Below are 56,207 nucleotides of genomic sequence, written 5' to 3'. Positions count from 1 at the left end.
GGCCCGTGACCGTCTCCACGCCGGTGCTGCTCACCGAGGCCGCGGTACCGGCGGTCGGGCTGACCGCGATGCTCGTCGCCAACGCCCTGCTGCTGCGGGTCGGGCTCGCCCCGCTCCAGCGACTGACGCGGGCCATGACGACGGCCGACCCGCTGCGTCCGGGGCGGCGTCCGACGGTCGGCGGCCAGGCTGAGGTCGCCGAGCTGATCACGACGTTCAACACGATGCTCGACCGGCTGGAGGACGAGCGGGCCACGAGCAGCGCCCGGGTCCTGTCCGCCCAGGAGGCCGAGCGGCGCCGTATCGCCCGGGAGCTGCACGACGAGGTGGGTCAGACCCTCACGGCCGTTCTGCTCGAACTCGAGCGGGTGGCCGGTCATGCCCCGCTCGATCTCCTGGAGGAGCTGCGCCAGGTGCAGGAGACCACCCGGGCCGGTCTGGACGAGATCCGTCGTATCGCCCGCCGGCTACGCCCCGGGGTACTGGACGAACTCGGTCTGGCGAGTGCGCTGAGGTCCCTCGCAACCGACTTCGGCGGGCCCTGTCTGTCCGTACGGCACCGCCTGGACGCGGATCTGCCCCCGCTCGGCCCGGAGGCCGAGCTCGTCCTCTACCGGGTGGCGCAGGAGGGGCTCACCAATGTCGCCCGGCACGCGGATGCCCGGCACGCCGAGCTCGCTCTGCGGCGGACCGGGACGGGCGTGAAATTGCGCGTCCGCGACGACGGACGGGCACCGGCGACGCGCCCGAGGCGCGGGTATCCGCGGCGTGCGGGAACGTGCCCTGCTCGTCGGCGCCGACCTCAGCCTGGGCCCCGGCCCGGACCAGGGCACCGAAGTACGCCTGACCGTCCCCGTGCCCGTACGCGACCCCGACCGGAACGGCCGACCATGACAGACCCGTCCCCCGCCCGCATCCTGCTCGCCGACGACCATGCCCTGGTGCGGCGGGGTGTCCGGCTGATCCTTGACGCCGAACCCGATCTCACCGTGGTCGCCGAGGCGGACGACGGCGCCGAGGCCGTCGCCCTGGCCCGCGAGCACCGGCCCGACCTGGCCGTCCTCGACATCGCCATGCCCCGGCTGACGGGGCTCCAGGCCGCCCGGGAACTGTCCCGGACCTGCCCTGAGACGCGGATCCTCGTCCTGACCATGTACGACAACGAGCAGTTCTTCTTCGAGGCGCTCGCTGCCGGCGCCTCGGGCTATGTGCTCAAGTCCGTCGCGGACCGCGACCTGGTCGAGGCGTGCCGGGCCACCATGCGGGGCGAGCCCTTCCTGTATCCCGGTGCCGTCGACGCGCTCGTCCGCGACTACCTCGACCGGGTCCGGGAGGGCGGCGCACCGCCCTCCCGGACCATCACCGACCGTGAGGAGGAGATCCTCAAGCTCGTCGCCGAGGGGCACACCTCGCAGCAGATCGCCGAGCTTCTGGTCATCAGCCCCAGGACGGTGGAACGGCACCGTGCGAATCTGCTCCAGAAGCTCGGCCTGAAGGACCGTCTGGAGCTGACGCGCTACGCCATCCGCGTCGGGCTGATCGAGCCCTGAGACCCGGGCCCCGAGGCGGGCCGGGGAGCGGGTGGTGCGGTGTCGGCTGTGCCGGCCTGGGGTTCGATGCCGTGCGTCGGTGCCGTGCGGCCCGGCAGGAGGTCCTGGGCGGACCGGAGCGCGCGGGCGAGCAGGGAGGAGCGTCCGGCGGCGATGGGGCCGAGGACCGCGAGGACGAGGACGTACCCGGCGATGAACGGGGCGAGGCGCTCGTCGAGTCCGGCGCTGGCGGCCATGGCGGCCAGGATCAGCGCGAACTCCCCGCGGGCGACGAGGGTGGTGGCGATCTCGGCGGCGGGCTCGGTGCCGTAGCCGTAGACGCGGGCGACGAGCAGTCCGGCGATGATGTTCATGACGACGGTCAGCGCGGCGGCCGCGGCGACCGGGCCGACGACGGACAGGATGTCGCCGGGGTCGATGGAGAGTCCGAAGGCGAAGAAGAAGATCGCCGCGAAGGCGTCGCGCAGCGGATGCACCAGTTCCCGGATGCGCGGGCCGGAGGAGGTGCCGGCCAGGATCAGGCCGACCATGAACGCGCCGATGGCGTCGGCGACTCCGAGGACCTCGGCGACCCCCGCCACGAGGACGGCCGCGCCGAGGAAGGTGATGACGAGCAGTTCGCTGTCGCGGGTCGCGATCAGACGTCCGGCGAGCTTCGTGCCGTAGCGGGCCGCCGCGGCCAGGACCAGCAGGAAGCCGAAGGCCTTGCCGCCTTGCAGGACCATGTCCCCGACGCCCTGGGCGCCGCTGATGACCGGCTGGAGCGCGGCGAGGTACAGCGCGAGGAAGATGTCCTCGACGACGATGACGCCCAGGATGAGACGGGTCTCAGGGCGGCCGATGCGGCCCAGGTCGATGAGGATCTTGGTGACGATGGCGGACGAGGAGATCCCGAGGACACCGGCGAGCACCAGCGCCTCCCTCACGCCCCAGCCCAGGGCGAATCCGAAGGCCAGACCCGCGCCGACGTTGAGCAGCAGATAGATCCCGCCCGCCGTCAGCAGGCGCCGACCGCCGCTCTTGAGGTCGTCGAGGTGGAACTCAAGGCCCAGGTAGAACAGCAGCAGCACCAGTCCGAGCGCGGAGAGCATCTCGAAGTCGTGCGCGTCCTCGACGATGACCAGCCCCGGGGTGTGCGGGCCGAGCAGGATGCCCGCGAGCATGAACAGCGGAATCGTCGGGAGTCCGATCCTGCCGCCGAGGCGGGCGAGGAAGGCGGCGGCCAGGAAGGCGCCGCCCATGGCGAGGAGGCTGTCAGCGTGTCCCACGGGTCACCGCCTTCGTGGGAGCGCGGTGGGCGGATCGTTTCACCTTGCGGGGATGGATAGGGGCTCCTCCTTCGAGGGGGCTCTGATCGGGCGGCGTGGTCCGCCTCTCGGCGCATACCGAGGCCGCGGCCATGACAACCGGCACGAAAGCCTCGATGACGCCGCCAGCCTCACACGCACACCGATGGCGTCACCATCGGTGCCCGCACCCATCTCCGGGCGGGGACGACACCCATCTCCCCGTCAGACGCCCCGGTGCTCGATGCCCAGCAGGCTCGCCGCCGCCCGGAAGTCGGCCGCGTGATGGCCGACGGCGAGGGACCAGTGGTGGCCGACGCCGGTGGCGCTCCACGCGTCCACCCATTCGCCCGGATCGCGGCCGAAGTCGACGCGGCTGGTGGTGTTGCCGATCTCCAGCAGCGGTCCGGGGACGACGGTGCCCTCGGAGGTGATGAAGGACAGGCTGCCGTCGGCGTCCTGGCCGAGGCCGAGCAGGGTGACGGGCCCGTGCCGGACGTCGAACTCGACGCTCACGCCCCAGCCGCGTTTGCCGTGGTAGACGCCGAGTCCGCGCAGCAGCGGCTCGCGGGCGCTGACGGCGAGGTGGGCGGGTCCGTCGTGGCCCATCTCCACGACGCCGTCCTCGAAGTCGAGGGCCTGGATCTCGGTGAAGGAGCCGCCGGCGCCGACGCTCTGGGAGGCGAGCTGGGCGACGCTGGTGCGCAGTTCGTACTCGCCGGCCGCGGGGACGCCCCGGGCGGTGAGCAGGGAGGCGCCCAGGATCATGCCGGCGCCGAGGCGCTCGTGCAGTTCGCCGTCGAGGCCGCGGTGGTAGTAGGCGAGGGTGTCGAGCCCGAAGTCCTCGACGAGGCGGTCCAGAGCGACCGACACGGTCGCACCCCAGGCGAAGTCCTCGTCCGCCACGCTGTCGTCGAGGGTGAAGACCCGCCGGGCGAGCGCCATGCGCTCCTTCGTCTCCGCCTCGGTCACGCGCTCCACCCGGTGCCGCAGGTCGTCGAACTCCAGCACCTCCACATGAGAGCCGAACGTCGTGGCCAGCAGCGTCGGATCGGTCTGCACGTCGAGCATGCCGGGATAGAGGTGCCCCATCAGGCCGTGCCGGGCGTGCCGCAGCGCGGCGCGGATGTGCGCGGCCCTGATCCACTGCTCGATGCGCCGCCAGGCGGACTCCTGGCGCAGCCATCCCGAGACCGACCGGAAGGGGATGCCGGCGCGCCGGAAGACGTTGCCGACCTCGGGGACGGAGCACTGGGCGCAGTAGGCCAGCCAGTCACCGGTGTCGAAGGTCGCGTGGTTCATCCGCTCGCTCGGCTGGAGGTCGATGACGAGGACGGGAGTGTGCGAGCGCCGCGCGATCGGCAGCACCATCGACGACGTCAGATACGTCGTCAGGAACAGCACGATCAGATCGCAGTCGGCCCGGCGCAGCAGTTCGGCGGCCTCGGCGCCCTCCTGCGCGTCGGAGACGAATCCGGCGTCGGTCACCTCCGCGTCCATCCCCCGGAACCGCTCGGCGACATAGGCGGCCGACTCCTTGAGCTGCGGGAGGAGCCCCGGGAACTGCGGCCAGTAGGTGCCCAGTCCGCCCGCGACCAGTCCGATCCGGGTGCGGCGCCGGGCGACCGGCGGGAGCAGGTCGTGCAGGACGGCGTTCCCTGCGGCCTCGCGGTCCGCGGTCGTTGCCATGGTCGGTGCTCCTTGTCTGGGTCTGCTGCGGCTCAGGTGCTGGGAACGCGCAGGTCCGTGTCCTCGCGCACCGCACCGGAGGAGCGCGGCACCAGGACGCGGATGATGAACACGCCCGCGAACGCCGCCACCGTCATACAGGCGGTGATCGTCCAGAGCAGGACGGCCGGGCTGTGGTCGGCCAGGGCGGGGGTGAAGAACGCGGCGACCGCGAAGACGCCCCGCGACAGGGCGTAGGTCAGGCCCTGGGTGGTGCCCCGGGTGTCGGCGGGCAGCGTGAGCTGCGACCACACCTTGTAGTTCGCCTCCCCGGCGAAGGGGTTGGAAAGCTGGTAAAGGACGAAGAAGACGAGCATGCCGACGAGCGCGCCCGCGGTCAGCGACGCGATGACGAAGGCGAGGATCTGCACGACCGCGGCCACGTGAAACAGCCGGTCGCGCCAGGGGGTGTCCGCGAATCGCACGAAGGCGAAGGTCAGCAGCACCCCGATCGGGATGGCGGCCAGGTTGATTCCGGTGGCCAGGCTCTGTGACGCGTCGCTCACGGTGACGAGCAGATAGGTGCCGAACTGGCCGAAGGTGTTGGCCCCGAGGCCCCAGGTGACGTAGAAGACGAACGTCGCGGTCATCGGCAGCAGGGCGGCGCGCGTCCAGATGTTCTTCAGGGAGACACCCTGCGGTGCGGCGTCCGTCTCGGTCTCCGACGGCTCGTCGGGTAGCTTCAGCCGGGAGCGGTAGGCCCAGGTGACGAGCGCGGCGACGGCCAGTTGCCCGGTGATGAGCCGGGCCCCGGTCATGCCCGAGGTGGACAGGGCGAAGCCGAGGGCGATGGCGACGGCGATGCCCAGCATCCACATGACCTGGGTGAAGGCGACGAGCCTGCCCCGGGCCCAGGAGGGCGCGGCGTCCGAGACCACGGCCAGGGACGTCGGCAGGTCGGCGCCGGCCGCGAGCCCCGCGACGAGGACACCGATCAGCAGCGTGATGTCGTCCGGGGCCAGCGTGATGACGATCGCGCCGAGGGCGAAGCAGAAGATGTCCCAGTTGTAGACGCGGCGCCGGCCGAAGAGGTCGGCGAGCCGTCCGCCGACCAGGGACCCGACGGCGATGCAGCCGGTGACGATCGCGCTGATCGCACCGGCCATCCACACGCCCATGTCGTAACTGTCGCGGTAGATGGCCAGGTTGACGGAGATGCTGACGATCAGCCCGGCATCGAGATAGGAGGCCATGCCCGACAGGGCGGCGGCCTTCCAGAGCTGTTTCGGGATGGGGCGGGTACCGGCCATGCTGCGACTCCGTCGTCTGGTGACATCGCGGTTCCGGGGGCCTGGTCGCAGCGAATATAGGGCGAGAAAAACGTTGCAACAAGATGTCGCGCGCGAATGCGTGACATGACGTCAGCCTCGCCGCCACCTGGCGCGGTATGGCGTCACCGCGCCAGGTCCCCTACGGTGAAAGTGGCCTAAAAACGTTTCAGGGGAAGGACCGTGTCCGTGCTCTCCCCCGCACTCCGACGCCTGTTCGACGACCCGCCCCGCGACTTCGGCCCCACTCCCCTGTGGTGGTGGTCGGGTGCGAAGGTCACCCGCGAGCGCCTGGCCTGGCAGCTGCGGGCGTTCGCGCAGGGCGGTGTCCACAACCTCGTCGTGATCAACTTGGCCCCGGCCGGCCCGACGTTCGGTGCCCGGGCCGACGATCCGGCGTGGTTCGGCGAGGAGTGGTGGGCGCGCTTCACCGACGCCTGCGAGTTCGCCGCGGAACTGGGCACGCGCCTGTGGTTCTACGACCAGATCGGGTTCTCGGGCGCCAATGTGCAGGGCGGTGTGACACGGCGTCATCCCGAGGCGGCCGGCCGTGCGCTGCGCTTTCATGACGTCACCGTCGCCTGGGGCACGGTCGCCGTCAGCGATGCCGAGACCCCGCTGGCGGCGTACACCCGGCAGGGCCGGCGCCTGGATCTGGCCACGGACGGTGCCGGCCGGGTGGGTGTTGCCGCCGACGACGGCACCGAGGTGCGGCTCGTCACCACCGTCCTCACGGCGTTCGACTACCTCGACCCGCGCGCCGTGGGCCTGCTGATGGACACCGTCCACCACGAGTACGACCGCCGAGTGCCCGAGTACCTGGGCACCGTCATCGCGGGCAGCTTCCAGGACGAACTGCCGGGCACGAACGCGTGGAGCCACAGCTTCGCCGACGAGTTCCGCGCCCGGCGCGGCTACGACCTGCTCGACCACCTGCCGGCCCTGTTCGGAACGAACGCCACCCTGTCCGATGGAAAGATCCGCGCCGACTACTACGCGGTCCGCGCTGACCTCACCGAGGAGGCCCTGTTCCGGCCACTCTCCGACTGGCACCGCGAGCGCGGCCTGCTGCTCGGCAGCGACCAGAGCCACCCGGCCCGCGCGGGCTACCCGGCGCAGTCGACGCAGATCTACACCGACTACTTCCGGACCCACCGCTGGTACAGCGCCGCCGGCAGCGACCACCACGGTGACGCCAAGGTGCACTCCTCCCTGGCCCACCTCTACGGCCACGAGCGGGTGTGGATCGAGGCGTTCCACTCCTCCGGCTGGGGCGGCACGCTGGAGGACACCTACCACTGGCTGCTGCCGTTCCTGCGCAGCGGCGCCAATCTGTACAACCCGCACGCCAGTTACTTCGGCACGGCGGGCGGCTGGTTCGAGTGGGCGCCGCCGTCGACCGACTGGCGCCAGCCCTACTGGAAGCAGTACGCGGCGTTCTCCCGGGCCGTGGCCCGGATCTGCTCGATCATGTCCTGGGGGAGCTACGCGGCCGACGTGGCGGTCCTTCACCCGACGGCGACCATGCGGGCGCTCATCCCGCTGGACGCGCCGGTCCGGCACTTCGGCGACGGCCGGCTGGGCGACGGCCATGCCGACGCCGACGAGACGCAGCGCCACTACCTGGACCTGTGCGGCACGAACAACTGGCTCGCCCCGCACGTCGGCAGCCTGGACCGGCACGGGATCTCCTTCGACGTCGTCGACGACGACTCGGTCCAGCGCGCCAAGGCCACCGACGGCGCCCTGCGCATCAGGGACCTGGCGTACCGGGCGGTGCTGCTGCCCTCGGCGAGCGTGCTGGAGGAGGAGACGGCGCGACGGCTGGCCGAACTGCTCGACGCGGGTGGGCGGGTCGTGGTCGTGGGGCGCCCGCCCGGGACGGCCGCGGGCAGGTCCGGTGACGACGCGGTGGTGGCGGCCCTGCTGGCCCATCCGCGGCTGGAGCGGGTGCCTGACCCGGAGGCCGGTGCGGCGGCGGTGGCAGGCGCGGCCGGGTACGCCACCGGTGAGGTGCCGCTGCTCGTCAGGCGGCAGGGGAACGAGGCGGTGGCACTGGTCACGGCGGCCTTTCCGGAGATCGGCGCGCATCCGCTGCGGCCCGGCGCCTCCCCGGAGGGCCTCGCCGTCGGCACGTCGTCCGTCATCGTGCGGGCCGAGGTCGCCGAGGCCGAGGTCTGGAATCCGGCGACCGGCTCCCGTCATCCCGCGCGCGTCACCGTGTCCGACTCCGCCGACGGCGCCGTCTCGACGATCGAGGTGCCGCTGGACGGCGCACCCGCGGCCCTGGTCGTCTGGCGTGAGGGCCGCGCGGCACCGACGGCGCCGGTACGGGAGTCGCCCGGCCGGGTGCTCGACCTCTCGACGGGCTGGCACGGCCGGCTGGTGCCCACCCTGGACAACACCTGGGGCGATCTGGCGCTGCCCCCGGGCACGTCCGTCGACGAGCCGCAGATCTGGACCATGGAGTGGACCGAGGGCGCCGTGTGGGAGTTGGCCCGGGCTACGTACGGCAACCGGGTGCGTGTCCTGGCCCCGCTGCCCCTCGGCCAGGTGCCCGAGCCGCTGGACGCCGAGCGCGCGGAACAGGTCCTGGCCGGCGAGCTGGCTCTCGTACCGCCGGACGCGGGCTGGGACGTGGCCGTGTACTCGTCGAGCCGGGGCATCCCGGATCCGGGCGGGCTGCTGGGCCTCAAGGGTCTGGTGAACGAGGAGTTCGTCCGCGTGCCCGTGCCGGTCGGCACGACGGCGGCCCGGGTCCGGACGATCGTGGAGACCGATCACCGGGGGCCCGCCGAACTGCATGTCGGCGCGGAGGCCCGCAAGCGCGTGTGGTGGAACGGCGAGCTGCTGGACCCGGACGGCGCGGGGTACGTGGCGTCAGCCCCGATCACGGTGGCCCGGGCCCGGAACGTGCTCGAGTACGAACTGTCCGAGGCCCAGGGCTGTCCCTCGACGATCTCGGCCGAGGACGGCACACCGCTGGGCAGCTTCTTCTGCCTGACCGGGACGGGCGGGCTCGGGCCGCGTCCGCGGTTCATGCGCCCGCCGGAGGGCGTGCGGCCGGAGGGCCGGGTGACGTACCGCGCGCGGCTGCGGGTCCCGGGTGAGGACGCGCGGGCGGTGCTCGTGGTGGGTGCCGCCTCGTCGGTCACCGTCCTGCTCGACGGCGACGTCGTGGCGCGGCAGGAGAAGGTGGAGTACTACGAGGCGGACTGGGGCGCCGTGCCGCAGTTCTTCCGCCACGAACCGGTGCTCGGGACGGGCGAGCACACCCTGGAGGTCGTGTCCGACAGCACCGATGCCCGGGACGCGGTGTTCGTCGACCTGGTGGTGCGGTCCGGGGCCGGGGTGACTGCCCTGGTCAGCGGCGCCGGCTGGGAGGCCGGGACGGGCGGGTGGCGGGGGCGGACCGTCGAGGACGAGCGCAGGCGTGGCGAGCTGCGGCACTGTCACGCCGGTGTCCGGCCGCACCCGCTGCCGGACACCGGCTGGCTCACCGGTCGGCCGGTGCTCGCGGGCACCGTCTGGCCGTCACGATGCACGGACGACGTCCACGCGGCCCCGCAGCGCTTCCGGTTCACCGTGCCGGCGGGCACGGTGTCGCTCGACCTGCCGCTGGCGCTTCCCGCGAGCGTGCGGGTCGGGGACGGGCCTGAATCGCCCCTGGACGGCCATCGGCTGACACTGCGCCAACCACTTCCGTCGCCCACGCCGGTCGAGGTGGTCACCGGGCCGACGGCGGTCCAGCGGGGCGGCTCCGCCTGGCGCGGGCCGGTGCGCGTGCGGACCGTACCGGCGCCGCTGCCGCTCGGTGACTGGCGTGAGCTGGGGCTGGGGAGTTGGAGCGGCGGCGTGACGTACGCGCGTGCGGTTCAGGTGCCGCCGGGGCCCGATCCCGTCCTGGATCTCGGGCGGGTGCTGGGCAGTGTGGAGGTGTCGGTCGACGGAGAGTTCGTGGGCGAGGCGTTCTGCGCGCCGTACCGGTTCCCGTTGCGGGGTGCCGCCGGGCGTACCGTCCGGGTGGAGGTGACCGTCCGGGGCACGCTGGCGCCCTATCTCGCGGAGGCCACACCGACGGCCTGGGCGTTCGAATCCCAGCTGTCGTCAGGGCTGCTGGGGCCGGTGACGCTGCGGATACCGGCTTAGGGGTACTTTCACTATGCGCGCCCGGGTCGCGCGGCCTGGCACCGCACCTCGCCGCGTTGCCGAAAAGCCCAGGTAGCTCCTCCCCCACTCTCGGCTGCGCTCGAGCGGGGGCACCCCCGTCCAGGGCTCTCCGGCGCCTCGCGATGCACGGCACCAGACCACGCGCCCTGATCGGACGCTCATAGGGAAGACCCCTTAGAGGGCCTCCGTGAGCGCTCGGGTGGAGTCCCGCAGGACGAGGCCGGGGGCGAAGACGCGGGTCTCGTGGAGGTGGTCGGCGCGGGCCTCGACCTCGTCGAGCAGCATCTCCACGGCCGCCCGGCCGAGGTCTTCCACCGGCTGCCGGACCGTCGTCAGGGTCGTCGCCCCGAAGCTCGCGACGTCGAGGTCGCCGTAGCCGACCACCTGCACGTCCTCGGGGACGCGCACGCCCCGCTCGGTCAGGCCCCGGCACAGGCCGGCCGCGAGGAAGTCGTTGGTGCAGAAGACCCCGTCGGGCAGGTGCTCCAGTTCGCGCGCGATCTGTGTGCCGTACGCGACGGTCATCCGCTCGGCGACGACCTGGTCCAGCCGTGCCTCGCGCCGGCTGCGGACGGCCTGCCGGGCGCCCTGGTAGCGGTCGGCGCACTGGCGTATGCCGCGTTCGCCGTTGACGACGAGGATGTCGCGCGCCCCGCTGTCGAGGAGGTGCTGTACGGCGATACGGCCGCCCGCGATGTCGTCGACGGAGACCGAGCAGCCCTCCCGGTCGGGCATCGCCCGGTCGGCCAGGACCAGCGGGATGCCCCGCTCACGCAGCCGGGCAAGACGCCCCGGGGCGGCGCTGAGCGGCACGACGACCACGCCGACGGCCCGCTGCTCGACGAGCATGCTGAAGTAGCCCTGCTCCCGCTCCGGGGCGTCGCCGCTGTGGCAGAGGACGAGGGAGTAGCCGTGGTCGTAGGCCGCGTCGGCCGCGCCACGTGCGATGCGCGCGTAGAAGGAGTTGGTCACGTCCGGCAGCACGAGCCCGATGGCGGAGGAGTGGCCGGTGCGCAGGCCCGCCGCTCCCGGGTGGGGGACGTAGTCGAGTTCGGCGACCGCGACGCGGACGCGCTCGGCGGTCCGTGCGGTGACGCGCTCCGGACGGTTGAGCACGTTCGACACCGTGGACACCGAGACGCCGGCGGCGGCCGCGACGTCCTGGATGCGGGCGGGGCGTGCCGGAACGGCGTCCACCCCCTCGCTGTTGCGGCCGTGCGACCAGGCACGACGGCGGCCTCCATGAGCGCCGCAAGTATAACGTGACCGGGCGTGGAACGTTTTTCCCCGCCCGGTCTCCGTTGTCTCCCGACCAGGTCCCGGAGCAGGCTCCGGATCAGGCGGAGGGGGCGCCGGTGAGGACCTCCACCCGGCCGGTGTCGAGCGAGTAGTAGGCGCTGACGACGGCCAGGTCGCCCTTCTTCACCATCGGGGCGAGGTCCTTGTTGGAGCGCAGGCCGGCGGCGGTCTGATCGATGTGGACACGGGTCATGGCGTCGACCGGGTCGGCGTGCTCGCCCTTGGCCGTCTCCTCGTAGGCGGGCTCCAGGGCGTCGGCGATCGACTGCAGGTTGCCGGGCAGTTCCTTGCCGTCGCGCAGCGCCTCGTAGGCCGCCTTCACGGCGCCGCAGCGCTGGTGGCCGAGGACCACGATGAGCGGGGTGCCGGATGTCATCGGCCCGTACTCCACGGAACCGACGACGACCGGTCCCACGACCTGTCCGCCCGTGCGCATCACGAAGAGGTCGCCGAGCCCGGTGTCGAAGAGCAGCTCCGGCGGCACGCGGGAGTCGATGCACGACAGGATCACGCCGTAGGGCTTCTGCTCCTGGGCGACGAACTCGCGGCGCTTCGGGTCGCGGTCGGGGTGCTCGAGGCTGCCGTCCACCCAGCGCTTGTTGCCGTCCATCAGCCGGGAGAACGCCGCCCACGGCGAGTCCGGCCGGGCGGCGGCCGCGGGCGAAGGGGAAGTGCTCGCGGCCGCCGCCGTCCCCTTGGCCGTGGAGTCCGTCTTCGACGAACAGGCGGTGAGCAGAGCTGCGGTGGTGGCGGCCAGCCCACCGGTGAGTATGGCCCTGCGCTGTGGTGTTCCGGCGGTACCCATGTAGCTGTCCCCTATGGTCGCCGCTCCCCTGGTGGGAGCCGGTGATGCCACTGTCCCGGGAGGCCGGTCAGCGCCCGTACAGCGCCGATGCAGCGCAGGGGAAGGGCTGATCCAAAACGCGGAGCGCACCGAGAGCCGGACCCTCGGTGATCAGGCCGGGAACTCCCGCTTCAGCCAGTCGCCGTCCAAGCGGATGTGTTGGATGGTGCGCCGGTGGTGGGTGTAGGCGATGTGGAGGGCGCCGTCCGGTGTCTGGGCGAGCGAGGGGTAGGACAGCTCGCGGTTGAGTCCGTCGCGGGAGTTGTTGGTCAGGCAGTGGCCGTCGCCGGTCTCGAGGTCGTGGCGCGACGGCCACGTGCGTCCGCCGTCCGGGGAGAGGGCCAGGGAGAGCGGGGCGCGGGGGGCGCCCCAGAACGCGTCGCCCGTGGGGGCGGTTGCCGAGGGTACCGAGGGTGTCCCCGCCACTCCCCCGTCGTCGATCTCGTCGTACAGCGAGACCCTGCGCGCGACGGCGTCGGCCGCGCTGCTGTGGTTGTAGACCAGGGCGGGCCTGCCGTCGGCCAGCACGGTGTACTGGATCGAGGAGTTGTTGTTCGGCAGGTCCAAGGCGCGCGGTTCGCTCCATGTCTCGCCGCCGTCCGACGACACGCTGCTGTGCACGGCGTCCGCGCGGCGGCTGCGGAAGAGGGCCAGGAGTGAACCGTCGGGCAGCGGGCGGATGTTCATGTGGACGAGGCCGGTGCTGCCCGGGACGGGGCGTTCGCGCCAGGTGCGTCCGCCGTCGTCGCTGATCATGACGGAGCTGGTGTCCCGGTCGCCCGACCAGGCGGCGCCGGGCGTGGCCACACAGCGGAATACGGGGAGCAACAGCCTCTCTCCGGACGGCACTTGGACGACCGGCTGGCGTACGAACACGCCGCCCTGCTCGGTGGCCGGGAACAGGACACGTGCCGGGCCCCAGGTGGCGCCCTCGTCGTGGCTGACGCGCAGCCGGACCTCGGCCGTGTCCTGGTGGCCGGCTCGTTGTGCGGTGTGCAGGAGCCAGAGCTCGCCCGAGGGGGCGGGGAACAGGAGCGGGTTCTGCTCGGAGCGGGTGTCGTCGGCGGAGAGCCGCACGGGTAGGGACCAGGTGTCGGCGCCTTGGGCGAGGCGGGAGAACCACACCGAGATGTCGGCGACGCCTTCCTGGGTGCCGCCGAACCAGACACATCCCAGGTCGCCGCTGGGCAGGACGGTGAGGTTGGCGGCGTGGTTCTGCACGGCGGGGGCGGCCAGGTGGGTCTCGGCGCGGCCCGGCTGGTCGGGGTGGGGGCGCACGATGCCGTCGGGGGTGGTCATCGGGCCTCGCCCGTCTGACGTGCGGCGGTCAGATGGCCGGCGGCCGCCTGTTCCAGGTGGATGAGGTCGCAGGCCACGGTGGCGAAGGTGTAGCCCTGGGCGAGGCGGCGGGCCGCGCTCGCGCCGTCGGGGTTGTGGATGCCCGCGGCGATGCCGGCTGCCTCGGCCGCCTTGCTGATGCGGGTCAGGGCCTGCTCGAACTCCTCCTGTACGGAGGGGTCGGTGGAGGTGGCTCCGCCGAGGGCGAGGCGCAGGTCGGAGGGGCCGACGTAGATGCCGTCGAGGCCGTCGGTGGCGCAGATGGCTTCGACATCGGCGAGTCCGTCGGCGGTTTCGATCATGGCGAGGACCGCGGTCTGGGCGTGGGTGTCGGCGGGGTCGGGACCGATGCGGAGCTGGGCGCGCATGGGTCCGTAGGAACGGCGGCCCAGCGGGGGGTAGCGGACGGCGGCGACGGCGTCGGCCGCGTCCTGGGCGTTGTCGATCAGCGGGACGATGACGGCGCTCGCGCCCGCGTCCAGCGCCTTGCCGATGTACGTGAGGTCGTTGGCCTCGACGCGCACCATGCCGACGGCGGTGCTGCCCTTGGTGTCGGTGGCCAGGAGGTTGTTGAGCATGCCCTGGTAGCCGAAGAGGCCGTGCTGGGCGTCGAAGGCGAGGTAGTCGTAACCGAGGCGGGCCAGGCGTTCGGCGGCGACGGGTGAGTCGAGCAGGGACCAGTAGCCGATGAGCTGTTCGCGGGTGCGCAGGGCGGTGGTGAACTCGGCTGGAGTGCGGCCGGTTGCCATGAAGGATCTCCGTAGCGTCTCGGGGCGTGGTCAGCGGTTGTAGGCGGGCATCGGGCCGCGCAGGCGGGCGCCGACCTCGTCGCAGGCCGCGGTGACATCGGCCGGAAGCGGGCCCTCGGCTGCTGCCGTGATGTTGGCGAGCAGGTGCTCGGTCTTGGAGCCGCCCAGCAGCAGTGCGTCGGTGGAGGGGCGGTCCAGCAGCCAGCGCAGGGCGAGGGCGGTGAGCGGCAGGCCCGCGTCGGAGGCGATGCGGGTGAGGTCGGTGACGGCCCGGAACAGGTCCTCGTTCCAGTAGCGCTGCCGGTACATCGCGGCCAGCTTGGAGTCGCCGAAACGGCCGCTGGCCGGGGCCTGTTCGAAGGTGTGACGGCCGGTCAGCAGACCGCCGCCGAGCGGGTTGTAGACCATGGTGCGCAGGCCCGTCACGGCCGCGTACTCGGCGTACTCCTCCTCGATACGGCGGGCCAGGAGGTTGTGCAGCTGCTGGGCGACGACCGGGTGCGGGGCGCCCACCTCGTCGGCCGTGCGGGTGAGTTCGGAGATCTGCCAGGCCGCGTAGTTGGACACGCCAAGGGCGCCGATCTTCCCCTCGGCGACGAACTCGGCGACGGTCGCCAGGGTTTCGGCCAGCGGCGTCGCACGGTCCGGCTGATGCAGATAGAACAGGTCGACACGGTCGGTCCCGAGCCGCTTCAGACTGCCGTCCAGCGCGGCGCGCAGACCGGCGGGTGACAGCGGCGCGTGATCACCCTGGTCGGGATGCGGGATACCCGCCTTGGTGGCCAGCACGATCCGCTCCCGGCGGCCCGGCAGCAACTCCCCCAGCAGTCGCTCGCTCTCACCGCCCGCGTAACCGTTGGCCGTGTCCACGCCCGTGACGCCCGCGTCCAGCGCGGCGTCCAGCATCGACGCGGCCGACGAGCGGTCGACGGTGTCACCGAAGGTCATGGTGCCGAGCACCAGCCGCGAGAGCGGGACGGTGGTGTTCGGCAAGGTGAGGCCGGTGGTCACGAGGAACTTCCTTCCAGTACGCGGCGGGGTTTCACGCCGTGGATGGCGGTCGGGTCGAGTGCGGCGCGGCGCAGGGCGCGGGTGTAGGGGTCGGACGGAGCGGCGAGGACGGTCTCGGTCCGCCCCGCCTCGACCACACGGCCGGCCCGCATCACCACGACGTCCGTGCTCATCTCGCGCACCACGCCCAGGTTGTGCGCGATGACGAGGTAGGCGATGCCGGTCTCCTCCTGCAACTCCCTGAGGAGCGCGAGCACCTGGGCCTGCACGGAGACGTCGAGCGCGGAGGTCGCCTCGTCGCAGACCAGCAGGTCGGGCCGGGAGGCGAGGGCGCGGGCGATGCCGATGCGCTGCCGCTGGCCGCCGGAGAAGTCGGCCGGGCGGCGTTCCAGGGCGGACGGGGGCAGGCCGACCTGGTCGAGCAGCTCGGCGGCACGGCGGGACCGTTCGCCGCGGTCGGACACACCGCCGAGGCGCAGCGGCTCGGCCACGATCTGCTGGGCGGTCAGATGGGGGTCGAGGGAGCCGTAGGGGTCCTGGAAGACCATCTGGACGCGGCGCCTGAGCGGTCGCAGTCTCCGCTCCGGGAGGGTGGCGATGTCCGTACCGTCGAGGACGATACGGCCGGACCGTGGGGTGAGCAGCCGGACCAGGGCACGGGCGAGGGTCGACTTGCCGCAGCCGGACTCGCCGACGACCGCGAGCGAGCCGCCCTTGTCGAGCTGGAAGCCGACCTGGTCGACGGCACGGAACGGGCCGTTCGGGGTCGGGTATTCGACGACCAGGTCCTCTACGGACAACAGAGTCATGTGGCGGCTCCCGGTACGACGGACTCGTCCCAGGTGCCCAGCCGGGGCACTGCGGCGAGGAGGGCTCGGGTGTAGGGCTCGGCCGGCTTGTCGACGATCTGCTCGGCCGGCCCCGACTCGACGAACCGGCCGTCCTTCATGACGTGGATGCGGTCGGAGACCAGCCGGGCCACGCCCAGGTCGTGCGTGATCATCAGCACGCCGATGCCGGTGCGTTCCTGGAGTTCCATCAGCAGGTCCAGGACGCTGGCCTGCACGGTCGCGTCGAGGGCGGAGGTGGGTTCGTCGGCGACCAGCAGTTCCGGATCGCCGGCCAGGGCGATGGCGATGAGGATGCGTTGCAGCATGCCGCCGGAGAACTGGTGCGGGTAGGACTTCCAGCGGGTCTCTGGGCGCGTGATGCGCACCTGGGCGAGCAGCTCGACGCCCTTCTCGCGGGCCTGGGCCCTGGACAGTTCGGGGTGGCGCAGGCGGATCGCCTCGCCGAGCTGCCGGCCGATGGTGTGGACGGGGCTGAGGGCGGTCATCGGGTCCTGCGGGATCAGGGACGCCGTCCGGCCGCGTACCGCGCATGCCGCGCCGGGGTCGGCGACGACGTCCCGGCCGCCGACGCGGACGCTTCCGGACAGCACGGCCAGTCCCTCCGGCAGCAGCCGCAGTACGCCCATCGCGGTGGTCGACTTGCCGGATCCGGACTCGCCGATGAGGGTCACGGTCTCGCCGCGGCCGACGGTGAAGCTGACGCCGTCGACGGCCCGGACGACGCCGTGCGCGGTGATGAGTTCGATCTGGAGGTCGTTCACTTCCAGCAGCGGTGTCATGCTCCCGCTCCCTTCCGGCGGCGGGTGCGGTCCCGCAGTCCGTCGCCCAGCAGGTTGACCCCGACGACGAGGAGGGCGATGACCAGGCCGGGCAGGGTGACCAGCCACCACGAGGTGGTGATGTAGGCCTGGCCGTCGGAGATGATCCGGCCCCAGGTGGCGAAGGGCCGCTGCGGTCCGGCGCCGAGGAAGCTCAGCGCGCTCTCCAGCAGCACGGCCTGGGCCAGCAGCAACAGTACGACGAGGCTCACCGGCCGTACGACGTTGGGCACCACGTGCCGGGTGAGGATCTGCCAGCCGCGCAGGCCCAGCACGCGGGCGGCGGCGACGTACGGTTTCTCGCGCTCGACCAGGACGAGGGAGCGGGTCAGCCGCGCCACCTCGGGCCACTGCGCGACGGCGATCACACAGGTGATGACGGTGACGGAGGGCCCGAAGAGGGCTACGACGAGCAGCAGCATCATCAGCAGGGGCAGGGCGAGCTGGGCCTCCAGGAAGCGGGAGACGAGCGCGTCGACCCAGCCGCCGAAGAAGCCCGCGGCCGATCCGGCGAGGATGCCGATCAGCCCGGACACCAGGACCGCGAGGACGCCGACCGACAGGGAAACCTGGCCGCCGTGCAGGATGCGCGACAGCAGGTCGCGGCCGAGCTGGTCGGTGCCGAGCAGATGTCCCGCGCTGAGCGGTGGCAGCCTTCGCTCCGAGAGGTCCTGGGCGTTGGCCTCCGGCAGGGGCAGCAGGCTCGCCAGGGCGACGGGCAGAACGACCAGGGCCGTGCACACGGACCCGGCCCAGATCTTGAAGCGTGAGCCGCGCCGCTGCCGGGTCGCGGTGGCCCGGGCGAGGTCGCGGGCGGTGACGGCGCTGGGCCGCTCGGCGCCGGCGGCCGGGGTGGAGATGACACCGGCCATGGTCAGGCCGCCTTTCCGAGTCGTACGCGCGGATCGAACAGCGGGTAGGCGAGGTCGACGAGAAGCTGGACGAGGATCGCGAGGGTGGCCGTGACGAGGACGGTGGCCTGGATGAGCGGGTAGTCGCGCGTTTCCAGGGCGCGGACGACGAGTGAGCCGACGCCCGGCCAGCCGAAGACGACCTCGACGACCACGACACCGTTGAGCAGGGCCGCGAAGCGGGTGCCCAGGGCGGTGACGAGCGGCACGGCGGAGTTGCGCAGGCCGTACTGCCAGGTCAGGGTGCGTTCGGAGACCCCGCGGGAGCGGGCGACCGTGGTGTAGGGGGCGGCGAGCGCGGTGCTCATCTCGCGGCGCACCAGGCGTGAGATCAGGGCGAGCTGGAGGACGGCCACGGTCACCGTGGGCAGGATCAGGCCGCTCCAGGTGGTGAAGCCGGAGGCGGGCAGTACCGGGAGCAGTACCGCGAAGACGGTCAGCAGCATCACGCCGGTCCAGAAGTCCGGCATCGACTGCCCGGTGATCGTCAGGACGTTGGCACCCAGCTCCCGCTTGGTGTCGGCGCGCCGGGCCATCCACACGCCGAGCGGTACGGCGACGACGGTGGTGACCGCGATGGCGGAGACCGCGAGGGTGATGGTGTACGGCAGCCGGTCCATGACCACCTGGAACGCGGAGGCGTGGAAGGAGTAGCTGGTGCCGAGGTTCCCGGTGCACAGGTCCCGCAGGAAGATCCCGTACTGGACGACGAGCGGTTCGTCGAGGCCGAACTGGGCGCGGATGCGGGCGAGGTCGGCGGCCGTGGCGCTCGGCGCGGCGTAGGCGGCGGCCGGGTCGCCTGGGGCCAGGCGCAGCAGCAGGAAGACCGTGGTGAGGGTGAGGAAGACGGCCAGCAGGCTCTGGCCGATACGGCGGGCGAGGTAGGTGGCCACGGCTCAGCCCTCCAGCCGTACGGCGGACAGGTCGTAGGAGTTGAGCTGGAGCAGGCCCAGGTCGCGCACGCGCTCGCGGCGGGCGAGCAGCGTCTTGGGCGCGAAGGCCCACAGGCTGGGCCAGGTGTTCCAGACGGCGTGCTGCGCGGCGGCCAGCTTGCGGTCGCGGGCGGCGGCGTCGGTCTCGGTGGCGGCGTCCTCCAGGCGGCGCTGGATGTCCGGGATGACATAGCCCATGTAGGTGTCGCGGGTGCGTTCCCGCTCGGGGGTGCCGCCGTACATGCCCTGGAGGGAGGTGAGGGCCTGGCCGGTGGTGCCGGGGAAGCCGTTGCCGATGACGTCCCAGTCGCCGCCGCGGCCCTGGCGCCACTTCAGGATGTCGCCGCCCGGTTCGAACTGGAGCAGGGAGGCGCGTACGCCCACGTCGCGGAACATGTCGGCGACGGCCTCCATGACGGAGCTGTCGGCGGCGAACTCGCCCGACTCCCAGATGATCCGGATCCGCAGCCCCTCGGCGCCCAGTGCCTTGAGCTGGGCCTTCGCCCTGCTCGGGTCGTAGGTGTACCCGCCGGTGCGTATCGCGCCCTCCAGGACCAGCGGGACGACGCCCTGGGCCTCCTGGGCGGAGTCGGTGAGGACGTCCTTGATCAGGGCGTCGCCGTCGACGGCGTAGGTGAGGGCGCGGCGGACCCGGGGATCGGCGAGGGGCTCGCCCCGCTTCTTGCGGAAGTTGTAGAAGAGCTGGTTGATGCGCGCGCCGGCCCGCTCCTCGACGATGACGCCGGGCAGGCCGGTGAGCTGCTCCGCCGAGTCCGGAGTGAGGGTGTCGACGACGTCCAGCTCGCCGCTGCGCAGGGCGATGACCCGGCTGGACTCCTCGGGCACGAAGCGCACCCGGACGGTTTCGACGTGGGCCGGGCGGCCCCAGTAACGGGGGTTGCGGCCGAGGGTGTACTCACCGGCGCCGCTGTTGGCCTCGGTCACCTTGTACGGCCCTGAGCCGACGCCGCTCTGGAGTTCCTCGGGGCGGTTGGCGGCGGCCGGGGTGATGTGGATGTTGGCCATCAGCCGGTCGAGGACGGGTACGGGGCGCTTGGTGTGCAGCTCGAAGGTGCGCTCGCCGGTCTTCTCGACGGTGGGCAGCTCCGGGAAGAGGCCGAGGAGGAAGGAGCCGTTGACCTTGCCGTACATCTCCAGGGCGGTGGCGACGTCCTCGACGGTGACGGGGCTGCCGTCGGAGTAGCGCACGCCCTCGCGCAACAGCACGCTCCACGTGGTCGGCCCGGTCATAGCGAACCGGTCGGCGAGGACCTGCTGGACGCGCATGCCGGGGCCGATGCCCGTGAGAGCCTGGCGGACCGCGCGCTGCACGGTGACGGCGGCGTCGAACTGGTTCAGCTTGTTGTCGAGGCTCACCAGTGAGCGGTTCAGGCCGAGGGTGAGGGTGCCGGGGCCGGGGGCCCCGGTGGGTCCGGCACAGGCGGACAGGGGACCGAGGGCGAGGCCCGTGCCGCCGAGCGCGCCGAGACGCAGCAGGGTGCGGCGGCGGACGGGGCGGCCGAGGGGCTCCGACTGGGGGTGCTGGTCCTTGGCGGGGGCCTGGAGGCTGTGGTCCGGGGGTGCGTCATAGGGGCTTGGGGTCATCGTCGACCTTCTCGCGTTCCGGGGGGCGACCGGCTCGTGGTGTTCGTGCGGCTTCGCCGCGGTCCGGTAGGGGGCCGGGCCGGCGGGATACGAACAGGTGTCGCGCCGGAAAAGGTGGCACGACTGCGCGAAGTGCGCAAGGGGTCTCGCGCATTTCGCGCAACTCATGTCATCATCGGTTCCCGAGGCAGCCCGACCGGGCCGCCCGAGGAGGTACCCGTGTCCCTCTCCGCAGCCGGCTCCGACGGCCATGGCCAGGCCGCCCACCGGCCCGTACTCGCTCTCGCCGACGATCTGTCCGGCGCCGCCGAGACCGCGGTGGCGCTGCGCTCGCCCGCCCGGATCCTGCTGGGGCCGGTCCCCGGACCGGTCGCCGCCGCGCCCGGGGAGTCGCTCGTCCTCGATCTCGACTCGCGGCAGCTGCCGGGCACCGAGGCGGCACGGGCGGTACGCGACGTCACACACGGGGTGCCCGCCGGAACGGTGCTCTTCAAGAAGGTCGACTCGCTGCTCAGGGGCAACCTCGCCGCCGAGGCGGCCGCCTACGCGCGGGACGGCCGGGGCGTGGTGATCGCGACCGCGCTGCCTGCGGCCCGGCGCACGGTCCGGGGCGGGGTCGTCCACCTCGACGGGGTGCCGCTGCACGAGACGGACGCCTGGCGTTCCGAGGCGCGGCCCGCCCCCACCTCGGTCGCCGCCGCGCTCGGTGACCTGCCGTCAGCTCCGGTGCCGCTCACGGACGTACGCGGAGCTCCCGGCGCGCTACGAGAAGCCCTGCGTGCGCGTTTCGCGCAGGGATGGCATCCGGTCTGCGACGCGGAGACCGAGACCGACCTGGACGCGATCGCTGCCGCGGCTCTCGAACTGGGCCCCGCTATACGGCTGTTGGGCACCGGCGGACTCGCGGGTGCCCTGGGGCGGCTCTTGGGCCCGCACGGGGTGAACACACTCGACGCCGGGGACGCCGTCCGGCCGCTGCTGATCGTCGTAGGCACGGCCGAACCGTCAGCACGCGAACAGGTCGCGCACCTCCTCGCGGACGGAGCGCACGAAATCTCCCTCAGCACCCGCGATCTCCTGCACTCCCCTCGGCGGCTCGCACCCCCCGTCACCGCCGTCACGGTCGTCCGCGTCACCGGAGCGGCCGACCTCGCCCAGGCGCGCCGTCTCGTCGCCGCGCTCGCCGACACCGTCGCCGACGCCGCACGCGACTGCGACCTGGTCCTCACCGGCGGCGAGACCGCCCGCCGTGTCCTGGACGCCCTGCGCGTCACCGACCTGCGCCCGGTGGGCCAGATCCACCACGGCGCGGTCCTCTCCCGCACACCCGACGGCCGCTCGGTCGTCACCCGGCCCGGCAGCTACGGCGGGGCCGACTCCCTGCGGCGCATCGTCCGGGCCCTGCGCCCCGCACCCGTACGTCACGTTCCGACCGACCCCACAGGAGTAGCCCCGTGAACGCAGCCCCCTCCTCCGCCGCCACCGCCGGCCAGACCTCCGCGGCCTCCCGGCCGCTCCCGGTCATCGCGGTGACCATGGGCGACGGCGCGGGCATCGGGCCCGAGGTCATCGTGCCGGCGCTGCTGCACCCCGACACCCTGCGCGACTGCCGCCCCGTCGTCGTGGGCGACGCCGAGCGCCTGCGGCAGGCGGCCGGCGTTCTCGGCGTCAGCTGCGAGATCGTGCCCGTCGACGGTCCGGCCCAGGCGGAGTTCACACCCGGCCGGATCAACGTGATCGACCTCGGCCTGCTCCCCGCCGACCTGCCCTGGGGCGAGCTGTCCCCCGTCGCGGGCGGCGCCGCCTACCACTACGTCCGGGTCGCCGCCGAACTCGCCCTGCGCGGCGAGGTGGACGGCATCTGCACCGCCCCGCTCAACAAGGAGGCCCTGCACGCCGCGGGCCACCTCTACCCCGGCCACACCGAACTCCTCGCCCACCTCACGGGCGTCGAGGAGGTGTCGATGATGCTGTCGACCCCCCGGGTGAAGGTCATCCACGTCACCACCCACATCGGGCTGATCGACGCCGTGAACCGCATCGAGCCCGGCCTGGTGGAGCGCACGGTGCGCCGGGGCCACGAGGCGATGGTGCGCGCCGGGACCCCCGACCCGGTGATCGGTGTCTGCGGCATCAACCCGCACGCGGGCGAGAACGGCCTGTTCGGCTACGGCGAGGAGGAGACGAAGATCGTCCCGGCGCTGGAGAGGGTCCGCGCCGACGGCATCGACGCACGCGGCCCGCTGCCCGCCGACACGGCGTTCTACCTGGCCTCGCGCGGCGACTACGACCTCATCGTCGCGATGTACCACGACCAGGGGCACGGCCCCGTCAAGGTCCTCGGCATCGAGGCCGGGGTCAACCTCACCGTCGGACTGCCGGTGATCCGCACCTCCGTCGACCACGGCACGGCCTTCGACATCGCCGGAACCGGCCGGGCCGAGGCCGGTAGCATGGTCGAGGCTCTGCGCCAGGCCGCCGAGATGTCGACCGCTCCGGCCGCCCGCTGACCTCGGTTCGCGGCAGGCACGCGTGCGGCCCAGGACGGCCCAGGACTATTGAGGACCTGAAGAACCTATGTCTGTGACCGGATCCAAGGCGCGGCGCGACCGCATCGTCCACCTCGCCACCACCACCGGCCTGGCGAGCGTGGAGGAGCTCTCGCAGTTGTTCGGCGTGACGGCCTCGACCATCCGCCGCGACCTGGCCAAGCTCACCACCGACGGCCGTCTGGCCCGCACCTACGGCGGGGCCATGGCGCTGGCCGCGCACCCCGAGGCGTCCCTGCGGCAGCGCGTGGGCGAGGCCTTCGAGGCCAAGCAGGCCATCGCCCGCTGGGCGGCGGCCCAGGTGCGGCCCGGTGAGACGTTGCTGCTCGACGCCGGGTCCACGGTGGGCGCGCTCGCCCACGAGCTGCGCACGGCCGAGGACCTCACCGTGGCGACGACCGGACTCACCGCCCTCCAGGCGCTGTCCGACGTCGAGACGGTGCACGTCGAGTGCCTCGGCGGCACCCTGCGCCCGCTCAGCCAGGGCTTCGTCGGGCCGCTCACGGAAGCCGCTCTGGAGCGCCTGACGTTCGACCGGGTCTTCCTCGGCACGGACGGCATCTCCCCCGAACTGGGCATCTGCGAGGCGGACCTGCGCCAGACCCGCCTCAAGGAGCTGATGGCCCGCCGCGCCGACCACGTCTACGTCCTCGCCCACGCGGCCAAGCTCGGCCGCCGCCCCTTCCACGCCTGGACGGCCCTGCGCGAGGGCTGGACCCTGGTCACGGACGACACCGCCGACCCGGCCGTCCTCGGGGAGCTGCGGGCGCGCGGGGTGGCGACCGTGACGACGACGCCGGAGCGGGAGACGGCCGGCCCGCACGGCGACACCGCGTAGCGCGGGGCCATGCGGCTAGCCGCCGGGCATCCGCCTCCTCGGCGTGGGGACACCGCCCGACGCCGCCGCGTCGAGCAGGCCGCGAAAGGTGGGGCACTCCATGTGGCTCGGCGCGGGGCAGGCGGCGGCGTGGCGCAGGGAGTCGCGGAGCACGCCCAGTTCGCTGATCCGGCGATCCAGTGCCTCCGCCTTGTCCGCCAGCATGCGCCGGTCGATCCGGGGCGGCCCGTCCGGCGCGAACATCTGCGCGATCTCGTCGAGCGAGAACCCGGCGCTCCGCCCCAGCGCGATCAGCGCCAGCCGTTCCAGTACGCCGGGGTCGAACTGCCGGCGCAGTCCTCGCCGCCCGGTCGGGGCGATCAGCCCCTTCTCCTCGTAGAACCGCAGCGTCGAGGCGGGCACCCCGGCGCGCTGCGCCACTTCGGCGATGTCCAGGTCCGTCATTCCCTTGACCTCAAGTCGACTTGAAGTAGAAAGCTGTCATCTCGCCCCGACCGAAGCAAGACACTGGGCAAGCAGACGGCTAGCAGAGGGAGAACCGACGACCATGAACGCCGAGCGCAGGAACGACGACGAACAGACCGCCCGCTGGAACGGCCGGGCCGGTCACGCCTGGGTGGATCTCCAGCCGGTGCTGGACGGGATGTTCAGGCCCATGGAGGACCTGCTCGTCGAGGCCGTGTCCGCCGCGGGCGCGGAACACGTGCTCGACGTCGGCTGCGGGACGGGCGGCACCACGCTGGCTCTCGCGCGGCGGCTCGGCCCGGGGCGTCAGTGTGTCGGCGTCGACATCTCCGAGCCGTTGATCGACACAGCCCGGGAGCGTGCCGGGCGGGAGGGCGTACAGGCCTCCTTCGTCCGCGCCGACGCGCAGGAGCACGCCTTCGAGCCCGGCACCTTCGACGCCGTCGTCTCGCGTTTCGGCGTCATGTTCTTCGACGACCCGGTCCGGGCCTTCGCCAATCTCCGGTGCGCCGCCCGGGAGGACGCCGCGCTCCGGTTGATCGTCTGGCGGGACCCCGCCGAGAACCCGTTCATGACGACGGCCCAGCGCGCCGCCGCACCGCTGCTGCCGGACCTGCCCGTCCGACGGCCCGACGAGCCGGGACAGTTCGCCTTCGCGGACCCGGACAGGGTCCGCCGCGTCCTGACGGAGAGCGGGTGGGCCGATATCGACATCCGGCCGGTCGACATCGACTGCACCCTGCCCGAGAAGGAACTGGTCCACTACTTCACCCGGCTCGGCCCCCTCGGCATGGCGCTGCCGGAGGTGGACGAGGAGACGCGCGTACGGATCGTCGAGACGGTCCGCTCCGCCTTCGAACCGTTCGTGCACGGCACGGAAGTCCGCTTCACCGCGGCCTGCTGGACGGTCGGGGCCCGGGCCGCCGCCGCGAAACTTTCGTGAGGCCCTGCCCTCTTTTCGAAGCCCGGACGCCCCGCGCATAGTGAGATCACGATGACGCAGAAGAGAGCCCTGGTTGTCCGAGGCGGATGGGAAGGCCACGAGCCGGTCAAGGCGACGGAGCTGTTCCTGCCCTTCCTCCGGGACAACGGATACGCCGTCCGGGTCGAGGAGTCGACCGACGTCTACGCCGACACCGCCGAGATGGCGGCCACCGACCTCGTCGTGCAGTGCGTGACGATGTCGGAGATCACGCGCGAGCAGGTGGCCGGACTGAGTGAGGCGGTCGTGGCCGGCACCGGCTTCACCGGCTGGCACGGCGGCATCGCCGACTCGTTCCGCGCCTCCGCCGACTATCTCCACCTGGTCGGGGGCCAGTTCGCGACCCACCCGGGAAAGGAACCGTGCGAGCGTCGGGGCGTGGCGGAGGACAACTTCCTGCCGCACACCGTCGCCCTCACCGAGGCCGGTCGCGCGCACCCCGTCACGGCGGGCATCGAGGACTTCGAGCTGGACACCGAGCAGTACTGGGTGCTCCACGACGACCTCATCGACGTCCTGGCCACCACCACGCATCCCGCCCGGCCGTGGCAGCCCTGGCACCGGCCGGTCACCTCGCCGGCGGTCTGGACCCGCCGGTGGGGTGCCGGGCGCGTCCTGGTGACGACACCGGGGCACAGCCTCGACGTGCTGGAGCACCCCGACGTCCGCACCATCATCGAGAGGGGCATGCTGTGGGCGACGCGCACCGCATCGGCGTCGTAGGACTGGGCGTCATCTCCCGCGCGTACCTCGACACGCTCGCCGGACATCCCGCCGTGCGCGTCACCGCCGTCGCCGACCTCGACGCCTCCCGTTCGGCCGCCGTCGCCGCCGAACTGGCCGGTGTCGAGGCGATGACGGTCGAGGAGTTGCTGGGCAGCCCGGACGTGGACACGGTGCTGAACCTCACCACCCCGGCCGCCCACGCCGCCATCGCCCTCGGAGCCATCGGTCACGGCAAGCACGTCTACGGGGAGAAGCCGCTGGCGGCGACACTCGCCGACGCCCGCGCCGTCGTGGAGGCCGCCGCGAATGCGGGCGTCGGTGTGGGGTGCGCGCCGGACACCGTCCTGGGCACGGGGGTCCAGACGGCGCGGGCGGCCGTCGAGGCGGGGAGCGTCGGACGCCCCCAGTTCGCCTCGGCCGTGATGATCACCCCGGGCCACGAACGCTGGCATCCCCACCCCGACTTCTACTACACCGAGGGCGGCGGCCCCCTCCTGGACATGGGGCCGTACTACCTCACGTCCCTGATCCACCTGCTGGGCCCGGTGCGTGCCGTGATCGGGGCGGGCGGGCGGCTACGGGCCGAGCGGGTCATCGGTTCCGGGCCGCGCACGGGTGAGCGGATCCCGGTCGAGGTGGACAGTCATGTCTCCGGGGTGCTGGAACACGTAGGCGGGGCGCTGACGACGCTCACGACGAGCTTCGACGGTGTGGCGACCACGGCCGCGCCGATCGAGGTCCACGGCGAGACGGGGACCCTCTCGGTGCCCGATCCGAACCGCTTCGACGGCGAGGTCCGGCTGCACGCGCTCGGCGACTCCCGGTGGCGCGCCCTGCCGGTGTCGGCGGGCTACGAGGACGGCGCACGCGGCGTCGGCCTGCTCGACTTCATCACCGCCGAGGGGCAGCGGGCGCCGCGTGCGAACGGCGAACTCGCCCTGCACGTCCTGGAGACGATGACGGCCCTGCTCCGTTCGTCGGCCGAGGGACGACGGATCGAGCTGACGACCTCGGCACAGGCGCCCGAGCCGGTGCCGTGGACGGCCGCCGGGGACTGGAAGGGCCCGGTCGCTCCCGGCCGGGTGTGACCGGGCGATGCCGCGGGGGTCAGTCCACGGGCCAGGTGTGCGCGGGCGCGTTCATGTGCATGTAGTCCATGTAGGTCTTGGTCATCTGCCGCAAGGCCTCACGCCGGTCGGAGATGCCGGCCTTCTCCAGATGGTGGACCGTCTCGGCCTGCCAGAGGGCGCCGTTGCGGGCGGTGACACAGCGCTGCTCGATGATGCCGAGCAGGGGTTCGCGCCACGCGTCGTCCATGCCGGCCAGCTCCAGGCCCCGGTGGGCGAGCGGCAGCAGGCGCCGCAACACCAGTTCCGTGACCGGCACTTCGCCCACCCCTGGCCAGTACAGGCGGGCGTCGATGCCGTCGCGGGCGGCGGTGTGCAGGTTCTCCTCGGCGACCGAGAAGGACATCCGCGTCCACACCGGCCGGTCCTCGTCGACCAGGGCGCGGGTCAGTCCGTAGTAGAAGGCGCCGTTGGCGATGGTGTCGGCGACGGTGGGCCCGGCGGGCAGCACCCGGTTCTCGATGCGCAGATGCGGACCGCTGTCCGTGACGGCGTAGATCGGGCGGTTCCAGCGGTAGATGGTGCCGTTGTGCAGGGTCAGCTCGCCCAGCTCCGGAACGCCGCCCAGGTCGAGTGTCCGCTGCGGGTCCTCGTCGTCGCACAGCGGCAGGAGGGCCGGGAAGTAGCGCACGTTCTCCTCGAAGAGATCGAAGACGCTGGTGATCCAGCGCTCCCCGAACCACACGCGGGGCCGGACGCCCTGGGCCTTGATCTCCTCGGGGCGGGTGTCGGTGGCCTGCTCGAACAGGGGGATACGGGTCTCGCGCCACAGTTCCCGGCCGAAGAGGTAGGGCGAGTTCGCCGCGAGGGCGATCTGCACGCCCGCGATGGCCTGGGCCGCGTTCCAGTAGTGCGGGAACTCCTTCGGGGCGACCTGGAGGTGGAACTGGGTGCTGGTGCAGGCGGCCTCGGGGGTGATGGTGTCCGCGTAGGTCGCGAGGCGCTCGACTCCGTCGACCGTGATCCGCAGATCCTCGCCGCGTGCCGCGAAGATCTGCTCGTTGAGCAACTGGTACCGGGGGTCGCCGGACAGGGCGGCCTCGCTCACATGCGTCTCCCCGAGTGTCGGCAGGATGCCGACCATGATCAGGTGGGCGCCGACGGCCGAGGCGCGGTCCTCGGCGTGGTTGAGGGCCTCCCGGATCTCCCGCTCCCAGTCTCCGGGGCCGCCGGTCGTGAGTTCCCGGGGCGCGATGTTGATCTCCAGGTTGAAGCGGCCCAGCTCGCTCGACCAGGCGGGGTCGGCGATCGCCTGAAGGACGTCGGTGTTCCGCATCGCGGGCAGTCCCTCGCCGTCCACCAGGTTGAGTTCGATCTCCAGCCCGACCCGGGGGCGCTCGCTCTCGAAGCCCGACTCGGCGAGCATCCGCGCCAGCACCTCGAGGTCGGTGTGCATCTTCTGCCGGTAGCGACGGCGGTCCTCCCGCGTGAACACCCGGGCCGGCACGTCACGTCCCATGCGTCCTCCCGAGTCGCCTCGGCTTCCCTCTCGGCGGATGCCTCTCGTCCCAGAGTCCCACCTTGTCGCCGCCCCCGCACCCACCTAACCTGATTTTGTGCCGCAGATAAACAAACCCCGAACGCACAGTGCAGTGCCGGGCGACGGCAGCTCCCTGACCCGACTCCGTATCGCACTCACCGTCTTCTTCGCCCTCGACGGCTTCGTCTTCGCCGGCTGGGTCGTGCGCATCCCCGCCATCAAGGAACAGACTGACGCCTCCGCCAGCGCGCTCGGCCTCGCCCTCCTGGGTGTCTCGGCCGGTGCCGTCATCACCATGACGCTCACCGGTCGCCTGTGCCGCCGCTACGGCAACCATCAGGTCACCGTCGTCTGCGCGGTCCTGCTCTCGCTCAGCGTGGCCCTGCCCCCGCTCACCCACTCGGTCCTCGCGCTCGGTCTCGTGCTCCTGTTTTTCGGCGCCGCGTACGGCGGGATCAACGTCGCCTTCAACAGCGCGGCCGTCGAGCTGGTGGCCGCGCTGCGGCGGCCGATCATGCCGAGTTTCCACGCCGCGTTCAGCCTGGGCGGCATGATCGGCGCGGGTCTGGGCGGGCTGCTCGCGGGGGTCCTCTCCCCCACCCGGCATCTGCTGCTGCTCACCGTCGTCGGGCTGCTGGTGACGGCCCTGGCGGGACCGACCCTCCTGCGGCACGAGCCGCCGACGCCGCCGGAGCGGGAACGACCCGCGAAGGACGCCCCGCGCCGGCTGGACGGCCGTACCCGGGGGCTGGTGATCGTCTTCGGTGTGATCGCGGGGTGCACCGCGTACGGCGAGGGGGCGCTGGCCGACTGGGGCGCCCTGCACCTCGAACAGGACCTGGACGCCTCGCCGGGCGCCGCGGCCGCCGGCTACTCCTGCTTCGCGCTCGCCATGACGGTGGGGCGGCTGACCGGCACCACGCTCCTGGAACGTCTGGGGCGGACCCGGACCGTCGTCGCGGGCGGCAGCACCGCGGCGGCCGGCATGCTGCTCGGCTCACTCGCCCCCTCCCTCTGGGCGGCCCTGCTCGGCTACGCGGTCACGGGCCTCGGCCTCGCGAACCTCTTCCCGGTGGCCGTGGAACGCGCGGGCGCGCTCGCCGGCCCCAGCGGCGTCGCCACGGCCTCCACCCTCGGCTACGGCGGCATGCTCCTCGGGCCGCCCGCGATCGGCTTCATGGCCGACTGGTTCACCCTGCCCACCGCCCTGACCAGCGTGGCGGTGCTCGCCGCGGTGGCGGCGGCGGTCGGAGCGCTCGTGGGGGCAGCGACGCGGCGGGCGGCCGGGGGCTGAGGCTCCGGCCGAGGGCACCGGCCGCTCGATGCCCCGGGACCGGCCGCGCCGGTTCCGTCGGCCGGTTGCCGGGGCGCCGGACGCGTCGTAGCGCTCGCGCGGCCTCACCGCCGACTGCGAACCCGGACACCAGCCCCACCCCGGCCACTGCGGCCTCGCCGTTCGCCGAGAACCGGGACACCGATTGCGCCGCACCGACGTCGGCAACTCCGCCGCACACCAATGCCCTGCCAGCGAACCGCCGCCGTGCCCCTCACGGCGCCCCGCCGCTCGCCCGGACGCCGGTCGCCAGGCGCGACGCCTGCTCGCGGCGGTCTCGTCGTTCACTGTGCCCCGGAGAAGCGGGGACCCCGGTGGCAGCGGCGCAGCCGGACGCCGAGCACCCGCGCGTCGGGGTCCGCGGGTCCGGTCCTCCGCGGTCGATCGATCGGCACCGCCGTGTTCCGGGGTACCCGTGGCCACGCCCGTCGCCAACGTCGGGCCGTACGCCATGGACGAGGAGGCAGACCCGTGACCGAACAGCAGCACCCCGGCGACCTGCACCCGACCCCCGAGTTTCCCTCCCAGGATCAGCCGCATCCCGGCTGGACCGGGCCGATGGACCCGCCCCCGGACCACGGTGAGGACTCCTACCGGGGCAGTGGCCGCCTGGAGGGCCGCAAGGCCGTGATCACCGGCGGGGACTCGGGGATCGGCCGTGCGGTCGCCCTGGCGTACGCCCGGGAGGGGGCCGATGTGCTCTTCACGCACCTGGACGACGAGAAGGACGACGCGGCCGAGACGGCCCGGTTGGTCGAGGAGGCCGGGCGGCGCGCCGTGGCAGTCTCGTGCGACGTACGGGAGGAGGAGAACTGCCGGGCGCTGGTCGACCGCGCCGTCGCGGAGTTCGGCCGGATCGACGTCCTGGTGAACAACGCGGCGTACCAGATGTCGCAGCCCGACGGCATCGAGGCGATCACCACCGAGCAGTTCGACCGGGTGCTGCGCACCAACCTGTACGGCATGTTCTGGCTGTGCAAGCTGGCCCTGCCCCATATCCCGGAGGGCGGCAGCATCATCAACTCCGCTTCGGTGCAGGCCTACAAGCCCAGCCCTCACCTGCTGGACTACGCGACGACGAAGGGCGCGATCGTCACGTTCACGCAGGGGCTGGCGCAGATGCTGATCGACCGGGGCGTCCGCGTGAACGCGGTGGCGCCGGGCCCGGTGTGGACGCCGCTGATCCCGGCGACGCTGCCGGACACGCAGACGTTCGGCAAGCAGGCGCCGATCGGACGGCCCGCACAACCGGCCGAGATGGCCCCGGCGTATGTCTTCCTCGCCTCGCAGGAGGCGTCGTACATCACGGCCGAGATCGTCAACGCCACCGGCGGTACGCCGCTGCCGTGACCCCCGGCGAAATCCCGGGGCCCGGAGCGCGCTCCATGCGGCAGACTCGGCGCCATGGAGACCGCCGAGTTCCTGCACGCACTGGAGTCAGAGGGCCTGCTGCTGGCCGCGGCCGCCGAGGAGGCCGGGACGGACGCGAAGGTGCCGACCTGCCCGGAGTGGCAGGTGCGCGACCTGCTGCGGCATACGGGCGCGGTGCACCGCTGGGCCGCGTCGTACGTCGCCGAGGGGCTCACCGATCCGCGCCCGCCGGGTGAGGCCCCGGACCTCGACGGCGCGGAGCTCGTGGCCTGGTACCGCGACAGCCACCGCCACCTCGTCGACACCCTGGCCGGCGCCTCGCCCGACGTGGAGTGCTGGGCCTTCCTGCCCGCGCCGTCCGCGCTGGCCTTCTGGACCCGGCGGCAGTCGCACGAGACGGCCGTGCACCGGGTCGACGCCGAGTCCGCACGCGGGGGCGCCCCGTCCACCGTCGCCCCGGACTTCGCGACCGACGGCATCGACGAACTGCTGCGCGGCTTCCACGCCCGCCCCAGGAGCCGGGTGCGCACCCCCGGGCCACGTGTCCTGCGCGTACGCACGGACGACACCGACGCGGTGTGGACCGTACGGCTGTCCCCGGAACCGCCCGTGACCACGCGGGGCGCGACGGACGAGGCGGAGTGCGAACTGTCCGGCCCGGCGGAGCAGTTGTACCTGGCCCTGTGGAACCGGGCTCCCCTGCCGAACGTCACGGGCGACCGGGCGCTCGCCACGCTGTGGCGGGAGGCGTCCGGGGTCTGACGGCTCCGCGCCCCGGGCGGCTCAGTGCCCGAGCGGCTCAGTCCTCTGTCAGCATCCGCGCCAGCACCGCGCGCTGCACCGGCAGCACCTCGCCGTGCAGCGCGCGGCCCTTGGGCGTGAGCGCGACCTCCACGCCCCGCCGGTCCTCGGAGCACATGCAGCGCTCCACGAGCCCCTCCTTCTCCAGCCGGGCGATCAGCCGCGACAGCGCGCTCTGGCTCAGATGGACGCGCTCGGAGATCTCCTGCACGCGGTAGGACGGGGTGCCCTTCGGCGTCCGGCACCCGGCGAGGACGTCGAGCACCTCGAAGTCGCTGGCGCACAGGCCGTGGCCGTGCAGCGCGCGGTCCAGTTCACACTGTGTTCGCGCATGCAGCGCCAGAATGTCCCGCCACTGTTCCACGAGCGCCTGCTCGGCCTGCTTCGCCGCCATGCGCCGCACCGTAACAGAGTGCCGAGTTCGTTGCATCTGAATTAAATGCACTTGCATCGCATGCATGCGCATGTAGTGTCTCGGGCATGATCTCTCCGCTCACCACCCCCGCGTCCGACGGACGTTGGACTCCGCGACTCTGGGGCACCCTGCTGGTGCTCTGCGCCGCGATGTTCCTGGACGCCCTGGACGTGTCCATGGTCGGCGTCGCGCTGCCGTCCATCGGCGCCGACCTCGGCCTGTCGACCTCGGCGCTGCAATGGATCGTCAGCGGCTACATCCTCGGCTACGGCGGTCTGCTGCTCCTCGGCGGACGGGCCGCCGACCTGCTGGGCCGGCGCCAGGTCTTCCTCGTGGCGCTGGGCGTCTTCGCACTGGCCTCGCTGCTCGGCGGCCTCGTCGACTCCGGGCCGCTGCTCATCGCCAGCCGCTTCATCAAGGGCCTGAGCGCGGCCTTCACGGCCCCCGCCGGCCTGTCGATCATCACCACGACGTTTCCCGAAGGCCCGCTGCGCAACCGCGCCCTGGCCATCTACACCACCTGCGGCGCCACCGGCTACTCGATGGGCCTCGTCTTCTCCGGCCTGCTCACGGAAGCCAGCTGGCGGCTCACCATGCTGCTGCCCGCCCCGATCGCGCTGATCGCCCTGTTCGTCGGCCTGAAGCTGCTGCCGCGCAGTGAGCGCGAGCGCGGCCAAGGCGGCTACGACATCCCCGGCGCCGTCCTCGGCACCGCCTCGATGCTGCTGCTCGTCTTCACAGTCGTCGAGGCGCCCGAGGTGGGCTGGGCCGCGGCCCGGACCGTCCTGTCCTTCGTCGCCGTGGCCGTACTGCTGGCCGCCTTCGTCGCCGTCGAACGGCGCAGCCCCAGCCCGCTGATCCGGCTCGGGGTGCTGCGCTCGGGGCCGCAGGTACGGGCCCAGCTGGGCGCGTTGACGTTCGTCGGCAGCTACATCGGCTTCCAGTTCCTGGTCACCCTGTACATGCAGCAGCTGCTCGGCTGGTCCGCACTGCACACGGCCCTGGCGTTCCTCCCGGCGGGCGCGCTGGTGGCGCTCTCCGCGACGAAGGTGGGCGCCGTCATCGACCGGTTCGGCACGGCCCGGCTGATGGTGCTCGGCTTCGCCCTCATGGTGGCCGGCTACGTCCTGTTCCTGCGCATCGACCTGAACCCCGGCTACGCCTCCGTGATCCTGCCGACGATGCTGCTGGTCGGCTCGGGCTTCGCACTGACCTTCCCGTCCTTCAACGTCCAGGCCACCAACGGCGTGGAAGAGCACGAGCAGGGCATGGTCTCGGGGCTGCTCAACACCTCGGTCCAAGTGGGCGGTGCGATCTTCCTCGCGGTGGTGACGGCGGTGGTGACCGCGAACAGCCCGGAGAAGGGCACCGCCACACCCCAGGCCGTCCTCGACAGCTACCGGCCCGGCCTCGTGGTCGTGACCCTCATCGCCCTCGTCGGCCTGCTGATCACCCTCACCGGCCTGCGAACCCGCCGGGACCGGCCGTCCGTCGTGGTCGCCAAGGCCAGCCCCCGGGAGGCGGAGCGCGTCACGGTGCGCGACTAGGGAGCGTCTCCGTTCGCGATCAGGACGCCCCGCGCGACGACGGCACACACGACCAATCCATTAAAAAAGTATACATTTTACACTTTTCCGGACTCCGGACAAGTTCTACGCTCGTGTACAGATGGCGGGCGGAGGGCCGGCCAGTCGACCCTCCGCGGCCTGTAGACGAGCGGAGGCGGAGATGAAAGCGTCGATACGGCGGTCCGCGATCTTCGCAAGCGCGGCTGCTCTTGTGATTGCCGTCTGCGGTTCGACCGGCACTGCCCGGGCGGACCCGGGCGATGGTGAGCTCCAGTTCGGCTACGTCCTGCCGGAGACAGGACAGCTGGCCTATCTCGGCCCGCCCCAGATCGAGTCGCTGAAGTTCGCGATCGAGAAGATCAACGACGCCGGCGGGGTCCTGGGCAAGCCCGTGCCCACTGTGGTCTCCAGCGACGAGGCGGGCCAGGAGGCCGTTGCCGCACAGTCGGCGGACCGGGTCCTCGCGGCAGGCGTGGACGCGATCGTCGGCGCCGCGGCTTCCGGTATGTCGCTGGCGTTCATCGACCGGGTGACCGGAGCGGGCGTCGTGCAGTGCTCGGGGTCGAACACCGCTCCCACCTTCACCGACTACGAGGACGACGGCTTCTACTTCCGTACCGTCCCGAGCGACGCGTTGCAGGGGCCCATCCTGGCGGATGTCGTCCGTGACGACGGCCACGACCGGGTGGCCCTGGTCGCGCGCGCGGACGACTACGGACGCGGCCTGATGGAGGCCACCCGCAAGACACTGGAGGAACGTGGTGCGACGGTGACGCTCGCCGAGACCTACGACCCCAAGGCGACCAACTTCGACCAGGTCGTCCAGCAGATGGAGAACTCCAGGCCGGACGCCGCCGTGGTGATCGCCTTCGAGGAGGGCACCCAGATCCTGCAGGGCATGATCGAGTCCGGGATCGGGCCCGACCGGATCGGCGTCTACGGCGCCGACGGGCTGCGCAGCGAGGAGCTGCCCTCCCTGGTCTCCCCGGGCCAGCCCGAGAAGCTCTCCGGGATGAAGGGGACCGCGCCGGCGTCGGCGGCGAACGAGCAGTACGTGAAGGACCTCATGGAATTCGCGCCGGATCTGAAGGAGCTGCAGTTCGCACCGCAGGTGTTCGACTGTGTGACGACGATCGCGCTCGCCGCCGAGAAGGCGGAGTCCGACGACCCGGGCGAGTACGTGAAGGAGATGAACGGGATCACCAAGGACGGCGAGAAGTGCAACTCGTTCGCCGCCTGCAGGGAGCTGCTCGCCGACGGCAGGGACATCGACTACAACGGTGTGAGCGGGCCGCTCGACTTCACCGACAACGGCGAACCCGGCCAGGCGACGATCGAGGTCTACGGCTACGACGACCAGGGAAAGCTCCAGACCCTGCGTACCGAGACCAGCACGGCCGAGGAGTGACCGCGAGGACCGACAGCGGGAGTCAACGGACGCGGGCGAGCGTGCCGAGGTAGAGCTCGATCACCTTCTCGTCGTGCAGCAGGGCCGTACCCGTGCCGGTGTGCGCGTTGCGGCCCTGGTCGAGGACGTAGCCGCGGTCGCAGAGCTGCAGGCACCTGCGGGCGTTCTGCTCGACCATGAGCACGGCGACGCCCGCGCTGTTGATCATTCTGCACCGGTCGAAGACGTGGTCCTGATGGAGCGGTGACAGGCCGGCCGACGGCTCGTCGAGCAGCAGCAGCCGCGGTTCCATCATCAGCGCGCGGGCCATCGCGAGCATCTGGCGCTCGCCCCCGGACATCGCGCCGGCCTTCTGCTTGCGGCGGTCGGCCAGCACGGGGAAGAGCTCCTCGACCGCCGCGACCCGCCGCGCGTGGTCCTTGGGCCGCAGATACACGCCCATCCGCAGGTTCTCCTCGACGGTCAGCGTGGGGAACACGTTCTGGAGTTGCGGTACGTAGCCCACGCCCCGCCGGACCAGCTCGTGCGCGGCCCGGCCGGTCACGTCCTCGCCGCGCAGCCGCACGGTCCCTGCGCGCACCCGCAGCAGCCCGAAGACGGCCTTGACCAGCGTCGACTTGCCGGCGCCGTTCGGGCCGATCACGCCGACCACCTCGCCCGGCCGCACCTCGATGCTGCATCCGCGCAGCACGTCGACACCGGGGACATAGCCGGCGACGATGTCGTCGGCCGCCAGCACCGGTGCCTGCTCCTCGGCGGACATCACTGCTCCTCCTTCCCCCTCCCCTTCTCCTCCCCCTTCTCGTTCTCTTCTGCCGCATCCGGTTCGTCGTGCCGCTTGCCCAGGTAGGCGTCCACGACTGCGGCGTTCCGGCCGATCGTGTGCGGTGGGCCCTCCGCTACCAAGTGCCCGTCGGCCATGACGGCCACCCAGTCGCTGATACCCATCACCACGTCCATGTCGTGCTCCACGAAGCACACCGTCAGCCCCTCGTCGCGCAGCCGGGTGATGTGTCCGAGCAGCGACTGGGTCAGCGCGGGGTTCACCCCGGCCATGGGCTCGTCGAGCAGGAGCATGACCGGCCGTGCCATCAACGCGCGGGCCAGTTCCAGCAGTTTGCGCTGGCCCCCGGAGAGCGTGCCGGCAAGGTCGTCGCGCAGGGCCCCGAGCCGGAACCGGTCCAGCAGTTCGTCGGCCCGGCGCTCGAGCTCCCGCTCCTGACCGCGCCAGACGGGTCGCAGCAGCGCGGGCAGCACTCGCTCGCCGCTTTGCCCGGGGGCGGCGAGCAGCAGGTTCTCCAGCACGGTGAGCCGGGCGAGCGCCCTGGAGAGCTGGAACGTACGGACCAGTCCCCGCCGCGCCACCCGGTGTGCCGGGGAGCCGGTGAGCGGCTGCCCGTCGAACGACCACCGGCCGCCGTCGGCCCGGTCGAACCCGCTCACGACGTTGAACAGCGTGGTCTTGCCGGCGCCGTTGGGCCCGATGAGCGCCGTGATGACCCCGCGCTGCACCTCCAGGTGCTCGACCCGCACGGCGACGAGGCCGCCGAAGGTGCGGGTCACCTGGTCCAGGACCAGCAGAGGGTCGGGCTTGCGCACCCCCGGCTCGGGATCGATCGCGGAGAGCCCGTCCGGCTGGTACACGACACGGTCAGCGGCCACTGAGCAGCATCTCCTTCCGGCTGCCGAGGATGCCCTGTGGCCGGAAGGCGACCAGCAGGATCAGGGCGACCCCGACCAGGGCGAAACGCACCGCGCCGACCTCGGACGTGCTGATGAGGTCCGGCGAGATGTACTCGGCGTCGATGGCCTGGCGGAGCGCGCTGTCGAGGAAGCTGAGGACGAACCAGAACAGGATCGAGCCGACGACCGGCCCGAGGATCCGCCCGGCCCCTCCGAGCACGAGGAGCGTGTACAGGAAGAACGTGACGGCCGGGTCGTAGTTGTCCGGGTTCACGGACTGCACCTGGATCGCCTGCATCATGCCCGCGACAGCCCCGATGACGCCGCCGAGCACCAGGCTCTGCATCTTGTACGCGTAGACGTTCTTGCCGAGGCTGCGCGCGGCGACCTCGTCCTCACGGATGGACCGGATGACGCGGCCCCAGGGGCTGTGGATCAGCAGGGCGAGCAGACTCCCGACCACGAGCACCAGCGCCCATCCGACGATCATGACCCAGAGGTCGCGGGAGCTGAACCTCACGATCCACACGCCGTAGGTGCCGGGCTCGATGGGGCTGAGCGCGTAGAAGTCGTTCGCGAACCGCTGCAGCCCGAACACCCCGCCGGTGACCGGCTCGGCCCAGCTCGAGCGGTAGAACAGCCGTAGCGTCTCCCCCGCCGCGATCGTGGTGATCGCGAGGTAGTCGGCGCGCAGCCGCAGGGTGGGCAGGCCGAGGAGCAGGGCAAGCACGATCGCGCAGGCGATTCCGCCCAGGACGCCGAGCCACATCGGGCCGTCGTACGTCGACACCGTGATGGCGAGCCCGTAGCCGCCGACCAGCATGAATCCGACCTGGCCGAAGTTCAGCAGCCCCGTGTAGCCGAAGTGCAGGTTCAGCCCCATCGCGGCGAGCGCGTAGACGGCGGCGATGGGGCCGATTCCCGAGCGCAGGGCGTCGGAGAGGATGGCCGAGAAGTCCATGGCGCACCCCTCACCCGACGCGTTCGGCCCGGCCGAGGATGCCCTGCGGCCGGACGAGGAGGACGAGGATGAGGACGAGCAGCGCCCAGGCGTACTGCAGGTCGACGGGGAACCACAGGGTGGACATCTGGGCGACGACGCCGATGACGAGGCTGCCGGCCATCGCACCGTAGGCGGAGCCGAGGCCGCCCAGGATGATCCCCGCGAACATGAGCAGCAGGAGCTTGAAGCCCATGTCCCAGGTGACGATCTCCACCAGGCCGAAGAAGACCCCGCCGAGCGCGGCCAGTCCGCCGGCGAGCATCCACACGAACAGCACCACCCGCTGCACGTCGATGCCCGAGGCCTCCGCGAGGTCACGGTTGGCGGAGACGGCCCGCACGGCCGTGCCGATCCGCGTCTTCTGCAGGAGCGCGGCGATGCCGAGCAGCACCAGGACGGAGAGCAGGGTGACGGTGAGGTCCCGCGGGGTGATGCCGGCCGGCCCGATACCGATCGTGCTCTGGATGTCGTACTGGGCGTAGGAGGCGGGGCGGGTTCCGTACAGCACGAGCACGACGTGGCGCAGGAGCAGCGAGAGCCCGATGGTGACGATGAACATGTTGATCAGGCCGGTGCCCCGAGCCCGCAGCGGGCGCCAGATGCCGCGGTCGACCGCCCCGCCCAGCAGGGCGCCGAGGACCACCGCGGCGAGGGCGGCGGGAATCAGGTGCCAGCCCGGGCCCGCCGCGGAGACGTTGAGGAAGAAGGCGAAGGTGGCGCCGATCGTGACGAACTCACCGTGTGCGAAGTTGATCAGGTGGATGGTGCCGAAGATCAGCGAGAGCCCGACCGCGGTGATCGCGATGATCACCCCGAACTGGATACCGTCGATCAGCGCCTGCAGAGCGCGCGCGGCGAACGTGGGGCCGCGCGGGACTTCCTCACCCTGTGCACGCGTGGAGATCGCGGGCACCATCACAAGGGCCAGGGCGAGGGCCGTCACGAGCATCCGCTGATAGCGCACGGTGGTTCCGGTACGTCACGAACGTCCCTTATGGGCTCAGTGTAAGCGCAGGTCGGGGCGGTGACACGGACAGCGAGCCCGGGGTGGGTGCCCACGGACAGCGGAGGATGCGGGATGGCTGACAGCGGGGACCTCGAGAGCGCGTACGGCGACGACAGTGTGCTCTTCCGGGTGCTGCGACACCTCGGCTGGGACAGCCTGGTCGACATCGGCTGGTTCACGCTGCCCACCCTGCCGATCGTGGTCCTGGCCGGGCCGGTGCCCTTTCAGCGCCGCCTGGCTCGGCGGTCGCTGGCCTTGCTGGACGCCCGGCCCGGACAGCTCGTCCTGGACGCCGGATGCGGTCGCGGTGACACCACGGCGCGCTTGGGCGCCGCGGGATGCCGTGCGCTGGGGGTGGACATCCAGCCCGCGCAGATCGACCAGGCACGCCGCCGCTTCGGCGGCAGCGCGCGTTTCGCCGTCGCCGACGCCACGGCTCTGCCGGACCAGGCAGCGGAGATCCCGCTGACGGATGGTTCCTTCGATCGAGTGCACTGCCTGGAGGCCGCCTTCCACTTCGGCCCTGAGGGCCGCAGGTCGTTCCTGAGCGAAAGCTTCCGGTTGCTCCGTCCAGGAGGCCGGCTCGTCCTCGTGGATGTCACGTCCGCTGCGGATCAGCCGATCGAGACCCTCGACCCGGACGGCCTCGTGCGCGGGACCTGGCGCTTCGACTCCATCGAACCGTACGAGCGGTACCCGCTGACTGCTTCGGCCGTCGGCTTCACCACACGCCGGATCCTCGACTGGACCACCCCCGTACTCCACCGGGCAGCCCAACTCAGCGCCCTGTTCGCCGGCGCCGCGTCCACCCGGGCCGGCCGACAGGCCCTGTGCGTGCGGTGGCCCGGCCTCAGAACACTCGACGCACAGGACTGGGACGAGGTCATCGCCGTCGTTCGAGCCCACCGGGCCATCGGGCGCGTCACTCGCTACACGGCGTACGTCCTCGACAAACCCGCGGAGGGCTTCGCCGACGTCGCCCCCGAGTAGTGTTCGAAGCCCGACCCTGCTGGTGCCCGCCGGTCTTGTGCTCGCGCCCCTGCTCTTCTTCGCCCGGGTCGTCAGTGTGCTGGTCCGGTTCGGGTCGTCGGCTCAGCCCAGCCAGCCCGGCCGCACGAGCCCCGACTCGTAGGCGAGCACGACCAGTTGGGCCCGGTCGCGGGCGCCGAGCTTCACCATGGTGCGGCTGACGTGGGTCTTCGCGGTGAGCGGGCTGACGACCAGCCGGCGGGCGATCTCCTCGTTGGACAGGCCGATCCCGACCAGGGCCATCACCTCCCGCTCCCGCTCCGTGAGCCCGGCCAGGGTGTCGGCCGCCGCGGGCTCCTTGGAGCGGGCCGCGAACTCGGCGATCAGCCGGCGCGTCACCCCGGGCGAGAGCAGTGCGTCACCCGCGACCACCGCCCGTACCGCGCGCAGGAGTTCGTCCGGCTCGGTGTCCTTGACCAGGAAGCCGGAAGCGCCCGAGCGGATCGCCTCGAAGACGTACTCGTCGAGCTCGAAGGTGGTGAGCATGACCACCCTGACGTCCTTCAGCCCCGCGTCCCCGGTGACCTGCCGGGTCGCGGCCAGGCCGTCGAGCACGGGCATGCGGATGTCCATCAGGACGACGTCGGGCCGCAGTTCGCGGATCCGGCGCACGGCCTCCGCACCGTCGGCGGCCTCCGCGGCCACCTCGATGTCCGGCTGCGCGTCGAGCAGCGCCCGGAACCCTGCCCGGACCAGCGACTGGTCGTCGGCGAGCAGTACGCGAATCACCGGTCCTCCTCAGACGGTCGAACGGTTCGGCTCACTTGGCGGAAACCGTCAGCGGGAGTACGGCGAGCACCCGGAAACCGCCGTCCGGGCGGGGCCCCGCCTCGATGGTGCCACCCAGGGCGGCGGCCCGCTCCCGCATACCGACCAGCCCGTTGCCGCTGCCGCCCGCGTCGGCGGCGGTGGCGGGCCCGTCGTCGTCGACCCGCAGCCGCAGCGCGTCCGCGTCCCGCGCGAGGTGCACGCGCGCGTGCCGCGAACCCGAGTGCCGTACGACGTTGGTCAGGGCCTCCTGGACGATTCGGAAGGCGGCGAGGTCCGTGCCGGGCGGGAGGCGCGGTGGCTCCCCTTCCAGCTCGACCGTGAGACCCGCGCTCGCCGCCTGCTCCACCAGCTCGGGCAGCCGGTCGAGCCCAGGTGCCGGGGCGCGGGGCGCGGCGCCGGGCGCGCGCAGGGTGTCGAGCACCTGGCGCACCTCGCCGAGCGCCTCCTTGCTCTGGTCCTTGATCGTGGTGAGCGCCGTACGGGCCTGCTCGGGGTCGGTGTCGAGGAGCGCGAGGCCGACGCCCGCCTGCACATTGATCACAGAGATGCTGTGCGCGAGGACGTCGTGCAGTTCCTGCGCGATCCTCAGCCGCTCCTCGTCGGCCCGCCGCCGCGCGGCCTCGGCACGCTCGGCACGCTCCCGGGCCCACTGCTCGCGGCGGATCCGGAACAGCTCCGACACCGCCGCGATCGCCACCACCCAGGTGGCGACGACGACCTCCTCGCCCCAGGAGGCGGCGGAGTCCCCCGAGGGCGGCAGCCACTCGTAGAGCCAGTGCGCCACCAGAACGTGCCCTGCCCAGAGCGTTCCCATCGCGGCCCACGCCGCCCAGCGGTGCCCGGCGACGATCGCGCTGAAGCACGCCAGCGCTACGGTGAAGAGCACCGGCCCGTACGGATACCCGGCCCCCAGGTAGAGCATGACGGCGCCCGCCGTGCCGAAGACCACGGCCGCCGGATTCCGCTTCCGCCACAGCAGCAGCCCCCCGGCCACCAGCAGCAGCACTCGCGCGAAGAGGTCCAGCTCCGCGCGCTCGCCCTCCTGGACCTGGGCGGCGAAGTTCGAGCCGACCAGCACGAAGACCGTGACGGCGACAGTGGACCGCCAGGGCCACCGGGGCGCACGCTCCCCCTCCCCCCACCGGTCCCACCACGGAGGCCCGTGGCGCCACCACTGCGGCGGGCCACCTCGCGCGCGCTCCTCGTCCATACCGGCCACGCTAGACGCCGCCCGCCCGGAGCGGCGTCACCCAGGCGTGGTGATCACGCGTACTTCCCGGGAAGTACGTCCGCCTGGGCGGCCTCGCCGGCCGAGACGTCGCATGACCATGTGTGCTCGGCTGGTCACGAGACTGCTGCCGAAGCGACAATGGCGGCACGGCATGTACCGGGGGGAGAGCAGTGTGGGGCAGCCACGTGACGACGGGGTCAGCGCGACCCTCGCGGCGTTCATTTCTGCAGTGGTATCGATTGTGCTCACCATCGCGGGAACGCTGGTGAGCCTGAGGTCCAGCGCCTCGCAAACCGCGCTCTTCCTCGTACTCACGTGGTTACTGATCACCGCCTCCATCGCAACCGGCCTGGTCGCCGTATGGCTGCTGGCCGACCGCATCCGCAAAGGAGTGCGCGACCTGGCACATCTGCGAGACCTGGAAGCGTACGTGCCCCAACTCATCCGATTCCGCCATCGACACGACACCTTCGTCATCTCAGGCGACGGAAATGCGACGTTGAGAATTTCGTGCGATGTCGAATCGCCGAACGCCGCGGTGGTGCCATGGATTTCCTTCCCGATGATCGCGGAGGTGCCTCCGGATAATCCGGCATGGACGAGCGTTTCGGTGCTTCGCGTCAGCGTGGACGGCGTGGAGTCCGATCCGACCATCGCCTTCATACGAAGGGAGCGCAAAATACCGGCCGACCCGACGGCCCTCGACGGACGGCTGGTCGAGTCCGGCGCCGTTCGCGTGCCTGTTTCCCTGGATCCAGGCCGCACTCGTTGCTCCTTCACGGTCGAGCTGGAACTCTGCGGTGCTTTCGGTTTTGTCGAGCGCGAGGAGAAGTGCTATACCGACGTCTCATACGTCACCGAGAGCCTCGAAGTCACGATCACCGGCCGCGACGGCCTCACCATTTCCTCTTCGCCCTATGCGCAGAACCGTGTGGAAGCGCAGCAGTTGGGCATGGAAATGCCCGACGCCCCCGAGTCCCAGTTGCAGTCCCGGTACTGTCGGACCGCTGACGGCGTGCGGTGGAAGACGGCGCAGGCCAAACTCGGATACCGCTACGCCATTCCCGTACGCGGACGCTCATAGTTGTCGGCGCCTGTGGCGAGACGGTCTGCGAGCCAGGTGGCGAGCGTGTCTGGTTGCGGCGCATCCGTCCTGGCCCGCAGCAACCGGTGGACCGCTCGTACGAGTTGCGGTCGTTGCACCAACAGCGTGGGGCCGGGCCCGGACGCGAGGCAGGACCAGGCCAACGCGAAGCCGATCCAGGACGGGGGGTGGTCCGGGTCACTTGCGATCTCCGCGCGGTAGCCGTCCAGGGCGTCGGCGTAACGGCCGTCGGCGAGCGCGAGGTCGGCGACTGTCGCTCCGGTCGACTCAGCCAGAGCCGGGTTCACGGAGGACGAGCCCTCCCGGACCACACACCGCAGGAGATCGACGCGAGCGAGGGACCACGGGCCGTCGGGCTGCGATACAAGTGATTCTGTGCATCGGCCTGGTGCGCCGTCCTCATCCGGCTCCTGCCATGCGCGGGCCAGACCGGCCACGACACCGGGATCGGGTCGCAGATGGCGCAGGCGCCATCCGGCCTGGTGATCGGCGGTCACGACCTCCGCCACACGATGCTGCGGAGAGACGTCTCCCCAGGTGACGAGCTGCTCCGCGATCCCGTCGAGGAAGCGACGACCGGCTTCGGTCACAGTCCGGTCGGCCAGCAGGGCACGAGCGGACTCCAGCGTCGGCTCCAGCCACCGCGCGCAGGTGAACGCGGCGAAGTCGGCGATCGCGTCGTCTCCGGATCTGGCCGCGGCCCGCCAGAACTTGGTCACTCCGAAGAAGGCGTAGACGCCCTGCAGCAACCCTGCGGCAGGGCGCGGGTCGTCACGCCAAGGGGCGTAGAGAAGTCGCTCCTCGTCCTGTCGCGTCAACGGGACCAAGTGGAGGAGGCCACCCAGCAAGACGTGTTGATACTCGTGAACGAGGATCTCCGCGAGATCCTCAGCCGTGTGGGGCCGGGCAACGTTGATACCGGCGAAGGCCTCGCCGCTGGAGGCGGAGATGAGCGGAAAACGGCTGGTGGAAGGACGTGGGACTACGACGTCCAGACCGGCGCTCATCGCGTCCGCCGTGTCGGGAACGTGACGGCACAAGAGGTGCCAGGCCTCGTCGAGCATGCCCTGCCACCTGGTGACCTCGGCATCGTCGAGGCGATGCGGTTCGAGCGTCTCGTAGAGTCCGCGGTACGGATCCAGGTCGTCCAGCCGCAAGGACAGAACGTGTGAGCCCTCCCGGCACGTGAGGCGTCGCAGTGCCCACCACCCGGTGGCGTCCTGCGAGAGGTCGGGCGGCAGCCGTACCGTGTTGTCGCCGATGTCGATGCGGCGATCCCGATCGCACGACCGGATTCGGGCCACGGACCACTGATCGACGCGGCCGGCCGGCGAAAAGGCCGCGCCCAGGGTGGGCAGCGAGACAGTCCCGCTCCTGGCCGGCACTCGTACGTCCACATCGATCCCTGCGTGAAGGGCGGCCGCGGCGGCGATGCTGTGCAGTTGACCGAGGTGGACCCACGCCGGGGTGGGATCCGTCGGGTGCCCGCGACGCAGATGGCGCAACGTGAAGCCGGCCCACCTGGCGACATACGGGTACGACAGCACGGTCTCCAGCGCCGCTGGTGCGCTCTGCTGGACGCGATCCAGCACCTGCCAGGCCGACTCGGTCGGCGGGAGAGGACCATGGGCCTTCGAGGATGAGGCGGCTTCGTCCCGAATGGCTCGTAACAACAGCAGCGTACGGCTGCGCTCGGCCTTCCTGACCTCGTGGACGACATCGGGACCGGCGGCTCCGCGGGCGATGGCGTCGAGGGTGCTCAGGGAGACGCGATGACTGGAAATCCCTGTGCCCGTCAACCGATACGCTCCGCGCCGCCGCCTTGTCCGCCCCCCTCGCCGGACGCGGCGATCGCCGGCACCCCCTCAACCTGCATACCGACCCACTCAGCCCCGCGACGCACAGCGGTGTCGTCAGTGCCGAGGACGTCGCGAAGTCGAACAGCCGTGAGATCCGGCATCTGCGATTCGATCACGTCAGCTCCCCTGCCAGGAATGCGGTGAGGCGGTCATGGACAGTCAGCCGATGCGCTCAGCGCCGCCACCGCCCGTGCCGTCGTTGGACACGGCGACCGCCGGCACCTCGTCCACCTGCATACCGACCCACACAAGCCCACGACGCACCGCGATATCGTCAATGCCGAGGACGTCTCGGAGTCGAACGACCGTGAGATCAGGCATCTGCGATTCGATCACGACAGTTCCCCTACCGTAATGCGGTGAGGCGGTGATGGGCGGTCAGCCAATGCGCTCTGCTCCCCCGCCCGGTTCACCGCCACCGGCACAGATGGACGGCGTACGATCGCACTGCTCGATCACCCAGTTGAGTGCGACCATCGTTTGTTCATCGCTCGCGTGAGCAAGATCGGTCATCATCACAGCGCTCAGGTCAGGCAGTTGAGTATCCAAAAGATTCTCCGTCCTTCTGGGCGAGCGGTCCGAGGTCGCTCACCATCCGAGTATGACTCCACCCACGAAAGCCCGGAAGCCCTGTCGTCGGCCACACATCGGAGCCGCACTGCCATGAGCGAGACTCTGTACGAGGCACTGGAACAAGTTCTTCGCGGTTGGCACCGATACGAGACCGAACGGGGAAACTCGCCGGTCATCGACTTCGACTGCGCGCCCGCGCCGGCCCCGGCAGCGCTGGGCAGGCTCGAAGCATTGCGGCGTCTGCGTTGGCTCCTCGACCGCGCCCGGAAGGTGGCCGACGGCCGTCTTGTGCGGGAGATCCAGGCTCAGCTCGCCTACCTCTCCACACTGCTCGGCGAGCACCTTGCCTTTGACACCTACGTGCGCCGGACCCAGGGCTGCGGCACACGAGGCTGGCCGGCCGACTACGTCAGGGAGCGCGGTGATGAGGCTCGCCGCCTTCTGGCCGACGCCGGGATCGCCTGGGGGCCGAATACCGCCCACGACCTGAATCGCGCCGAGGGCGTCATCACCCCTGAAGCGGCGGCCGAAGCGGTCAGCCGTGAGGCGGCCTCGTTCGAGCAGCGCGTACGTACTGCGGTTGGTGCGACGGCGCCGTATGACTTGACCATCGAAGCGGTCCGGGTCGATGCCTACTGGTCATACTGGCTGGATGGAGCCGGGCGGACCGTGCGACTGCGCATCAATCTCGAACGGGCGGCCCTCACCGTCGTTCAGGCCAGGCTGTTCGCGCTCCATGAGGTTCTCGGCCACGGGTTGCAGAGCGCGGCGTTCCACGCGGCCTACGCGAGGGGCGAGCAGGAGTGGCTGCCGCTGCTCACGGTGCACTCGCCCTGTCAGGTGGTTCTCGAAGGGCTTGCACAGTCGTTGCCTCTGTTCGTCGCCGCCGACGACCACCAGCTGATGACACGCGTGCGCCTGGAGCACTATCTGCAACTGGTGTGCGCAGAGTTGCACGTGGCCATCAATTCCGGCGTGAGTGCCGATGCCTGCGCGGCCCACGCTGTGTCACGAGTGCCCTTCTGGAACGACACCCAGATCGCGGACATGCTCGCTGACCGGGGCGCGGATCCGCTGCTGCGGACGTACCTGTGGGCATATCCGGCCGGCTTCGACTGGTTCATGGCCCTGGCCGAGGCTCCTCCCGCGACGGCTGCCAACGTTCTGCGAGCGGCTTACCACCGGCCCCTCCATCCGGCCGACCTCGCTGATCTGTGGCCCGACGGCCCGCTGATCGGAGGTCCCGGCCCCCACAGATGGTGGACCCCTGAGACCCGCCAGCCTTCCGGCAGTCCCTAGTGCTGCAGTGCTGCCCGCGGCAAGGAGGTGCGTGGCCGCCGCCGGCTCAGTCGTTGTGAGGCCCTGGGCTCTTCGCGGCAGGCTCCCGCTGCGGATACACCAGCCCCACCCCGTGGGCCAGTTGCCCCGCCGCGTGCCGGAAGAACGTCTCCCGGTCCTCCACCACCCGGTGGAACTGGCCGAACAGCTCGAAGCCGACCAGCCCGAACAACTGGGCCCAGGCGGCGACAAGAGCCGTCACCGTCTCCGGTGGGAGGTCCGGCGCCAGGTCGGCGGCCATCCGCTCGGCCTCCGGGCGCAGATCGGCCGGCAGCGACGGCTTGGCGAGACCCGGGCCGCGGTAGGCGTCGCGCACGATGCCGAAGAACAGCAGCCCGACGCGGGAGGCGGCCGGGACGGTGGTCTCGGGGGCGGTGTAGCCGGGGACGGGCGATCCGTAGATGAGCGCGTACTCGTGCGGACGGTCCAGGGCCCAGCCCCGCACCGCCTCGCAGACGGCGATCCAGCGCTGCCGCGGCCCGGAGCCGGCGACCGTGTCGTGGGCCGCCTCGGCGGACTCGCCGAGGGAGTCGTACGCGTCGATGATGAGTGCGGTCAGCAGGTCGTCACGGCTGGGGAAGTACCGGTACAGCGCGGAGGAGACCATGCCGAGCTCACGGGCCACGGCGCGTAGGGAGAGCCTGGCGGCGCCCTCGGCCGCGAGCTGTCTGCGGGCTTCGTCCTTGATGGCCGCGGTGACTTCGATCCTGGCCCGGGCCCGGGCGCCGTGTGCGGTGCTCATGCGAGGAAGTGTGCCATGAAAGGAGAGCAGCGCACACAAACGAGAGCAGCGCTCTTGCTTTGAAGTACGGACCTCAGGCAGACTGAGCCCAGCGAGAGAGAGCAGTGCTCACAAAAGAGAGCACCGCTTCCCCGTCGACAATAACGAGAGCACCGCTCCACCAAACAGAGACCAGGGGGACCTCATGTCCACACACGTCCAGAAGCCCGGCTGGCTCACAGTCAACGTCCTCAACCGCTTCGTGGCCTGGATGACCCGCCGCGGCATCAGCGTCTGGGGCTCCCGTGTCCTCGCCGTCCGCGGCCGCAAGAGCGGCCAGTGGCGCACCACCCCGGTCAACCTGATGACCCTGGACGGCCGGCAGTACCTGGTCGCGCCCCGCGGCCATGTCCAGTGGACGCACAACATGCGCGCGGCGGGCGGCGGCGAACTGCACCTCGGCAAGCACGTGGACACCTTCACCGCGACGGAGGTGGCCGACGACGACAAGACCCCGATCCTGCGCGCCTACCTCAAGCGCTGGAAGGCGGAGGTCGGGGTCTTCTTCAACGGGGTGGGCCCGGACTCCCCGGACGACGAGCTGCGCCGGATCGCCCCCGACCACCCGGTCTTCGAGGTCACGGTGCGGAGCTGACCTCGCCGCCGGTCGCGGGACGGCGGTCCATCGCGGTCAGGGCCCGCTGGGCCATCGGATGGGTGCGGACGATCTCGCCCAGCGACGTCGCGCCCCGCGTGATGTCCTTGAACCCCTTCCAGGCGGGGCGGAAACCCGTCACCGCCGCGTGGAACAGACCGGGGCGACGCTCGAACACCGTCAGCAGCCGCTTGCCGACGCTCATCTCCACTCCGAGCCCGGCCTTGACCGCGAACGCGTAGTTGAGGGCCTGCCGCCGGGTGTCCACCGCGTCGTGCGCCTCGGCGATCCGCACCGCCCACTCCCCCGCGAGCCGGCCGGACCGCAGCGCGAAGGAGATGCCCTCGCGGGTCCACGGCTCCAGGAGCCCCGCCGCGTCGCCGCAGACCAGCACCCGGCCGCGTGACAGCGGCGAGTCGTCGGCCCGGCAGCGGGTCAGGTGCCCGGAGGAGATGCTCGGTTCGAAGCCGGCGAGGCCCAAGCGGCCGATGAACTCCTCCAAATACCGCTTGGTCGCGGCGCCTTCACCCCGCGCCGAGATCACCCCGACCGTGAGGGTGTCGCCCTTGGGGAAGACCCAGCCGTAACTGCCGGGGATCGGGCCCCAGTCGATGAGCACCCGCCCCTTCCAGTCCTCGGCGACGGTCTCCGGCACCGGGATCTCCGCCTCCAGGCCCAGATCCACCTGGTCGACCTTGACCCCGACATGCGCTCCTATCCGGCTGGCGCTGCCGTCGGCCCCGACCACCGACCGCGCGAGCAGGACCTCGCCGCCCTGCAGGACGACGGCGACCGTGCGCCGGTCGGGCACCTCCGAGCCGTGCTGCTCGACCCGCTGGACGGTGACACCCGTGCGCAGCTCGGCGCCCGCCTTCTGCGCGTGCTCGACGAGCTGCTGGTCGAACTCGGGCCGGTTGATCAGCCCGAACAGCATCTGCTTGGACCGGCGGGTCCGGGTGAAGCGGCCGTTGTGCGAGAACGTCACCGCGTGCACCCGGTCCTTGAACGGCAGCTCGAAGCCGGGCGGGAGGGCGTCGCGCGAGGGGCCGATGATGCCGCCGCCGCACGTCTTGTACCGCGGCAACTCCGCCTTCTCCAGCAACAGCACGCGTCTCCCGGCGACCGCCGCCGCGTACGCGGCCGAAGCTCCCGCGGGTCCCGCGCCCACCACGACGACGTCCCACACCTGCCGCACGTCGTCCGCCGAAGAGTTCTCGCTGCTCACGATGGTCTACTGCTCCCGATCAAGCCGCCTGCCCTGCTGTCTCCCGCATCCTACGGCGGACCTGGTCACAGCCCGCTGTGGGAGGATCTACAGCACTCGACTCTTCAACGTCGCACCCACAAGGAGCGTGCCCATGTCGTCGAATCCGGTCGCCGAGACCGTCGCCTCGCTGATGCCGGGGGCGAGGGCGGAGCTCACCGAACTGGTGGCCTTCCGGTCGGTGGCGGACTTCGACCAGTTCCCGAGGAGCGAGAGCGAGGGCGCCGCCCGCTGGATCGCGGACGCGCTCGGCGCCGAGGGCTTCCAGGACGTGGCCCTGCTCGACACCCCCGACGGGACGCAGTCGGTCTACGGGTACCTCCCCGGCCCGGCGGGTGCGAAGACCGTCCTGCTCTACGCCCACTACGACGTGCAGCCGCCGCTGGACGAGGCCGGCTGGACCACCCCGCCGTTCGAGCTGACCGAGCGGGACGGACGCTGGTACGGGCGCGGCTCCGCCGACTGCAAGGGCGGTGTGATCATGCACCTGCTGGCGCTGAGGGCGCTGAAGGCGAACGGCGGCGTGCCGGTCCACGTCAAGGTGATCGTCGAGGGCTCGGAGGAGCAGGGCACGGGCGGTCTCGAGCGGTACGCCGAGGAGCACCCGGACCTGCTGGAGGCCGACACGATCGTCATCGGCGACGCGGGCAACTTCCGTGTCGGCCTGCCGACGGTGACCTCCACGCTGCGCGGGATGACCCTGGTCCGCGTCAGCGTCGACACGCTCGCGGGCAATCTGCACTCGGGCCAGTTCGGCGGCGCCGCGCCCGACGCGCTCGCCGCCCTGATCCGCGTCCTGGACTCGCTGCGCGCCGAGGACGGCTCGACGACCGTCGACGGGCTCGCCTCGGACACGGCCTGGGAAGGACTGCAGTACGACGAGGAGCAGTTCCGGCAGGACGCCAAGGTGCTGGACGGCGTCGAACTGATCGGGTCCGGCACGGTCGCCGACCGTATCTGGGCACGCCCGGCCGTCACGGTCCTCGGCATCGACTGCCCGCCCGTCGTCGGCGCCACCCCGTCCGTGCAGTCGAGCGCCCGTGCGCTGATCAGCCTGCGGGTGCCGCCGGGCGTGGACGCGGGCGCGGCGGCCAAGCTGCTCCAGGCTCACCTGGAGGCACGCACGCCGTGGGGCGCGCGGGTGAGCACCGAGCAGATCGGCGAGGGCCAGCCCTTCCGCGCCGACACCACCAGCCCGGCTTACCAGGCCATGGCCGCCGCGATGGCGGTGGCGTACCCGGGCCAGGAGATGCAGTACGCGGGCCAGGGCGGCTCCATCCCGCTGTGCAACACCCTCGCCTCCCTCTACCCGCGTGCGGAGATCCTGCTCATCGGGCTGAGCGAGCCGGAGGCCCAGATCCACGCGGTGAACGAGAGCGTGTCCCCCGGGGAACTGGAGCGGCTGTCGGTGGCGGAGGCACTGTTCCTGCGCACCTACGCGGCGAGCTGACCGCGCCGCCCCGCGGTCAGAAACCTTCCTTCGGCTCCGCCGGTGCCGCGTCCAGGACGATGTCCTCGGCGCGTGGCGCGACCGTCGGCTCCTCGGGGAAGTGACAGGCGGTCAGATGACCCGGGGGACTGCCCTCCACGCGCACCAGCCGCGGTTCCTCGGTGGCGCACCTGTCCTGGGCCTTCCAGCAGCGGGTGCGGAAGCGGCAGCCGGAGGGCGGGTCGATCGGCGACGGCACGTCCCCGGCGAGCCGGATGCGTTCGCGCCGCTGAGTGGCGTCCGGGTCGGCCTCGGGTACGGCGGACAGCAGCGCGTGGGTGTAGGGGTGCCGTGGGCGGGTGTAGAGCGACTCGCGGTCGGCGACCTCGACGATCTTGCCGAGGTACATCACCGCGACCCGTTCGGAGAAGTGCCGTACGACGGCGAGGTCGTGGGCGATGAAGACGAAGGCGATGCCGAACTCCCGCTGGAGGTCCTGGAGCAGGTTGACGACCTGCGCCTGGATGGAGACGTCCAGCGCGGAGACCGGCTCGTCGGCCACGATCAGCTTCGGCCGCAGGGCGAGGGCGCGGGCGATGCCGATGCGCTGGCGCTGGCCTCCGGAGAACTCGTTCGGGTAGCGGTTGTAGTGCTCGGGGTTGAGGCCCACGGTCTCCAGGAGTTCTTGGACGCGCCGCTTGTGGCCCTGGGGCGGGTTGATGCCGTTGAGCCGCATCGGTGTCTCGACGATGGTGCCGACGGTGTGCCGGGGGTTCAGCGACGAGTAAGGGTCCTGGAAGATCATCTGGAGGTTGCGGCGGGCTTCCCGCATCCGTGCGGCGGGCCGGTGGGTGATGTCCTCGCCGTCGAACAGGACGGAGCCGCCGGTGGGTTCGAGCAGCCGGGTGATCAGGCGGCCCGTGGTCGACTTGCCGCAGCCGGACTCGCCGACCAGTCCGAGCGACTCGCCGGGCCCGACCGCGAAGTCGATGCCGTCGACGGCTCGTACGGCCCCGATCTGCCGCTGGAAGATGATGCCCTGCCGGAGGGGGAAGTGCTTCCGCAGACCACGCACTTCGAGGAGGTTCTCGCCGGTGGGAAGGTCGGTGGTCGGCCCGGTGAGGGGCTGGGTGGTGCTCACGGCGTGTTCCCTTTCGTCAGTGCGTCGCCGTCGGTCCCGCCGCGGATCTCCTGCTTGGCTTCGTCGGTGAGATGGCACGCGGCGAGGTGTCCCGCGGTGCCGGAGACCAGGCGCAGTTCGGGCCGGTCCACGGTGCACCGTCCTTCCGGCACCCAGCCCTTGTAGGCGCAGCGCGGGTTGAAGGAGCAGCCGTCCGGCAGGTTGATCAGGCTCGGCGGGGTGCCGGGGATCGGGTTCAGCCGCTCGCCCACGTCGCCGGTGAGGTGCGGCATCGACTGCAACAGGCCCCAGGTGTAGGGGTGCTGGGGCGACTTGAGCACCTCGCGGGTGGTGCCGTACTCGATGCGGCGGCCGCCGTACATCACCAGGATGTCGTCGGCGACGTCGGAGACCACGCCGAGGTCGTGCGTGATGATGACGACGGCGGAGCCGAACTCCTCCTGCAGATCGCGGATCAGGTCGAGGATCTGCGCCTGCACGGTGACGTCCAGGGCGGTGGTGGGTTCGTCGGCGATGAGCAGGGCGGGGTCGCAGACCAGGGACATGGCGATCATGGCGCGCTGCCGCATGCCGCCGGAGAACTGGTGCGGATAGTCCCTGACGCGGCGCTCGGGCTGCGGGATGCCGACCCGCTTGAGCATCTCCACGGCCCGCTCCCTGGCCTCCTTCTTGGAGACCTTGTGGTGCACGCGGTAGGCCTCGGCGATCTGGGCGCCGACGGTGAAGAAGGGGTGCAGCGCGGACAACGGGTCCTGGAAGATCATGGAGACCGTACGGCCGCGCAGTTCACGCATCTCCGCCTCGGGCAGGGCGACGAGTTCCCTGCCCTCCAGCCATATCTCGCCGCTGACCTGGGCGCGGGTGCCCTTGTGCAGTCCGAGCAGGGCCAGCGAGGTCACCGACTTGCCGGAGCCGGACTCGCCGACGATGCCGAGGGTCCTGCCCTTCTCCAGGGTGAAGGAGACGCCGTCGACGGACTTGACGAGGCCGTCCTCGGTCGGGAAGTGCACCCTCAGGTCGGTCACGTCGAGGAAGGGCGCGGGCGTGACGTCCGCGGGCTGCGGTGAGGTCTGAACGGACACGGTGTTCCTAAGGACTGAGGACGAGGAAGGGCTCAGGCGAGTCGCACGCGCGGGTCGACGAGGCCGTACACCAGGTCGACGACGACGTTGGCGAGGACGACGAACGTCGCGGCGAAGAGCGTGGTGCCGAGGATGACCGGCAGGTCGGAGTTCTGGACGGAGTCGACGGCGAGCTTGCCGATGCCGTTGATGCCGAAGACCGACTCGGTGATGACCGCGGAGCCGCCGATCAGGGAGCCGACGTCCATGCCGAAGATGGTGATGATGGGGGTGATGGCGGCCCGCAGTCCGTGCTTGAGGACGACGGTGGCGGCCGGCAGGCCTTTGGCGCGGGCGGTGCGCATGTAGTCCTCGGCGAAGACCTCCAGCATGGAGGAGCGGGTGAGCCGGGTGTACATCGCGAGGTAGACGATGACCAGGGTGGTCCACGGCAGGATCAGCCCCTGGAACCAGCCGGCCGGATCCTCCGTGATCGGGGTGTAGCCGGAGGTCGGCAGGATCTGGAACTTGTCGACGAAGAGGTACAGCAGGAGCAGGCCGATGAAGTAGATCTGCACCGACACGCCGAACAGGGCCAGTCCGACCGCTGCCTTGTCGGCCGCTCTGCCCCGGCGGACGGCGGCGACGGTACCGAGGCCGACCCCCAGGATCAGGAACGCGACGGCTGCGCCGAGTCCGAGGGAGAGGTCCGCCGGGAAGTCCTGGAGCAGCGTCGTCAGCACCGGGGTGTCGGTCTGGAAGGAGACGCCGAGGCAGGGGGCCCCGCAGTGGATGCGGACGCTCTGGTCGCCGAAGTCACGGCCGACGAAGAGCCCCTTGAGGAACTCCCAGTACTGCGTCAGGTAGCCCTGGTCCAGGCCCAGCGAGTGTTTGATCTCGGCGAGGCGGGAGGGGGAGCAGGTCTTTCCACAGGCCAGGAGCGCGGGGTCGGACGGCAGCGCGAAGAAGATGAAGAAGGTGATCGTGGTGATCACCAGCATGATCACTGCCGCTGCCAGCAGGCGTCTGATGAGGTAACGAAACATGAGGTGCCGGGACCTGACGTGAGTGGGCTGCCCGCCGGCGGCCGGAACCGCCGGCGGGGTTCAGAGGAGAGGCGTCAGTGCTTGACGTAGACGTGGACCAGGCTCGGCTCGGCCACGATCGAGTCGGGGATGACACCGCCGACCTTGGAGCCGGACATCTCGGTGAAGTTCATGTACATCAGCGGGACCACGGCGGCGTCCTTGAGGATCTGCCGGTCCATCTGCCCGTAGGCGGCGTTGCGCTGAGCGAGGTCGGTCATCCTGGCCGCCTTGTCGATCAGCGTGTTGACCTTGGGGTCGTTCAGGTAGGACAGGTCCTGGTTGGCCTGCGGGTTCTTCTTGATCAGGCGGCCGTCGAAGAGGGTGGGCAGCACCGTGGAGGCGTTCGGCCAGTCGGCGATCCAGTCGCCCCAGGTCAGGTCGTACTGGTTCTTCGTGTTGTCGATGGTGCTGAAGTAGTTCGACGCGTCGATCGGGGAGATGTTGACGTGGATGCCGATGCGCCCCAGCGCGGTCTTCACCGCGTCGGCGAAGTGCTCCTGGGTGGGGGTGTTCTCCACCGCGATGGACATCGTCGGCTTCGGGTCGCCCGCCTGCTTCATCAGGGCCTTGGCCTTGGCGAGGTTGCCGGCCGGGTTGGCGCTGTACTGGTTGAACTTCTGGTAGCCGCCGATGCCGGGGCTCAGCATCGTGGTGGCGTAGTCGCCGTACGCCGAGCCGCCGAAGGCGCCGCGGACCGTGGTCTTGTCGATGGCGTACTCGATCGCCCGGCGGACCCGGAGGTCCTTGACGCGGGTGGTGTTGATGGCCAGGTAGTTGATGCCGGGCGCGGGGATCTTGTAGTAACGGCCCTTGAGGGAAGGGTCGTTGGCCATCTGGGCCAGGTCCGATCCCGCGATCGGCCACTGCTGGATCGATGTCTGTGCCGTACCGGCGTCGGCCTTGAGCTGCTGGTCGATGGCCGACTCGTCCTGGCCGAACCTGACGTCCATCCCGTCGACGTTCTGCTGCCGGATCGGGTCGGTCGACTGCGACCAGTTCTTGTTCCGGGTGAGGACGAGTTCCTTGTTCTTGGTGTACGACTTGATCATGTACGGGCCGTCGGACCAGACCTTGGTGTCATAGGTCGAGCCGGTGTCGTGGGCCTTGGGCACGGCGGACCAGCCGGTCATGGTGGTGGTCTCGTTGAAGTCGGCCACCGGCTGGTTCAGATGGAACACGACGGTGTACTTGTCCGGCGTCCGGATGGAGTCGAGCTGCTTGCCCTGGTAGGGGCCCTTGTAGCCGGAGCCGCCGACGAGCCACTGGGACGCGTAGGGCGGGCCGCCGTTGATGTCGGACGAGAAGAAGCGCTCGACACCGTACTTGACGTCCGGGGCGGTGACGTCGGTGCCGTCCTGGTACTTGACGCCGTGCCGCAGGTGGAAGGTCCACACCGTGGCGCCCTTGCTCGGCGTTCCGGTGTCGGTGGCCAGGTCGCCGACCAGCTTCGGCTTCGGGCCCGTCTCGTCCCAGCCGGTCAGGGTCCGGACGATCTCCTGGTCCATGCTCTGCCCCTCGGTCGTGTAGACGCGCTGGGGGTCGAGGTGGTCGAAGTCCGCCTTGTTCAGGATGGTCAGGGTGCCGCCCTTTCCGGGGGCGCCGCTTCCCGTCGTGCCGGCGGTACCTCCGCATGCGGTGGCCCCCAGGGCGATCACCACGGCGGAGGCCGTGAGAGCGACCGTGCGCGATCTGCGCGTGCTGCGCGTCATTGAGGAAACTCCTTCTTGCTACGGGCACGGCGGCCGTTCGTGGGGCCGCCGGGCCGATACTCGGGGGGGGTGGCCTTGTCAGCCGCGCCGGGCGCGGGGGTCCAGGGCGTCCCGGACG

General features: G+C 71.4%; 50 protein-coding genes and 2 pseudogenes (2 of these 52 running past the window's edge). 20 read left to right on the top strand and 32 right to left on the bottom strand.

The features are described from left to right. A pseudogene (locus tag ACFZBT_RS21185) lies at positions 1 to 894 on the top strand (HAMP domain-containing sensor histidine kinase) (it extends 70 nt beyond the left edge of the window). After that, complete coding sequence (locus ACFZBT_RS21180; RefSeq protein WP_391105618.1) at positions 891 to 1,550, top strand: response regulator; 660 nt, start codon at positions 891 to 893, stop codon at positions 1,548 to 1,550. Before ACFZBT_RS21185 ends, ACFZBT_RS21180 begins: the two are co-directional and overlap by 4 nt. On the opposite strand, the gene ACFZBT_RS21175 is transcribed toward ACFZBT_RS21180, so the two are convergent. The 3 genes from ACFZBT_RS21175 to ACFZBT_RS21165 all read right to left on the bottom strand — a co-directional run bounded on the left by ACFZBT_RS21175 (position 1,517) and on the right by ACFZBT_RS21165 (position 5,814). Continuing rightward, a complete protein-coding gene (locus ACFZBT_RS21175; RefSeq protein WP_391105616.1) occupies positions 1,517 to 2,818 on the bottom strand; it encodes a cation:proton antiporter in 1,302 nt (433 codons plus the stop codon). The two genes, ACFZBT_RS21180 and ACFZBT_RS21175, sit on opposite strands and share 34 nt — an antisense overlap. A gap of 243 nt (positions 2,819 to 3,061) precedes the next feature. Beyond that, positions 3,062 to 4,525: an arabinose isomerase gene (locus tag ACFZBT_RS21170; protein ID WP_391105614.1), complete on the bottom strand. Its 1,464-nt coding sequence runs from the start codon at positions 4,523 to 4,525 to the stop codon at positions 3,062 to 3,064. A gap of 32 nt (positions 4,526 to 4,557) precedes the next feature. Further along, on the bottom strand, positions 4,558 to 5,814 hold the full coding sequence (locus ACFZBT_RS21165; protein WP_391105612.1) for an MFS transporter: 1,257 nt from the start codon (positions 5,812 to 5,814) through the stop codon (positions 4,558 to 4,560). Positions 5,815 to 6,021: 207 nt separating this feature from the next. Between ACFZBT_RS21165 and ACFZBT_RS21160 the strand changes: the two genes are divergently transcribed. After that, positions 6,022 to 9,981 (top strand): glycosyl hydrolase, encoded by a 3,960-nt coding sequence (locus ACFZBT_RS21160; protein ID WP_391105610.1) that lies wholly within the window; start codon positions 6,022 to 6,024, stop codon positions 9,979 to 9,981. Positions 9,982 to 10,176: 195 nt separating this feature from the next. Here the strand turns inward: ACFZBT_RS21160 and ACFZBT_RS21155 are convergent, their stop codons facing one another. The 10 genes from ACFZBT_RS21155 to ACFZBT_RS21110 all read right to left on the bottom strand — a co-directional run bounded on the left by ACFZBT_RS21155 (position 10,177) and on the right by ACFZBT_RS21110 (position 20,360). Next, positions 10,177 to 11,199, bottom strand: a complete 1,023-nt coding sequence (locus tag ACFZBT_RS21155) for a substrate-binding domain-containing protein (RefSeq protein ID WP_391105608.1) — start codon at positions 11,197 to 11,199, stop codon at positions 10,177 to 10,179. 139 nt (positions 11,200 to 11,338) lie between these two features. Further along, entirely contained in the window at positions 11,339 to 12,106 is a 768-nt protein-coding gene (locus ACFZBT_RS21150) for a carbonic anhydrase (protein WP_391105605.1), read from the bottom strand. Positions 12,107 to 12,256: 150 nt separating this feature from the next. Next, entirely contained in the window at positions 12,257 to 13,444 is a 1,188-nt protein-coding gene (locus ACFZBT_RS21145) for an exo-alpha-sialidase (protein ID WP_391105603.1), read from the bottom strand. Beyond that, positions 13,441 to 14,232, bottom strand: coding sequence for an aldolase/citrate lyase family protein (locus ACFZBT_RS21140; RefSeq protein WP_391105601.1), 792 nt, complete (start codon positions 14,230 to 14,232; stop codon positions 13,441 to 13,443). Before ACFZBT_RS21140 ends, ACFZBT_RS21145 begins: the two co-directional genes overlap by 4 nt. A gap of 30 nt (positions 14,233 to 14,262) precedes the next feature. After that, the gene (locus ACFZBT_RS21135) at positions 14,263 to 15,243 is read right to left on the bottom strand and encodes an aldo/keto reductase (RefSeq protein ID WP_391105599.1); all 981 of its coding nucleotides are present in this window, start codon (positions 15,241 to 15,243) and stop codon (positions 14,263 to 14,265) included. Continuing rightward, positions 15,240 to 16,052 carry an ATP-binding cassette domain-containing protein gene (locus tag ACFZBT_RS21130; RefSeq protein ID WP_391105597.1) on the bottom strand — a complete coding sequence of 271 codons (813 nt, stop codon included), beginning with the start codon at positions 16,050 to 16,052 and terminating at the stop codon, positions 15,240 to 15,242. The genes ACFZBT_RS21135 and ACFZBT_RS21130 overlap by 4 nt, the downstream gene beginning before the upstream one ends. Further along, entirely contained in the window at positions 16,049 to 16,873 is an 825-nt protein-coding gene (locus ACFZBT_RS21125) for an ATP-binding cassette domain-containing protein (protein ID WP_391105595.1), read from the bottom strand. The genes ACFZBT_RS21130 and ACFZBT_RS21125 overlap by 4 nt, the downstream gene beginning before the upstream one ends. Next, a complete protein-coding gene (locus ACFZBT_RS21120; RefSeq protein WP_391105593.1) occupies positions 16,870 to 17,784 on the bottom strand; it encodes an ABC transporter permease subunit in 915 nt (304 codons plus the stop codon). The genes ACFZBT_RS21125 and ACFZBT_RS21120 overlap by 4 nt, the downstream gene beginning before the upstream one ends. Before the next feature lie 2 nt (positions 17,785 to 17,786). Beyond that, positions 17,787 to 18,716, bottom strand: coding sequence for an ABC transporter permease subunit (locus ACFZBT_RS21115; RefSeq protein ID WP_391105591.1), 930 nt, complete (start codon positions 18,714 to 18,716; stop codon positions 17,787 to 17,789). Between the two features lie 3 nt (positions 18,717 to 18,719). Continuing rightward, positions 18,720 to 20,360: an ABC transporter substrate-binding protein gene (locus ACFZBT_RS21110; RefSeq protein ID WP_391105589.1), complete on the bottom strand. Its 1,641-nt coding sequence runs from the start codon at positions 20,358 to 20,360 to the stop codon at positions 18,720 to 18,722. Positions 20,361 to 20,579: 219 nt separating this feature from the next. Between ACFZBT_RS21110 and ACFZBT_RS21105 the strand changes: the two genes are divergently transcribed. The 3 genes from ACFZBT_RS21105 (at position 20,580) to ACFZBT_RS21095 (ending at position 23,747) form a co-directional block, all read left to right on the top strand. Then, positions 20,580 to 21,818 carry a four-carbon acid sugar kinase family protein gene (locus ACFZBT_RS21105; RefSeq protein ID WP_391105587.1) on the top strand — a complete coding sequence of 413 codons (1,239 nt, stop codon included), beginning with the start codon at positions 20,580 to 20,582 and terminating at the stop codon, positions 21,816 to 21,818. Continuing rightward, positions 21,815 to 22,870, top strand: coding sequence for a 4-hydroxythreonine-4-phosphate dehydrogenase PdxA (gene pdxA / locus ACFZBT_RS21100; protein ID WP_391105585.1), 1,056 nt, complete (start codon positions 21,815 to 21,817; stop codon positions 22,868 to 22,870). The genes ACFZBT_RS21105 and pdxA overlap by 4 nt, the downstream gene beginning before the upstream one ends. 67 nt (positions 22,871 to 22,937) lie before the next feature. Further along, positions 22,938 to 23,747 carry a DeoR family transcriptional regulator gene (locus ACFZBT_RS21095; protein ID WP_391105583.1) on the top strand — a complete coding sequence of 270 codons (810 nt, stop codon included), beginning with the start codon at positions 22,938 to 22,940 and terminating at the stop codon, positions 23,745 to 23,747. A gap of 15 nt (positions 23,748 to 23,762) precedes the next feature. On the opposite strand, the gene ACFZBT_RS21090 is transcribed toward ACFZBT_RS21095, so the two are convergent. Beyond that, positions 23,763 to 24,191 carry a MerR family transcriptional regulator gene (locus tag ACFZBT_RS21090; RefSeq protein WP_391105582.1) on the bottom strand — a complete coding sequence of 143 codons (429 nt, stop codon included), beginning with the start codon at positions 24,189 to 24,191 and terminating at the stop codon, positions 23,763 to 23,765. A 103-nt stretch (positions 24,192 to 24,294) separates the two neighbouring features. Here ACFZBT_RS21090 and ACFZBT_RS21085 point away from each other — a divergent pair, with 103 nt between their 5' ends. The 3 genes from ACFZBT_RS21085 to ACFZBT_RS21075 are packed head-to-tail and all read left to right on the top strand — an operon-like array spanning position 24,295 to position 27,008. Then, the gene (locus ACFZBT_RS21085; protein WP_391105581.1) at positions 24,295 to 25,155 is read left to right on the top strand and encodes a methyltransferase domain-containing protein; all 861 of its coding nucleotides are present in this window, start codon (positions 24,295 to 24,297) and stop codon (positions 25,153 to 25,155) included. A gap of 51 nt (positions 25,156 to 25,206) precedes the next feature. Beyond that, positions 25,207 to 25,917 (top strand): ThuA domain-containing protein, encoded by a 711-nt coding sequence (locus tag ACFZBT_RS21080; RefSeq protein WP_391105580.1) that lies wholly within the window; start codon positions 25,207 to 25,209, stop codon positions 25,915 to 25,917. Next, positions 25,887 to 27,008 carry a Gfo/Idh/MocA family oxidoreductase gene (locus ACFZBT_RS21075; protein WP_391105578.1) on the top strand — a complete coding sequence of 374 codons (1,122 nt, stop codon included), beginning with the start codon at positions 25,887 to 25,889 and terminating at the stop codon, positions 27,006 to 27,008. Before ACFZBT_RS21080 ends, ACFZBT_RS21075 begins: the two co-directional genes overlap by 31 nt. Before the next feature lie 19 nt (positions 27,009 to 27,027). Here the strand turns inward: ACFZBT_RS21075 and ACFZBT_RS21070 are convergent, their stop codons facing one another. Next, complete coding sequence (locus ACFZBT_RS21070) at positions 27,028 to 28,506, bottom strand: glutamate--cysteine ligase (RefSeq protein WP_391105576.1); 1,479 nt, start codon at positions 28,504 to 28,506, stop codon at positions 27,028 to 27,030. A 133-nt stretch (positions 28,507 to 28,639) separates the two neighbouring features. Here ACFZBT_RS21070 and ACFZBT_RS21065 point away from each other — a divergent pair, with 133 nt between their 5' ends. From ACFZBT_RS21065 to ACFZBT_RS21055, 3 genes are all read left to right on the top strand, one after another. Further along, complete coding sequence (locus ACFZBT_RS21065; RefSeq protein ID WP_391105574.1) at positions 28,640 to 29,821, top strand: MFS transporter; 1,182 nt, start codon at positions 28,640 to 28,642, stop codon at positions 29,819 to 29,821. Between the two features lie 510 nt (positions 29,822 to 30,331). After that, positions 30,332 to 31,210, top strand: a complete 879-nt coding sequence (locus tag ACFZBT_RS21060; RefSeq protein ID WP_391105572.1) for an SDR family oxidoreductase — start codon at positions 30,332 to 30,334, stop codon at positions 31,208 to 31,210. Positions 31,211 to 31,264: 54 nt separating this feature from the next. Then, entirely contained in the window at positions 31,265 to 31,993 is a 729-nt protein-coding gene (locus ACFZBT_RS21055; RefSeq protein ID WP_391105570.1) for a maleylpyruvate isomerase family mycothiol-dependent enzyme, read from the top strand. Between the two features lie 37 nt (positions 31,994 to 32,030). On the opposite strand, the gene ACFZBT_RS21050 is transcribed toward ACFZBT_RS21055, so the two are convergent. Then, the gene (locus tag ACFZBT_RS21050) at positions 32,031 to 32,426 is read right to left on the bottom strand and encodes a MarR family transcriptional regulator (protein ID WP_391105568.1); all 396 of its coding nucleotides are present in this window, start codon (positions 32,424 to 32,426) and stop codon (positions 32,031 to 32,033) included. Positions 32,427 to 32,512: 86 nt separating this feature from the next. Here ACFZBT_RS21050 and ACFZBT_RS21045 point away from each other — a divergent pair, with 86 nt between their 5' ends. Together ACFZBT_RS21045 and ACFZBT_RS21040 are read left to right on the top strand one after the other, a co-directional pair. Next, positions 32,513 to 33,994, top strand: coding sequence for an MFS transporter (locus tag ACFZBT_RS21045; RefSeq protein WP_391105566.1), 1,482 nt, complete (start codon positions 32,513 to 32,515; stop codon positions 33,992 to 33,994). Between the two features lie 181 nt (positions 33,995 to 34,175). Continuing rightward, positions 34,176 to 35,423, top strand: coding sequence for an ABC transporter substrate-binding protein (locus ACFZBT_RS21040; protein ID WP_391105564.1), 1,248 nt, complete (start codon positions 34,176 to 34,178; stop codon positions 35,421 to 35,423). Positions 35,424 to 35,445: 22 nt separating this feature from the next. On the opposite strand, the gene ACFZBT_RS21035 is transcribed toward ACFZBT_RS21040, so the two are convergent. Genes ACFZBT_RS21035 through ACFZBT_RS21020 form a run of 4 tightly spaced genes read right to left on the bottom strand, consistent with a single transcriptional unit; the run spans position 35,446 to position 39,073 of the window. Further along, on the bottom strand, positions 35,446 to 36,186 hold the full coding sequence (locus ACFZBT_RS21035; RefSeq protein WP_391105562.1) for an ATP-binding cassette domain-containing protein: 741 nt from the start codon (positions 36,184 to 36,186) through the stop codon (positions 35,446 to 35,448). Then, the gene (locus ACFZBT_RS21030; RefSeq protein ID WP_391105560.1) at positions 36,186 to 37,085 is read right to left on the bottom strand and encodes an ATP-binding cassette domain-containing protein; all 900 of its coding nucleotides are present in this window, start codon (positions 37,083 to 37,085) and stop codon (positions 36,186 to 36,188) included. The genes ACFZBT_RS21035 and ACFZBT_RS21030 overlap by 1 nt, the downstream gene beginning before the upstream one ends. Continuing rightward, entirely contained in the window at positions 37,075 to 38,067 is a 993-nt protein-coding gene (locus tag ACFZBT_RS21025; RefSeq protein ID WP_391105558.1) for a branched-chain amino acid ABC transporter permease, read from the bottom strand. The genes ACFZBT_RS21030 and ACFZBT_RS21025 overlap by 11 nt, the downstream gene beginning before the upstream one ends. 10 nt (positions 38,068 to 38,077) lie before the next feature. Next, the gene (locus tag ACFZBT_RS21020) at positions 38,078 to 39,073 is read right to left on the bottom strand and encodes a branched-chain amino acid ABC transporter permease (RefSeq protein ID WP_391105556.1); all 996 of its coding nucleotides are present in this window, start codon (positions 39,071 to 39,073) and stop codon (positions 38,078 to 38,080) included. A 114-nt stretch (positions 39,074 to 39,187) separates the two neighbouring features. Here ACFZBT_RS21020 and ACFZBT_RS21015 point away from each other — a divergent pair, with 114 nt between their 5' ends. Both ACFZBT_RS21015 and ACFZBT_RS21010 read left to right on the top strand, forming a co-directional pair. Continuing rightward, on the top strand, positions 39,188 to 40,105 hold the full coding sequence (locus ACFZBT_RS21015) for a methyltransferase domain-containing protein (RefSeq protein WP_391105554.1): 918 nt from the start codon (positions 39,188 to 39,190) through the stop codon (positions 40,103 to 40,105). Positions 40,106 to 40,121: 16 nt separating this feature from the next. Beyond that, positions 40,122 to 40,247 (top strand): annotated as a pseudogene (locus ACFZBT_RS21010) (DUF6332 family protein); the annotation flags it as partial. Here ACFZBT_RS21010 and ACFZBT_RS21005 read toward each other — a convergent pair. Both ACFZBT_RS21005 and ACFZBT_RS21000 read right to left on the bottom strand, forming a co-directional pair. Then, entirely contained in the window at positions 40,208 to 40,873 is a 666-nt protein-coding gene (locus ACFZBT_RS21005) for a response regulator (RefSeq protein ID WP_391105552.1), read from the bottom strand. The pseudogene ACFZBT_RS21010 and the gene ACFZBT_RS21005 overlap by 40 nt on opposite strands. Before the next feature lie 31 nt (positions 40,874 to 40,904). Next, positions 40,905 to 42,125 carry a histidine kinase gene (locus tag ACFZBT_RS21000; RefSeq protein WP_391105550.1) on the bottom strand — a complete coding sequence of 407 codons (1,221 nt, stop codon included), beginning with the start codon at positions 42,123 to 42,125 and terminating at the stop codon, positions 40,905 to 40,907. Positions 42,126 to 42,318: 193 nt separating this feature from the next. Here ACFZBT_RS21000 and ACFZBT_RS20995 point away from each other — a divergent pair, with 193 nt between their 5' ends. Then, positions 42,319 to 43,230 (top strand): hypothetical protein, encoded by a 912-nt coding sequence (locus ACFZBT_RS20995; protein ID WP_391105548.1) that lies wholly within the window; start codon positions 42,319 to 42,321, stop codon positions 43,228 to 43,230. Here ACFZBT_RS20995 and ACFZBT_RS20990 read toward each other — a convergent pair. The 3 genes from ACFZBT_RS20990 to ACFZBT_RS20980 all read right to left on the bottom strand — a co-directional run bounded on the left by ACFZBT_RS20990 (position 43,200) and on the right by ACFZBT_RS20980 (position 45,446). Further along, positions 43,200 to 44,798: an aKG-HExxH-type peptide beta-hydroxylase gene (locus ACFZBT_RS20990; protein WP_391105546.1), complete on the bottom strand. Its 1,599-nt coding sequence runs from the start codon at positions 44,796 to 44,798 to the stop codon at positions 43,200 to 43,202. The genes ACFZBT_RS20995 and ACFZBT_RS20990 overlap by 31 nt on opposite strands. Positions 44,799 to 45,046: 248 nt before the next feature. Then, a complete protein-coding gene (locus ACFZBT_RS20985; protein WP_391105544.1) occupies positions 45,047 to 45,226 on the bottom strand; it encodes a hypothetical protein in 180 nt (59 codons plus the stop codon). Positions 45,227 to 45,269: 43 nt separating this feature from the next. Continuing rightward, positions 45,270 to 45,446: a hypothetical protein gene (locus ACFZBT_RS20980; RefSeq protein ID WP_184595188.1), complete on the bottom strand. Its 177-nt coding sequence runs from the start codon at positions 45,444 to 45,446 to the stop codon at positions 45,270 to 45,272. 327 nt (positions 45,447 to 45,773) lie between these two features. On the opposite strand from ACFZBT_RS20980, the gene ACFZBT_RS20975 reads away from it, so the two are divergent. Then, on the top strand, positions 45,774 to 46,982 hold the full coding sequence (locus ACFZBT_RS20975) for a hypothetical protein (protein WP_391105541.1): 1,209 nt from the start codon (positions 45,774 to 45,776) through the stop codon (positions 46,980 to 46,982). A gap of 46 nt (positions 46,983 to 47,028) precedes the next feature. Here the strand turns inward: ACFZBT_RS20975 and ACFZBT_RS20970 are convergent, their stop codons facing one another. Continuing rightward, positions 47,029 to 47,763, bottom strand: a complete 735-nt coding sequence (locus ACFZBT_RS20970) for a WHG domain-containing protein (RefSeq protein ID WP_391105539.1) — start codon at positions 47,761 to 47,763, stop codon at positions 47,029 to 47,031. Positions 47,764 to 47,947: 184 nt separating this feature from the next. Here ACFZBT_RS20970 and ACFZBT_RS20965 point away from each other — a divergent pair, with 184 nt between their 5' ends. Continuing rightward, a complete protein-coding gene (locus ACFZBT_RS20965) occupies positions 47,948 to 48,397 on the top strand; it encodes a nitroreductase family deazaflavin-dependent oxidoreductase (protein ID WP_391105537.1) in 450 nt (149 codons plus the stop codon). Here the strand turns inward: ACFZBT_RS20965 and ACFZBT_RS20960 are convergent. Then, on the bottom strand, positions 48,381 to 49,622 hold the full coding sequence (locus tag ACFZBT_RS20960; protein WP_391105535.1) for a geranylgeranyl reductase family protein: 1,242 nt from the start codon (positions 49,620 to 49,622) through the stop codon (positions 48,381 to 48,383). The genes ACFZBT_RS20965 and ACFZBT_RS20960 overlap by 17 nt on opposite strands. Positions 49,623 to 49,755: 133 nt before the next feature. Here ACFZBT_RS20960 and ACFZBT_RS20955 point away from each other — a divergent pair, with 133 nt between their 5' ends. Beyond that, positions 49,756 to 51,111, top strand: a complete 1,356-nt coding sequence (locus tag ACFZBT_RS20955; RefSeq protein ID WP_391105533.1) for a M20/M25/M40 family metallo-hydrolase — start codon at positions 49,756 to 49,758, stop codon at positions 51,109 to 51,111. A gap of 16 nt (positions 51,112 to 51,127) precedes the next feature. Here ACFZBT_RS20955 and ACFZBT_RS20950 read toward each other — a convergent pair whose 3' ends face one another. The 5 genes from ACFZBT_RS20950 to ACFZBT_RS20930 all read right to left on the bottom strand — a co-directional run. Beyond that, entirely contained in the window at positions 51,128 to 52,231 is a 1,104-nt protein-coding gene (locus ACFZBT_RS20950; RefSeq protein WP_391105531.1) for a dipeptide ABC transporter ATP-binding protein, read from the bottom strand. After that, positions 52,228 to 53,313: an oligopeptide/dipeptide ABC transporter ATP-binding protein gene (locus ACFZBT_RS20945; protein WP_391105529.1), complete on the bottom strand. Its 1,086-nt coding sequence runs from the start codon at positions 53,311 to 53,313 to the stop codon at positions 52,228 to 52,230. Before ACFZBT_RS20945 ends, ACFZBT_RS20950 begins: the two co-directional genes overlap by 4 nt. Positions 53,314 to 53,345: 32 nt before the next feature. Beyond that, a complete protein-coding gene (locus ACFZBT_RS20940; RefSeq protein ID WP_391105527.1) occupies positions 53,346 to 54,338 on the bottom strand; it encodes an ABC transporter permease subunit in 993 nt (330 codons plus the stop codon). 74 nt (positions 54,339 to 54,412) lie between these two features. Continuing rightward, positions 54,413 to 56,089: an ABC transporter substrate-binding protein gene (locus tag ACFZBT_RS20935; RefSeq protein WP_391105525.1), complete on the bottom strand. Its 1,677-nt coding sequence runs from the start codon at positions 56,087 to 56,089 to the stop codon at positions 54,413 to 54,415. Between the two features lie 78 nt (positions 56,090 to 56,167). Then, positions 56,168 to 56,207, bottom strand: partial view of an ABC transporter permease subunit gene (locus ACFZBT_RS20930; protein WP_391105523.1) — the 3' portion only. The gene runs 992 nt beyond the window's last position; the window shows 40 of its 1,032 coding nt (coding positions 993-1,032); the start codon falls outside the window, past its right edge — the gene reads right to left on this strand; its stop codon occupies positions 56,168 to 56,170.

Source organism: Streptomyces sp. NPDC008137, assembly GCF_042957035.1.
GTDB lineage: Bacteria > Actinomycetota > Actinomycetes > Streptomycetales > Streptomycetaceae > Streptomyces.
This window is presented reverse-complemented; position numbering and strand designations above follow the sequence as displayed.

What these genes read in the sequence shown, in the direction of transcription:
- ACFZBT_RS21025 (WP_391105558.1), bottom strand. Translation starts at nt 38,067, where the DNA reads ATGGACTTCTCGGCCATCCTCTCCGACGCCCTGCGCTCGGGAATCGGC.
- ACFZBT_RS21040 (WP_391105564.1), top strand. Translation starts at nt 34,176, where the DNA reads ATGAAAGCGTCGATACGGCGGTCCGCGATCTTCGCAAGCGCGGCTGCT.
- ACFZBT_RS21080 (WP_391105580.1), top strand. Translation starts at nt 25,207, where the DNA reads ATGACGCAGAAGAGAGCCCTGGTTGTCCGAGGCGGATGGGAAGGCCAC.
- ACFZBT_RS21095 (WP_391105583.1), top strand. Translation starts at nt 22,938, where the DNA reads ATGTCTGTGACCGGATCCAAGGCGCGGCGCGACCGCATCGTCCACCTC.
- ACFZBT_RS21170 (WP_391105614.1), bottom strand. Translation starts at nt 4,525, where the DNA reads ATGGCAACGACCGCGGACCGCGAGGCCGCAGGGAACGCCGTCCTGCAC.
- ACFZBT_RS21125 (WP_391105595.1), bottom strand. Translation starts at nt 16,873, where the DNA reads ATGACACCGCTGCTGGAAGTGAACGACCTCCAGATCGAACTCATCACC.
- ACFZBT_RS21055 (WP_391105570.1), top strand. Translation starts at nt 31,265, where the DNA reads ATGGAGACCGCCGAGTTCCTGCACGCACTGGAGTCAGAGGGCCTGCTG.
- ACFZBT_RS21110 (WP_391105589.1), bottom strand. Translation starts at nt 20,360, where the DNA reads ATGACCCCAAGCCCCTATGACGCACCCCCGGACCACAGCCTCCAGGCC.
- ACFZBT_RS21140 (WP_391105601.1), bottom strand. Translation starts at nt 14,232, where the DNA reads ATGGCAACCGGCCGCACTCCAGCCGAGTTCACCACCGCCCTGCGCACC.
- ACFZBT_RS21145 (WP_391105603.1), bottom strand. Translation starts at nt 13,444, where the DNA reads ATGACCACCCCCGACGGCATCGTGCGCCCCCACCCCGACCAGCCGGGC.
- ACFZBT_RS20935 (WP_391105525.1), bottom strand. Translation starts at nt 56,089, where the DNA reads ATGACGCGCAGCACGCGCAGATCGCGCACGGTCGCTCTCACGGCCTCC.
- ACFZBT_RS20970 (WP_391105539.1), bottom strand. Translation starts at nt 47,763, where the DNA reads ATGAGCACCGCACACGGCGCCCGGGCCCGGGCCAGGATCGAAGTCACC.
- ACFZBT_RS21045 (WP_391105566.1), top strand. Translation starts at nt 32,513, where the DNA reads ATGATCTCTCCGCTCACCACCCCCGCGTCCGACGGACGTTGGACTCCG.
- ACFZBT_RS21070 (WP_391105576.1), bottom strand. Translation starts at nt 28,506, where the DNA reads ATGGGACGTGACGTGCCGGCCCGGGTGTTCACGCGGGAGGACCGCCGT.
- ACFZBT_RS20940 (WP_391105527.1), bottom strand. Translation starts at nt 54,338, where the DNA reads ATGTTTCGTTACCTCATCAGACGCCTGCTGGCAGCGGCAGTGATCATG.
- ACFZBT_RS20975 (WP_391105541.1), top strand. Translation starts at nt 45,774, where the DNA reads ATGAGCGAGACTCTGTACGAGGCACTGGAACAAGTTCTTCGCGGTTGG.
- ACFZBT_RS21150 (WP_391105605.1), bottom strand. Translation starts at nt 12,106, where the DNA reads ATGGGTACCGCCGGAACACCACAGCGCAGGGCCATACTCACCGGTGGG.
- ACFZBT_RS20955 (WP_391105533.1), top strand. Translation starts at nt 49,756, where the DNA reads ATGTCGTCGAATCCGGTCGCCGAGACCGTCGCCTCGCTGATGCCGGGG.
- ACFZBT_RS21085 (WP_391105581.1), top strand. Translation starts at nt 24,295, where the DNA reads ATGAACGCCGAGCGCAGGAACGACGACGAACAGACCGCCCGCTGGAAC.
- ACFZBT_RS21015 (WP_391105554.1), top strand. Translation starts at nt 39,188, where the DNA reads ATGGCTGACAGCGGGGACCTCGAGAGCGCGTACGGCGACGACAGTGTG.
- ACFZBT_RS21120 (WP_391105593.1), bottom strand. Translation starts at nt 17,784, where the DNA reads ATGGCCGGTGTCATCTCCACCCCGGCCGCCGGCGCCGAGCGGCCCAGC.
- ACFZBT_RS21050 (WP_391105568.1), bottom strand. Translation starts at nt 32,426, where the DNA reads ATGGCGGCGAAGCAGGCCGAGCAGGCGCTCGTGGAACAGTGGCGGGAC.
- ACFZBT_RS21090 (WP_391105582.1), bottom strand. Translation starts at nt 24,191, where the DNA reads ATGACGGACCTGGACATCGCCGAAGTGGCGCAGCGCGCCGGGGTGCCC.
- ACFZBT_RS21130 (WP_391105597.1), bottom strand. Translation starts at nt 16,052, where the DNA reads ATGACTCTGTTGTCCGTAGAGGACCTGGTCGTCGAATACCCGACCCCG.
- ACFZBT_RS21180 (WP_391105618.1), top strand. Translation starts at nt 891, where the DNA reads ATGACAGACCCGTCCCCCGCCCGCATCCTGCTCGCCGACGACCATGCC.
- ACFZBT_RS21165 (WP_391105612.1), bottom strand. Translation starts at nt 5,814, where the DNA reads ATGGCCGGTACCCGCCCCATCCCGAAACAGCTCTGGAAGGCCGCCGCC.
- ACFZBT_RS21035 (WP_391105562.1), bottom strand. Translation starts at nt 36,186, where the DNA reads ATGTCCGCCGAGGAGCAGGCACCGGTGCTGGCGGCCGACGACATCGTC.
- ACFZBT_RS21000 (WP_391105550.1), bottom strand. Translation starts at nt 42,125, where the DNA reads ATGGACGAGGAGCGCGCGCGAGGTGGCCCGCCGCAGTGGTGGCGCCAC.
- ACFZBT_RS20965 (WP_391105537.1), top strand. Translation starts at nt 47,948, where the DNA reads ATGTCCACACACGTCCAGAAGCCCGGCTGGCTCACAGTCAACGTCCTC.